58 protein-coding genes and 1 riboswitch are annotated in these 55,477 nt (G+C 73.2%); of the genes, 38 read left to right on the top strand and 20 right to left on the bottom strand.

Annotated features, from left to right (window positions below):
- The first annotated feature begins 161 nt into the window (after positions 1-161).
- From SM793_RS36465 to SM793_RS19100, 4 genes are all read left to right on the top strand, one after another.
- Positions 162-242 carry an Ms5788A family Cys-rich leader peptide gene (locus SM793_RS36465; protein ID WP_350517234.1) on the top strand — a complete coding sequence of 27 codons (81 nt, stop codon included), beginning with the start codon at positions 162-164 and terminating at the stop codon, positions 240-242.
- A gap of 257 nt (positions 243-499) precedes the next feature.
- Entirely contained in the window at positions 500-1,333 is an 834-nt protein-coding gene (locus SM793_RS19110; protein ID WP_266311811.1) for a sulfurtransferase, read from the top strand.
- A 40-nt stretch (positions 1,334-1,373) separates the two neighbouring features.
- Positions 1,374-1,664, top strand: coding sequence for a DUF1416 domain-containing protein (locus tag SM793_RS19105; protein WP_030397542.1), 291 nt, complete (start codon positions 1,374-1,376; stop codon positions 1,662-1,664).
- 70 nt (positions 1,665-1,734) lie between these two features.
- A complete protein-coding gene (locus SM793_RS19100; RefSeq protein WP_320439416.1) occupies positions 1,735-2,040 on the top strand; it encodes a DUF3099 domain-containing protein in 306 nt (101 codons plus the stop codon).
- On the opposite strand, the gene SM793_RS19095 is transcribed toward SM793_RS19100, so the two are convergent.
- Positions 2,037-2,405 carry a DsrE family protein gene (locus SM793_RS19095; RefSeq protein ID WP_093861462.1) on the bottom strand — a complete coding sequence of 123 codons (369 nt, stop codon included), beginning with the start codon at positions 2,403-2,405 and terminating at the stop codon, positions 2,037-2,039. The two genes, SM793_RS19100 and SM793_RS19095, sit on opposite strands and share 4 nt — an antisense overlap.
- Positions 2,406-2,679: 274 nt before the next feature.
- Between SM793_RS19095 and SM793_RS19090 the strand changes: the two genes are divergently transcribed.
- The 3 genes from SM793_RS19090 (at position 2,680) to SM793_RS19080 (ending at position 4,832) form a co-directional block, all read left to right on the top strand.
- The gene (locus SM793_RS19090; protein ID WP_266270259.1) at positions 2,680-3,282 is read left to right on the top strand and encodes an FABP family protein; all 603 of its coding nucleotides are present in this window, start codon (positions 2,680-2,682) and stop codon (positions 3,280-3,282) included.
- A 103-nt stretch (positions 3,283-3,385) separates the two neighbouring features.
- Complete coding sequence (locus tag SM793_RS19085; protein ID WP_320439415.1) at positions 3,386-3,850, top strand: Fur family transcriptional regulator; 465 nt, start codon at positions 3,386-3,388, stop codon at positions 3,848-3,850.
- A gap of 19 nt (positions 3,851-3,869) precedes the next feature.
- Positions 3,870-4,832 (top strand): glycine cleavage T C-terminal barrel domain-containing protein, encoded by a 963-nt coding sequence (locus SM793_RS19080; RefSeq protein ID WP_320439445.1) that lies wholly within the window; start codon positions 3,870-3,872, stop codon positions 4,830-4,832.
- 29 nt (positions 4,833-4,861) lie between these two features.
- Here the strand turns inward: SM793_RS19080 and dtd are convergent, their stop codons facing one another.
- Positions 4,862-5,302: a D-aminoacyl-tRNA deacylase gene (gene dtd, locus SM793_RS19075; protein WP_320439414.1), complete on the bottom strand. Its 441-nt coding sequence runs from the start codon at positions 5,300-5,302 to the stop codon at positions 4,862-4,864.
- Between the two features lie 523 nt (positions 5,303-5,825).
- Between dtd and SM793_RS19070 the strand changes: the two genes are divergently transcribed.
- The 3 genes from SM793_RS19070 (at position 5,826) to SM793_RS19060 (ending at position 7,912) form a co-directional block, all read left to right on the top strand.
- Positions 5,826-6,407: an ABC transporter substrate-binding protein gene (locus SM793_RS19070; RefSeq protein ID WP_320439444.1), complete on the top strand. Its 582-nt coding sequence runs from the start codon at positions 5,826-5,828 to the stop codon at positions 6,405-6,407.
- Positions 6,408-6,481: 74 nt separating this feature from the next.
- The gene (locus tag SM793_RS19065; protein ID WP_320439413.1) at positions 6,482-7,441 is read left to right on the top strand and encodes an asparaginase; all 960 of its coding nucleotides are present in this window, start codon (positions 6,482-6,484) and stop codon (positions 7,439-7,441) included.
- A gap of 255 nt (positions 7,442-7,696) precedes the next feature.
- A complete protein-coding gene (locus SM793_RS19060; RefSeq protein WP_320439412.1) occupies positions 7,697-7,912 on the top strand; it encodes a dodecin in 216 nt (71 codons plus the stop codon).
- Positions 7,913-7,936: 24 nt separating this feature from the next.
- Here SM793_RS19060 and SM793_RS19055 read toward each other — a convergent pair whose 3' ends face one another.
- Genes SM793_RS19055 through SM793_RS19045 form a run of 3 tightly spaced genes read right to left on the bottom strand, consistent with a single transcriptional unit; the run spans position 7,937 to position 10,856 of the window.
- Entirely contained in the window at positions 7,937-8,761 is an 825-nt protein-coding gene (locus SM793_RS19055) for a heme ABC transporter ATP-binding protein (RefSeq protein ID WP_320439411.1), read from the bottom strand.
- Positions 8,758-9,831, bottom strand: coding sequence for an iron ABC transporter permease (locus SM793_RS19050; RefSeq protein ID WP_320439410.1), 1,074 nt, complete (start codon positions 9,829-9,831; stop codon positions 8,758-8,760). Before SM793_RS19050 ends, SM793_RS19055 begins: the two co-directional genes overlap by 4 nt.
- Positions 9,828-10,856 (bottom strand): heme/hemin ABC transporter substrate-binding protein, encoded by a 1,029-nt coding sequence (locus SM793_RS19045; protein WP_413815992.1) that lies wholly within the window; start codon positions 10,854-10,856, stop codon positions 9,828-9,830. The genes SM793_RS19050 and SM793_RS19045 overlap by 4 nt, the downstream gene beginning before the upstream one ends.
- Positions 10,857-11,030: 174 nt before the next feature.
- Between SM793_RS19045 and SM793_RS19040 the strand changes: the two genes are divergently transcribed.
- From SM793_RS19040 to SM793_RS19030, 3 genes are all read left to right on the top strand, one after another.
- Entirely contained in the window at positions 11,031-12,632 is a 1,602-nt protein-coding gene (locus SM793_RS19040) for an HtaA domain-containing protein (RefSeq protein ID WP_320439409.1), read from the top strand.
- Between the two features lie 40 nt (positions 12,633-12,672).
- Positions 12,673-14,379 carry an HtaA domain-containing protein gene (locus SM793_RS19035; RefSeq protein ID WP_320439408.1) on the top strand — a complete coding sequence of 569 codons (1,707 nt, stop codon included), beginning with the start codon at positions 12,673-12,675 and terminating at the stop codon, positions 14,377-14,379.
- A gap of 106 nt (positions 14,380-14,485) precedes the next feature.
- Positions 14,486-16,417, top strand: a complete 1,932-nt coding sequence (locus SM793_RS19030) for a hypothetical protein (protein WP_320439407.1) — start codon at positions 14,486-14,488, stop codon at positions 16,415-16,417.
- Between the two features lie 141 nt (positions 16,418-16,558).
- On the opposite strand, the gene SM793_RS19025 is transcribed toward SM793_RS19030, so the two are convergent.
- Both SM793_RS19025 and SM793_RS19020 read right to left on the bottom strand, forming a co-directional pair.
- The gene (locus SM793_RS19025) at positions 16,559-16,750 is read right to left on the bottom strand and encodes a DUF397 domain-containing protein (RefSeq protein WP_320439406.1); all 192 of its coding nucleotides are present in this window, start codon (positions 16,748-16,750) and stop codon (positions 16,559-16,561) included.
- 11 nt (positions 16,751-16,761) lie between these two features.
- Positions 16,762-17,622 carry a helix-turn-helix transcriptional regulator gene (locus SM793_RS19020; protein WP_320439405.1) on the bottom strand — a complete coding sequence of 287 codons (861 nt, stop codon included), beginning with the start codon at positions 17,620-17,622 and terminating at the stop codon, positions 16,762-16,764.
- A gap of 258 nt (positions 17,623-17,880) precedes the next feature.
- Between SM793_RS19020 and SM793_RS19015 the strand changes: the two genes are divergently transcribed.
- The 4 genes from SM793_RS19015 (at position 17,881) to SM793_RS19000 (ending at position 19,829) form a co-directional block, all read left to right on the top strand.
- Positions 17,881-18,246: an ATP-binding protein gene (locus SM793_RS19015; RefSeq protein ID WP_320439404.1), complete on the top strand. Its 366-nt coding sequence runs from the start codon at positions 17,881-17,883 to the stop codon at positions 18,244-18,246.
- Positions 18,243-18,476 carry a hypothetical protein gene (locus tag SM793_RS19010; RefSeq protein ID WP_320439403.1) on the top strand — a complete coding sequence of 78 codons (234 nt, stop codon included), beginning with the start codon at positions 18,243-18,245 and terminating at the stop codon, positions 18,474-18,476. The genes SM793_RS19015 and SM793_RS19010 overlap by 4 nt, the downstream gene beginning before the upstream one ends.
- Positions 18,473-18,649 carry a hypothetical protein gene (locus SM793_RS19005; RefSeq protein ID WP_320439402.1) on the top strand — a complete coding sequence of 59 codons (177 nt, stop codon included), beginning with the start codon at positions 18,473-18,475 and terminating at the stop codon, positions 18,647-18,649. The genes SM793_RS19010 and SM793_RS19005 overlap by 4 nt, the downstream gene beginning before the upstream one ends.
- 241 nt (positions 18,650-18,890) lie before the next feature.
- Positions 18,891-19,829 carry an LpqB family beta-propeller domain-containing protein gene (locus SM793_RS19000; protein WP_320439401.1) on the top strand — a complete coding sequence of 313 codons (939 nt, stop codon included), beginning with the start codon at positions 18,891-18,893 and terminating at the stop codon, positions 19,827-19,829.
- Positions 19,830-19,868: 39 nt separating this feature from the next.
- Here the strand turns inward: SM793_RS19000 and SM793_RS18995 are convergent, their stop codons facing one another.
- The 3 genes from SM793_RS18995 to SM793_RS18985 form a co-directional block, all read right to left on the bottom strand.
- Positions 19,869-20,456, bottom strand: coding sequence for a hypothetical protein (locus SM793_RS18995; RefSeq protein ID WP_320439400.1), 588 nt, complete (start codon positions 20,454-20,456; stop codon positions 19,869-19,871).
- A 146-nt stretch (positions 20,457-20,602) separates the two neighbouring features.
- Entirely contained in the window at positions 20,603-21,277 is a 675-nt protein-coding gene (locus tag SM793_RS18990; RefSeq protein ID WP_320439399.1) for a biliverdin-producing heme oxygenase, read from the bottom strand.
- Between the two features lie 223 nt (positions 21,278-21,500).
- The gene (locus tag SM793_RS18985) at positions 21,501-21,992 is read right to left on the bottom strand and encodes an inorganic diphosphatase (RefSeq protein ID WP_320439442.1); all 492 of its coding nucleotides are present in this window, start codon (positions 21,990-21,992) and stop codon (positions 21,501-21,503) included.
- A 92-nt stretch (positions 21,993-22,084) separates the two neighbouring features.
- Here SM793_RS18985 and dacB point away from each other — a divergent pair, with 92 nt between their 5' ends.
- The 6 genes from dacB (at position 22,085) to folE (ending at position 30,069) form a co-directional block, all read left to right on the top strand.
- Positions 22,085-23,734 carry a D-alanyl-D-alanine carboxypeptidase/D-alanyl-D-alanine-endopeptidase gene (dacB, locus tag SM793_RS18980; protein WP_320439398.1) on the top strand — a complete coding sequence of 550 codons (1,650 nt, stop codon included), beginning with the start codon at positions 22,085-22,087 and terminating at the stop codon, positions 23,732-23,734.
- 82 nt (positions 23,735-23,816) lie between these two features.
- Positions 23,817-24,995, top strand: coding sequence for a zinc-dependent metalloprotease (locus tag SM793_RS18975; RefSeq protein WP_320439397.1), 1,179 nt, complete (start codon positions 23,817-23,819; stop codon positions 24,993-24,995).
- A 308-nt stretch (positions 24,996-25,303) separates the two neighbouring features.
- Positions 25,304-26,443, top strand: coding sequence for a tRNA lysidine(34) synthetase TilS (gene tilS, locus SM793_RS18970; protein ID WP_320439396.1), 1,140 nt, complete (start codon positions 25,304-25,306; stop codon positions 26,441-26,443).
- Between the two features lie 70 nt (positions 26,444-26,513).
- On the top strand, positions 26,514-27,068 hold the full coding sequence (gene hpt, locus SM793_RS18965) for a hypoxanthine phosphoribosyltransferase (RefSeq protein ID WP_030059589.1): 555 nt from the start codon (positions 26,514-26,516) through the stop codon (positions 27,066-27,068).
- A 230-nt stretch (positions 27,069-27,298) separates the two neighbouring features.
- Positions 27,299-29,350 (top strand): ATP-dependent zinc metalloprotease FtsH, encoded by a 2,052-nt coding sequence (gene ftsH, locus SM793_RS18960; protein WP_320439395.1) that lies wholly within the window; start codon positions 27,299-27,301, stop codon positions 29,348-29,350.
- Between the two features lie 113 nt (positions 29,351-29,463).
- Complete coding sequence (gene folE, locus SM793_RS18955) at positions 29,464-30,069, top strand: GTP cyclohydrolase I FolE (RefSeq protein WP_320439394.1); 606 nt, start codon at positions 29,464-29,466, stop codon at positions 30,067-30,069.
- 49 nt (positions 30,070-30,118) lie between these two features.
- On the opposite strand, the gene SM793_RS18950 is transcribed toward folE, so the two are convergent.
- The gene (locus tag SM793_RS18950) at positions 30,119-30,907 is read right to left on the bottom strand and encodes a ferritin-like domain-containing protein (protein ID WP_320439393.1); all 789 of its coding nucleotides are present in this window, start codon (positions 30,905-30,907) and stop codon (positions 30,119-30,121) included.
- 143 nt (positions 30,908-31,050) lie between these two features.
- Positions 31,051-32,205 carry an alpha/beta hydrolase gene (locus tag SM793_RS18945; RefSeq protein WP_320439392.1) on the bottom strand — a complete coding sequence of 385 codons (1,155 nt, stop codon included), beginning with the start codon at positions 32,203-32,205 and terminating at the stop codon, positions 31,051-31,053.
- Between the two features lie 377 nt (positions 32,206-32,582).
- Here SM793_RS18945 and SM793_RS18940 point away from each other — a divergent pair, with 377 nt between their 5' ends.
- From SM793_RS18940 to SM793_RS18910, 7 genes are all read left to right on the top strand, one after another.
- Positions 32,583-34,418: a phosphatidylglycerol lysyltransferase domain-containing protein gene (locus SM793_RS18940; protein WP_320439391.1), complete on the top strand. Its 1,836-nt coding sequence runs from the start codon at positions 32,583-32,585 to the stop codon at positions 34,416-34,418.
- Between the two features lie 188 nt (positions 34,419-34,606).
- Positions 34,607-35,479, top strand: coding sequence for a dihydropteroate synthase (gene folP / locus SM793_RS18935; protein ID WP_320439390.1), 873 nt, complete (start codon positions 34,607-34,609; stop codon positions 35,477-35,479).
- Between the two features lie 42 nt (positions 35,480-35,521).
- Positions 35,522-36,004, top strand: a complete 483-nt coding sequence (locus SM793_RS18930; RefSeq protein ID WP_320439389.1) for a nuclear transport factor 2 family protein — start codon at positions 35,522-35,524, stop codon at positions 36,002-36,004.
- A 257-nt stretch (positions 36,005-36,261) separates the two neighbouring features.
- A complete protein-coding gene (gene folB / locus SM793_RS18925) occupies positions 36,262-36,621 on the top strand; it encodes a dihydroneopterin aldolase (RefSeq protein ID WP_045939025.1) in 360 nt (119 codons plus the stop codon).
- 61 nt (positions 36,622-36,682) lie between these two features.
- Entirely contained in the window at positions 36,683-37,282 is a 600-nt protein-coding gene (folK, locus tag SM793_RS18920; RefSeq protein ID WP_320439388.1) for a 2-amino-4-hydroxy-6-hydroxymethyldihydropteridine diphosphokinase, read from the top strand.
- A 224-nt stretch (positions 37,283-37,506) separates the two neighbouring features.
- On the top strand, positions 37,507-38,001 hold the full coding sequence (locus SM793_RS18915; RefSeq protein WP_320439387.1) for a DUF3180 domain-containing protein: 495 nt from the start codon (positions 37,507-37,509) through the stop codon (positions 37,999-38,001).
- 123 nt (positions 38,002-38,124) lie between these two features.
- Positions 38,125-39,393, top strand: coding sequence for a hypothetical protein (locus SM793_RS18910; RefSeq protein WP_320439386.1), 1,269 nt, complete (start codon positions 38,125-38,127; stop codon positions 39,391-39,393).
- 209 nt (positions 39,394-39,602) lie between these two features.
- Here the strand turns inward: SM793_RS18910 and SM793_RS18905 are convergent, their stop codons facing one another.
- Complete coding sequence (locus SM793_RS18905) at positions 39,603-40,178, bottom strand: TerD family protein (protein ID WP_320439385.1); 576 nt, start codon at positions 40,176-40,178, stop codon at positions 39,603-39,605.
- A 112-nt stretch (positions 40,179-40,290) separates the two neighbouring features.
- Entirely contained in the window at positions 40,291-40,779 is a 489-nt protein-coding gene (locus SM793_RS18900) for a hypothetical protein (protein WP_320439384.1), read from the bottom strand.
- Between the two features lie 78 nt (positions 40,780-40,857).
- Here SM793_RS18900 and arfB point away from each other — a divergent pair, with 78 nt between their 5' ends.
- Entirely contained in the window at positions 40,858-41,292 is a 435-nt protein-coding gene (gene arfB / locus SM793_RS18895; RefSeq protein WP_320439383.1) for an alternative ribosome rescue aminoacyl-tRNA hydrolase ArfB, read from the top strand.
- 65 nt (positions 41,293-41,357) lie between these two features.
- On the opposite strand, the gene SM793_RS18890 is transcribed toward arfB, so the two are convergent.
- A complete protein-coding gene (locus SM793_RS18890; RefSeq protein ID WP_320439382.1) occupies positions 41,358-41,885 on the bottom strand; it encodes a flavin reductase family protein in 528 nt (175 codons plus the stop codon).
- A gap of 395 nt (positions 41,886-42,280) precedes the next feature.
- Here SM793_RS18890 and SM793_RS18885 point away from each other — a divergent pair, with 395 nt between their 5' ends.
- Together SM793_RS18885 and SM793_RS18880 are read left to right on the top strand one after the other, a co-directional pair.
- Positions 42,281-44,170 (top strand): sensor domain-containing diguanylate cyclase, encoded by a 1,890-nt coding sequence (locus SM793_RS18885; protein ID WP_320439381.1) that lies wholly within the window; start codon positions 42,281-42,283, stop codon positions 44,168-44,170.
- A 160-nt stretch (positions 44,171-44,330) separates the two neighbouring features.
- Entirely contained in the window at positions 44,331-45,338 is a 1,008-nt protein-coding gene (locus SM793_RS18880; RefSeq protein WP_320439380.1) for a hypothetical protein, read from the top strand.
- A gap of 124 nt (positions 45,339-45,462) precedes the next feature.
- Here the strand turns inward: SM793_RS18880 and nagA are convergent, their stop codons facing one another.
- Together nagA and SM793_RS18870 are read right to left on the bottom strand one after the other, a co-directional pair.
- Entirely contained in the window at positions 45,463-46,635 is a 1,173-nt protein-coding gene (nagA, locus tag SM793_RS18875; RefSeq protein ID WP_320439379.1) for an N-acetylglucosamine-6-phosphate deacetylase, read from the bottom strand.
- Positions 46,632-47,576, bottom strand: a complete 945-nt coding sequence (locus SM793_RS18870; RefSeq protein ID WP_320439378.1) for an ROK family protein — start codon at positions 47,574-47,576, stop codon at positions 46,632-46,634. The genes nagA and SM793_RS18870 overlap by 4 nt, the downstream gene beginning before the upstream one ends.
- Positions 47,577-47,956: 380 nt before the next feature.
- Between SM793_RS18870 and SM793_RS18865 the strand changes: the two genes are divergently transcribed.
- Positions 47,957-49,240: an extracellular solute-binding protein gene (locus SM793_RS18865; protein WP_320439377.1), complete on the top strand. Its 1,284-nt coding sequence runs from the start codon at positions 47,957-47,959 to the stop codon at positions 49,238-49,240.
- 49 nt (positions 49,241-49,289) lie between these two features.
- Here SM793_RS18865 and SM793_RS18860 read toward each other — a convergent pair whose 3' ends face one another.
- On the bottom strand, positions 49,290-49,640 hold the full coding sequence (locus SM793_RS18860; RefSeq protein WP_320439376.1) for a cupin domain-containing protein: 351 nt from the start codon (positions 49,638-49,640) through the stop codon (positions 49,290-49,292).
- A gap of 103 nt (positions 49,641-49,743) precedes the next feature.
- On the opposite strand from SM793_RS18860, the gene SM793_RS18855 reads away from it, so the two are divergent.
- Together SM793_RS18855 and otsB are read left to right on the top strand one after the other, a co-directional pair.
- On the top strand, positions 49,744-50,070 hold the full coding sequence (locus tag SM793_RS18855) for a DUF3263 domain-containing protein (RefSeq protein ID WP_320439375.1): 327 nt from the start codon (positions 49,744-49,746) through the stop codon (positions 50,068-50,070).
- A gap of 68 nt (positions 50,071-50,138) precedes the next feature.
- Positions 50,139-50,990: a trehalose-phosphatase gene (otsB, locus tag SM793_RS18850; protein WP_320439374.1), complete on the top strand. Its 852-nt coding sequence runs from the start codon at positions 50,139-50,141 to the stop codon at positions 50,988-50,990.
- On the opposite strand, the gene SM793_RS18845 is transcribed toward otsB, so the two are convergent.
- Both SM793_RS18845 and SM793_RS18840 read right to left on the bottom strand, forming a co-directional pair.
- Positions 50,965-52,443: a trehalose-6-phosphate synthase gene (locus SM793_RS18845; RefSeq protein ID WP_320439373.1), complete on the bottom strand. Its 1,479-nt coding sequence runs from the start codon at positions 52,441-52,443 to the stop codon at positions 50,965-50,967. The two genes, otsB and SM793_RS18845, sit on opposite strands and share 26 nt — an antisense overlap.
- 50 nt (positions 52,444-52,493) lie before the next feature.
- A complete protein-coding gene (locus tag SM793_RS18840; protein WP_320439372.1) occupies positions 52,494-53,501 on the bottom strand; it encodes a glucosyl-3-phosphoglycerate synthase in 1,008 nt (335 codons plus the stop codon).
- Positions 53,502-53,676: 175 nt separating this feature from the next.
- A riboswitch (SAM riboswitch) is annotated at positions 53,677-53,808 on the top strand.
- An 18-nt stretch (positions 53,809-53,826) separates the two neighbouring features.
- On the opposite strand from SM793_RS18840, the gene thrC reads away from it, so the two are divergent.
- Both thrC and SM793_RS18830 read left to right on the top strand, forming a co-directional pair.
- Positions 53,827-55,101, top strand: coding sequence for a threonine synthase (thrC, locus tag SM793_RS18835; protein WP_320439371.1), 1,275 nt, complete (start codon positions 53,827-53,829; stop codon positions 55,099-55,101).
- Between the two features lie 51 nt (positions 55,102-55,152).
- Complete coding sequence (locus SM793_RS18830; RefSeq protein WP_320439370.1) at positions 55,153-55,428, top strand: MoaD/ThiS family protein; 276 nt, start codon at positions 55,153-55,155, stop codon at positions 55,426-55,428.
- Positions 55,429-55,477: the final 49 nt, after the last annotated feature.

Below are 55,477 nucleotides of genomic sequence, written 5' to 3'. Positions count from 1 at the left end.
TGCTGTTCCCGCCCCCGGAGCGGCCCCCGGGGCCCCGCCGTCCGGACCGTGGCCGGTTCCCGATGCCCATGGGCAGGTCAAATCCCAGCATCCGAGCTATCCGGTCTCGGTATTCGATACGCTGATGACAGCGGGCGCCGGGTGTCCCTAGCATCGTCTGCATGAAGCGACAGACGGACCTCACGAAGCGGCGGGCGGTAGACCTGTGCCGCGTGGCCGCCTGTCTGTGTCGAATGCGCTGACTCGGCGTCCTGGCAGGGCAGTTGCCGCCCGCCGCCGATTTCTCCGGTGACCTGTGCCGGCCCCTCGGGCCGGGCGCGGCCGCCCTGCTCCGCACCTCTCGCGCGCTCCCACCGCACGCCGCCGTACGTCCCACTATTCGGACGGGAATTCGGACGGGCGTCCGACGGGCGACCGCACCCCCGCTGCGTCGCAGCACCCGAAGCAGCCACCAGCAGCACCACCTTCCGCAAACCGCCCCCGGATGGAGAACATCACCATGAGCCGCAGCGACGTCCTGGTCGACGCCGACTGGGTCCAGGCCCGCCTGGACGACCCGAAGGTCGTCATCGTCGAGGTCGACGAGGACACCTCCGCCTACGACAAGAACCACATCCGCAACGCCGTCCGGATCGACTGGAAGTCCGACCTCCAGGACCCGGTCCGCCGCGACTTCATCGACCAGGCCGGCTTCGAGGCGCTGCTCAGTGCCAAGGGCATCGCCAACGACGACACCGTCGTCCTCTACGGCGGCAACAACAACTGGTTCGCCTCGTACGCCTACTGGTACTTCAAGCTGTACGGCCACGGTGACGTCCGCCTGCTCGACGGCGGCCGCAAGAAGTGGGAGCTCGACTCCCGCGACCTGGTCGCCGAGGTGCCGCAGCGCGCCGCGACCGAGTACACGGCGCAGGCCGTCGACTCCTCGATCCGCGCCTTCCGCGACGACGTGCTCGCCGCCATCGGCACGCTCAACCTGGTCGACGTCCGCTCGCCCGACGAGTTCTCCGGCAAGCTGCTCGCCCCGGCCCACCTCCCGCAGGAGCAGTCGCAGCGCCCCGGCCACGTGCCCTCCGCGCGCAACATCCCGTGGGCGAAGAACGCCAACGACGACGGCACCTTCAAGAGCGACGACGAGCTCAAGGCCCTGTACGAGGCCGAGGGCATCGACCTGGCGAAGGACACCATCGCCTACTGCCGCATCGGCGAGCGCTCGGCGCTCACCTGGTTCGTCCTGCACGAGCTGCTCGGCCAGGAGAACGTGAAGAACTACGACGGCTCCTGGACCGAGTACGGCAGCCTCGTCGGCGTGCCGATCGAGCTCGGCAACTGAGCCACCGGCTCCACCCGTAAGACCGAAGGGAAACAGGACAATGTGCGGTGCGAAGGCCGGCGGCCCGGACCTGGCAGGAGTTGACGTGGCGAACGAGACCATCATCCAGGGTTCGGTGACCCGAGACGGCGAGCCGGTCAACGGCTACGTCCGGCTGCTCGACGAGGGCGGCGAGTTCACGGCCGAGGTGCCCACCTCGGCGACCGGCCAGTTCCGGTTCTTCGCGCGCCCGGGCAAGTGGACCCTGCGCGCGCTCATCCCGGGCCAGACCGTGGACCGCCAGGTGGTCGCCTCCCAGGGCAACCTGACCGAGGTCGCGATCGCGGTCTGACCGGTCCACGACGGATCGGCGTCACCGAGGGCCCCTGCCGTGCGGGGGCCCTCGGGCATACCGTGGACGTGTGCAGGCACGTCGGCGACACCGCTACTACTTCGCCATGATGGGCGTCTGCCTCGGGCTGTTCGTGCTGGCCTGGGGTGTCGTGCGGTTCTGGTCCGTCCCGGCCGCGATCGGTATGTGCGTGGTCGCGATGGTGATCCCGCCCGCCGCCGCGGTCTTCGCCAACAAGCGGGACCCCGAGGACGACTGGTGGAACGACCCGCGCTGGGAGGACCCGAAGTGGGACGAGCCCGGCCACGACCGGGACCGCCCCGACCGGGACCGCGCTGACCGGGAGGGGCCCGACCGGGAGGGGCCTCCTGGCTAGTACACGAGGGCCTGCACGCCGTCGGCCATGATCTCGCTGACGAAGACCTGGGCGCCCGCGATCCGGACACCCTCGACGGTGTCCTTCTGCTCGATCCCGCGCCGCACCGCGCACTGGGTGCAGAGGGTGACCGTGCCGGCCGCCAGGACCGACTCCAGCAGGTCCGGCAGCGGCGCCGCGTGCGGCAGCTCGAACCCGGCCGCGCGCCCGGGCAGGGCGAACCAGGACGACTCCCCGGTCAGCCAGAGCGAGACCTCGACCCCGCTGGCGACGGCGACCGCCGCCACCGTGAAGGCCTGCGAGCACCGCTCGGGAGCGTCGGCCCCGGCGGTCACCTTGATGACGAGCTTCTTCTGAGACGACATGCCCGACACACTAGATCGCCGACGTGGTGGGGCTCACCGAGACCCGTCGGTGCCGTCCGGATAGAGTGAGCGCCAGCTGAATCCATCACACTGTCGCCGCCCTGGGAGCCCCCCGTGTCCGGTCTGGAAATCTTCTTCGACGGTCTGCTGGCCCTCATGGCCGTGCTGATCACCTGGTTCGCCGTCTTCTCGGTGATGAAGCTGTACCAGGGCCAGCGCTGAGCGACTGCCGTACGGTTGAAGTGATCCCGCACCGACGACAGCGACCAGGAACATGATCGAGATCCCCTCTGACCTCCACAAGGACGTCGTCCCGCTGGCCTTCCTCCTCGGCACCTGGGAGGGCGCGGGCGTCTACGCCCCCCTGCCGGGCGCGGAGGGCCAGGACACCGAGAAGTGCAACTTCGGCCAGGAGATCGTCATCCGCCACGACGGACGGCCCTTCCTGGAGTTCCGCTCCCGCAGCTGGGTGCTGGACAACGAGGGCGAGAAGGTCCGTCCGCTGGAGAACGAGCACGCCTTCTGGCGCGTCACCAGCAACCAGCACGGCGCCAGCGGTGCCCGCGGGATCGAGATCTCCTCCGTCCGCGACGACGGCACGGTGGAGATCTGGTACGGCGAGCTGGCCGACGGCAAGCCGCAGATCGACGTCTCCACCGACGCGGTGGCCCGGATCGAGGGCTCCCCGGAGTACTCGGGCGGCAAGCGGCTCTACGGCTTCGTCAACGAGGAACTGCTCTGGGTCGGCGAGAAGGCCGCCCCGAACGTCCCGCTGCGCCCGTACATGTCCGCCCAGCTGAAGAAGGTGCTCTCGCCGGCCCAGCTGATCAAGGACATCAACGACCTGCCGGACGACGGCATCGCGTTCTTCAAGTAGGAAGCGCGCGGCGTCCGCCGAGGCGCACAGGTACAGGGACCGGCCCGTCGGCCGGTCCCTACACTTGTCCCAGGACCCCCGACGTTTGGCAGGGAACAGGACCGTGGCGGACACCGGCACCACCGACTGGCAGCTCTCCGGAGACTGGAAGGCCGATCTGCGCGAACGCGGCTACCGGCTCACCCCGCAGCGCCAGCTCGTCCTGGAGGCGGTCGACGCGCTCGACCACGCCACCCCGGACGACATCCTCTGCCACGTCCGGCAGACCGCCAGCGGCGTCAACATCTCCACCGTCTACCGGACCCTGGAGCTGCTGGAGGAGCTCGGCCTGGTTTCGCACGCCCACCTCGGCCACGGCGCCCCGACCTACCACCTGGCCGGCCGCCACCACCATCTGCACCTGGTCTGCCGGGACTGCGAGAAGGTCACCGAGACCGGCACCGAGATCGCCCAGCCGCTGATCGACAGCCTGCGCGCCCAGCACGGCTTCGACACCGACCTCAAGCATTTCGCCATCTTCGGCCGCTGCGCCGACTGCTCCGCGAAGCGCGCCGCCGAGCGGCCGTAAGCTAGCCGGTATGACCGGTCTGAAGAGCCCGCTGCTTTCGCTGTCCGGAGCCGTCCCCGCCGAGGGCGCCGACGAGGGCGTGGCCGCCCACTACGGTGACCTCTTCCGCGAGCAACGCAGCCTCGCCCGGGGGTCCGGCTTCGTCGACCTCTCGCACCGCGGCGTGCTCACCGTCACCGGCGACGACCGGCTGAGCTGGCTGCACCTGCTGCTCACCCAGCACGTCAGCGCGCTGCCGTCGGGGCAGGCCACCGAGGCGCTGGTGCTCTCCCCGAACGGGCACGTCGAGCACGCCCTCTACCTGGTCGACGACGGCACCACCACCTGGGCGCACGTCGAGCCGGGCACCCAGCAGGCGCTGATCGGCTACCTGGAGAGCATGAAGTTCTTCTACCGGGTCGAGGTGGCCGACGCGACCGCCGACTTCGCGGTGGTGCACCTGCCGGCCGGCTCGACCGTCTCCGCCGCGGGCGCGGCAGCCGTCCGGGAGCTGACGTACGGGCGGGACCTCTTCCTGCCGCGCGCCGAACTCGCCGCACTGACCTCGGGGTACGGCCCGGCGGCCGGCATCCTGGCGTACGAGGCGCTGCGGATCGAGGGCCACCGGCCGCGGCTCGGCTTCGAGACCGACCACCGGACCATCCCGCACGAGGTGGACTGGCTGGCCACCGCCGTCCACCTGCAGAAGGGCTGCTACCGGGGGCAGGAGACGGTGGCCCGGGTGCACAACCTCGGCCGGCCGCCGCGCCGGCTGGTCTTCCTGCACCTGGACGGCACCGAGGAGGTGCTGCCCCCGCACGGCACCGAGGTCCGGCTCGCCTCGGATCCGCAGGGGCGGGCGCTCGGCGTCGTGACCTCCTCGGCGCGCCACCACGAGCTCGGGCCGGTCGCGCTGGCCGTCGTGAAGCGGAACGTGCCGGTGGACGCGGTACTGCTGGCCGGCACGGTGCCGGGGACGCAGGACGTGATCGTCCCGCAGTAGCCACGCAGTAGCCCCGCCGATCGCGGCGGTCAGACCTCGACCAGCACCGTGAACGGGCCGTCGTTCACCAGCGCCACCTTCATGTCGGCGCCGAACCGGCCGGTCTCGACCTCGGCGCCGAGCGCGCGCAGTCGGGCGACCACCTCGTCCACCAGCGGCTCGGCGACCGGGCCGGGCGCGGCGGCGTTCCAGGTGGGGCGGCGGCCCTTGCGGGCGTCGCCGTAGAGCGTGAACTGGCTGATGACCAGCAGCGGCGCCGCGATGTCCGAGCACGACCGCTCGACGCCGTCCCCGTCGGCGGGCAGCAGCCGCAGGGTCCAGAGCTTGCGGGCGAGCTGGGCCGCCTTGGCGGGGGTGTCGTCATGGGTGACGCCGACCAGGGCGCAGAGCCCGGGCCCCTCGATCGCGCCGACGGTCTCCCCGGCCACCGTCACCCGGGCCTCGCTCACTCGCTGCACCACTGCTCGCATGCGGTCATTCTGCCGGAGCCGGTGGGGGCGCGAGCAGGCCCCCCAAGAGCGCCTGTTGGCCTGGCGCGCGCCGGGTAGCGTGCGCCTGCGCGCTCCTTGGCGCTGCTCTTGCTGCGAAAAGCTTCGGTCGTATCAGCCACCCCTCTTCGCCAGGGGGCCGTTCGGGTGCACGGGCGGTGCGGCGGCGGCGGGCGGGGTGGCACGCTGGGGGACCGTACAAGGGCGGATCCGGCCGTCCGCCGCGTCATGCGGGGAAGGCCGGACACGTCCGTGGTCCGGGGCGCCGAAGGTCCGCCGCGCCGGACCCGGTTCGGCCGGGCGGTCGAGCCGGTAGGTCAGGCGTTCTGGTCGTGTCGCCCCGGTGGGTGGCCACGGCCGGGGGAGGGAACCATCGCGGGCGTCCGGGCGTGCCTCCGGACGGGAACGCGCCGACGGCGCGCGCGGCGGTGACGGGCCGGACCGGCGGCAGGCGACGGGGTGCCGCGAGCGGGCGGGATCGGGACGACGGCAGGTGGGTTGGTTGATGGATGCGATCGGCACGGCACAGGACCGGTACGAGCGGTCACCGGAGGACCCCGGGTCCGAACCGGACCTCGAAGGACTGGGCCTGGACCAGCTGCGGACCCTGCGCCGGGAGACCCTGGAGCAGGAGGAGGACCTCTCCTACCTGCGGCGGCTGCTGCACGGCCGGATGGACATCCTGCTGGCCGAGCTGGACCGCCGGCCCGACGGCGGCGCGGCCCGTCCGACGGACCAGGCGGAGCCGGCCGGCGCCCTGCTGGAGCGGCTGTCGGCCATCCTGACGGACGCGGCGCCGACCGTCCGCCGCTCGGCCCGGCACGTCACCCTGGGGCCGCCGCGGGGGGAGCGGTCCCAGCTGGAGGCGGACACGTTGATGGGAGACGTGCAGCTGGCCGACCTGGCCGCGCACCCGGCGGCGGAGCTGCTGGCGGCGCTGGAACGGCTGCGCGCGCACGAGCGCGAGGTGTCCGGGCGGCGGCAGCGACTGCTGCGGACGGCGGACGGCTGCAACGCCGAAATCACCCGCAGGTACCGTGATGGGGAAGCACGGGTCGACGACCTGCTCGCAGGCGGCCCGCTCTGACCGGACGAGGCCCCCGGGTGGGGACGGGCCCGGCTCGCCCCCGGCCCACCCTCACCTCCGGAAGGCTCTTCACCATGTCCTACCCCGCCCTGCCCGTGCTCGCCGAGGTCGTCCGCTCGGGCTTCGTCGAGGGCCGGCACCACGGCTCCCTGGTCCTGCTCGCCGCCGACGGCTCGGTCGAGTTCGCCCTCGGCACGCCGGACGCTCCGGTGTTCCCCCGCTCCTGCGCCAAGCCCTTCCAGGCGGTGGCCACCCTGCGGGCCGGGCTGCCGCTGGAGGGCGAGCTGCTGGCGCTGGCGGCGTCCAGCCACTCCGCAGAATCGTTCCACCTCGCCGGTGTGCGGCGAATACTGGCCGACGCCGGCCTCGACGAGACCGCCCTGCGGACCCCTGCGGACCTCCCGCTGGACGGGATGGAGGCCGAACTCCACCTGCGCTGGGGCGGCGACCACGAGCCCGTCCTGATGGACTGCTCCGGCAAGCACGCCGGCTGGCTGGCCGCCTGCGTGGCCAACGACTGGCCCACCGACAGCTACCTCGACCCGGCGCACCCGATCCAGCGGCTGGCCCAGGAGGCCCTGGAGGAGGCCGTCGGCGAGACCTCCGCGCACGCCGGGGTGGACGGCTGCGGCGCGCCGCTGCTGGCCGTCAGCCTGACCGGCCTGGCCCGCGGCTACCGCTCCCTGCTGCTGGCCGGGCCCGGCACCCCGCAGCGCCGGGTCGCCGACGCGATGCGGGCGCACCCCGAGTACGTGGCCGGCACCCGCCGCTCCGACACCCGGCTGATGCGGGCGGTGCCGGGCGCGCTCGCCAAGATGGGCGCCGAGGCCGTCCAGGCGGTCGCGCTGCCGGACGGCCGGGCGCTCGCCTTCAAGATCGACGACGGTGCGGAGCGGGCCCGCGGCCCGGTCCTCGCCGCCGCCCTGCGCCGGCTCGGGGTCACCACGGAGGACGGCACGATCGACCGGATCGCCGCCGCGCCGCTGCTGGGCGGCGGCATCCCGGTGGGCGAGGTCCGGGCCGCCGGCTGGTAGTCGCCCGCTTGCGGGAGGAGTCTCGGGGCGGGTGTCGCCCGCTCGTGGGTGGGCAGTCTCGGGGCGGGTGTCGCCCGCTCGTGGGTGGGCAGTCTCGGGGCGGGTGCCGCCCGCTCGTGGGTGGCGAGTCCCGGGGCGGGTCCGCCCGTCCCGGGAGCCAGGGGCCCCGCTCCGTCCGGCGGTTGCCGACGTGCGGACGGGCGGGGCCCGGTGCACGGTGGATCGGGGGCCGTCGCACAGCTGAGGGAGTCCGCCATGAGCGAGCACGTGTACCGGGTGACCGAGATCGTCGGGTCCTCGACCGAGAGCATCGACGCCGCGATCCGCAACGGCGTGGAACGGGCCTCCCGGACCCTGCGCAACCTCGACTGGTTCGAGGTGACGCAGGTCCGGGGCCATCTCGAGGACGGGCGGATCCAGCACTTCCAGGTCGGCCTGAAGATCGGCTTCCGGCTGGACGACGAGAGCTGACGGCGGGGCGGGGGAGGCGCCGGGCTATCGGCGCTCCGGCAGCACCAGCGGGACACCCGTCCGCGGGTGCGGCAGCACCTCGACCGGGTGCCCGTACACCTTGCTGAGCAGCGGCGCCCGCAGCACCTCCGCCACCGGCCCGTCGGCGACGGTGGCGCCGTCGGCCAGCAGTACCACGCGGTCCGCGTAGGCCGCCGCCAGCGACAGGTCGTGCAGGACGACGACCACGCCGTCCCCGGCGGCGGCCCGGGTCCGGGCGAGGCGCAGCACGAGTTCCTGGTGCCGCAGGTCGAGCGCGGCGGTGGGTTCGTCCAGCAGCAGCAGTGCCGTGCGCTGGGCCAGCACCCGGGCCAGGGCGACCCGGGCCCGTTCGCCGCCGGAGAGGGCGGTGAACGGCCGTCCGGTGAACGCGGCGGACTCGGTGGCGGCCATCGCCTCGGCGACCACCCGTTCGTCCTCCTCGGCGGCGGCGGTGCCGGCCCAGGGGGCGCGGCCCATCCGGACCACCTCGTCGGCCGGGAACGGGAAGGACAGCGCGGCCGCCTGCGGGAGCAGCGCGCGCCGTCGGGCCAGGTCGACGGGCCGGTAGCCGGTCAGCGGACGGCCGTCCAGCCGGACTTCGCCCGCGCTCGGGACGAGGTCGCCGGCCAGGACGGAGAGCAGGGTGGACTTGCCGGCGCCGTTCGGTCCCAGCAGGGCGACGACTTCGCCGGCCGTGACCCGGACGTCCGCGCCGGCCAGCAGCTCGTGTCCGCCGAGGCTCAGCCGGACGGCCTGGGCGGTGATCAGTTCGGTGCCCGGGGCGGGGCGTTCGGGCACCTCGGGGCGGTTGCGCGGTCCGAGCCTCATGCCCAGCCTCCCTGCCTGGTCCTGGTGCGGCGCAGCAGCCAGAAGAAGAACGGGCTGCCGATCAGCGCGGTGAGTACGCCGAGCGGGAGTTCGGCCGGTTCGGCGAGGGTGCGCGCGGCGAGGTCGGCGGCGACCAGGACGAGCGCGCCGGCGAGCGCGGAGGCGGGCAGCAGGAAGCGGTGGCCCGGTCCGGCGAGCATCCGCAGCAGGTGCGGGACGACCAGGCCGACGAAGCCGATGATGCCGCTGACCGCGACCGCGGCGGCGGTGAGCAGGGCGACGACGGTGATCAGCACCAGTCGCATCCGCTCGACGTCCACGCCGAGGTGCCGGGCGGGCCGTTCGCCGAGCGCCAGGAGGTCCAGCGAGCGGGCGTAGCGGGGCGCGACGGCGAGCCCGACGAGCGCGAACGGGAGCACGCCGAGGACCTTGCCCCAGGTGGCCTGGGAGAGCGAGCCGAGCTGCCAGAAGGTGACCTGGCTGATCGCGGCGGTGTCGGCGGTGAACAGGAACAGGCCGATCAGCGCGCCGCAGAAGGCGTTCACGGCGACGCCGGTGAGGATCAGGGTGACCACCTCGGAGCGGCCGCCGGAGCGGGACATCGCGTACACCGCGAAGACCGTCAGCAGGCCGGTGGCGAAGGCGGAGGCGGTCACCGTCCAGGTGCCGAGCGCGTCCAGGCCGAGCACGATGCAGCCGACGGCGCCGACCGCGCCGCCGGAGGAGACGCCGATGACGGCCGGTTCGGCGAGCGGGTTGCCGAACACGCCCTGCATCAGGGCGCCCGCGCAGCCGAGCGAGCCGCCGACCAGCAGGGCCAGTACCACCCGGGGCAGCCGGACGTTCCAGAGCACCGACTCGGGGACGCGGTCGAGTTGGTGGCCGCCGAGGCCGAGCCGGTGGCCGAAGGAGGCGAGGATGTCGCCGAGCGGGATCCGGTAGGCGCCGGTCCCGGCCGCGAGCACGGCGCAGAGCACCAGGGCGGCGGCCAGGCCGACGGTGAGCAGGGTGGTCCGACCGGGCCGTCGCGCGGTCGTGGCGGCGCTGCCGCCCGTCGCGGCGGCGGTCACCCGGCGGCCCCGGGGTAGAGCTGTTCGGCGATCTCCTGGATCACCCGGGGCGTGCGCGGGCCGTAGCTGAGCAGCTGGCCGTCCTCGATCGAGACGATCCGGCGGTCGAGGCCGGCCGGGGTCTGGGCGACGCCGGGCAGCTTGAGCAGGCCGTCGACGCCGCCGACGGAGTCGAGTCCCTTGCTCATCACCAGGATCGCGTCGGGGGCGGCCTTGACCAGGGCCTCGCTGGTGAGCGGGGTGAAGTCGCCGGTGAGGCCGGCGGCGGTGCCGGCGTCCTCGCCGCCGACCGCTGTGATCAGCGAGCCGGCGCCGGAGGCCGGGCCGCCGAGCAGGTAGACCGAGGCGCTGCCGCGCAGGTAGAGGAAGGCGACCTTGGGGTGGCGCCCGACGGCCGGCAGGGCGGCCCTGGCGGCGGTGGTCCGCTGTTCGGTGCGTTCCTTCAACTGCCATCCAGCGTCGGGGACCCCGAGTGCGGCGGCGACGGCGTCGATGCGCGGGCCGACGTCCTCCAGCCGCTTGGCGTCGTCCAGGACGAGGAGGGGGACGCCCGCCGCCCGGATCTGGGCGATCGCCTCGGCCGGGCCGGTGGAACGGTCGGCGAGGACGACGGTCGGGTGCAGCGAGAGCACGCCCTCGGCGGAGACCTCGTGGGCCTGGGTGATCACGGGCAGGGCGGCGGCCTGCTGGAAGGTGGTGGAGACGTCCCGGGCGACGGCCCTGGGGCCGAGGCCGAGGCTGAAGACGATCTCGGCCAGGCTGCCGTTGAGCGGGATGATCCGCTCGGCGCTGGCGACGGTGACGGCCCGGCCGTCGGCGGAGGCGGCGGTGGCCGGGAGGGCGGGGACCGGTGTGTCGGGCAGCGGTTCGACCGCGTCCGGGGCCCGTGAGGTGCCCGCCCCGGCGGCCGCGCCGACGCCGCCGGAGGCCGTGCCGCAGGCGGTCAGGGCGAGCAGCGGGCCGAGGAGCAGCAGCAGGATCGCGGGCCGGCGGGCGGCCCTGGTTCGGTGGGTACTGCTGCTCAACGTCGTTCCCTTCGATGGGAGTTGTCGCCGCCGGGGGCGGGGGTGCGGGGGGCGTCCGGCGGGGCTCTTGACTCATATATTAGGTTAGCCTTACCTAAAGACCGCAAGGGGGTCCGTGCTGCGCCGGCCCCGGTTTCGCCCTGCCCTTCCCCGTCGCGCCGAGGAGTGATCCGCGTGCCTCTGCCCCATCGGCTCCGCCGTACGGCCGCCGCCCTGGTGGCCGCCCTGGCGGCCCTGCTGACCGTTGTGGTCCTCCCCGGCCGGGCGGTGGCGGCCGAGGGCGGGGTGTCCGGCGGGCGGCTGGACTGGGGGATCAAGCAGTCCTTCCTGGCCTATGTCACCGGGCCCGTCGCCAAGGGCACTTGGGCGCTCACCGGGGGAGCGGCCACGGTGTCGGGCAGCGGCTTCCGGTTCCACTCGGCCGCCGGTTCGTACGACCCGGCGAGCGGCGCGCTGACGGCCGCGTTCTCGGGCGGGGTACGGTTCACCGGGCACCAGGAGAACGGCGCGAACGCGCTCGACCTGAGCATCGGCCGGCTCACCTTCCGGGCCGCCGCGGGCGGCGCGGCCGGACTGTACGCGGACGTCAGCAGCAAGTCCCGGGAGACCGGGCAGGTCGCCAACGCCGGCCAGGCCAAGCTGGCCGAACTCTCGCTGGCCGGTGTCGACCTGCGCGGCGCGGCCGGGACCCTGACGCTCGGCAACGTCCCGGCGACCCTGACCGAGGCGGGGGCCAAGGCCTTCGGCGGCTTCTACACCGCCGGGACGGCCCTCGACCCGGTCAGCCTCTCGGTCAACCTCCCGGCGGCGCAGCCCACTTCGACGCCGTCGGCTCCGGTCTCCCCGTCGGCGGCAACGCCGTCCGCCTCGGCTCCGGCGGCGACCGCTCCGGCTGCTCGGACCAGCCCGGCAACGCCGACCGGTCCGGCAACGCCGACCAGCCCGACCGCGCCGACCGGCCCGGCAACGCCGACCGGCCCGGCCGCCACCCCGCAGGCCGCCCCCGCCACCGGGTTCGCCAACGGCGCGCTCGACTGGGGCGTGCGCCGGACCTTCCGCGACTACGTCACCGGCTCGATCGCCCAGGGCCGCTGGGAGACCTCGGGCGGCGCGGCCGACGGCGGCGCGTTCTTCCGCTGGACGCCCGCCGAGGGCAGCTACGACCCGGCCACCGGAGCGCTCACCGCGGCCTTCACCGGCAGCGTCCGCTTCACCGGGCTGAAGAGCGGCGACAGCCACGGCCTGGACCTCACCCTGGCCAACACCGCTGTCACCGTGGCCGACGGCAGGGGCGTGCTGCGCGCCGACGTCTCCGGCCGTACCCCGGACGGCGCCGCCCAGCAGCTCACCGGAGTCGAGCTGGGCACCTTCGACCCGGCCGGGCTCACCACCGAGGGCGGCCTGCTCAAGGCCGTCGAACTTCCGCTCACGCTCACCGAGCCGGGCGGGAAGGCCTTCGGCGGCCTCTACCCGGCGGGCACCGCGATGGACCCGCTGAGCTTCGCCGTCGCGCTCGACCCGGCGGCCGCCCTCCCGCCGCTGCCGGACCTCGGCAGCGCCCCGGCGGTCGCGCCGGCCCCGTCGGCCACGACCGCTCCGCCGACCCCGCCCGCCGCGCCGGTCGCGGCGCCGGTCGCCGCGGCCGCCGGTGACTCGGGCGGCGTCCCGACGGCGGCCGTGGTCGGCGGCGGACTGCTCGCCGCCGCGTCGGCCGTGACCGCAGGTCTGCTCGTCCTGCGCCGCCGTCGTCGCGCCACCCCCGCCGACGCGGCCTGAACCCCTTCCACTTCCCCCCGCTCACTGATCGGAGACCCCCATGTCCCGCAACCGCACCCGGATGGCCGCCCTGGCCGCCGTCACCGCCGGCCTCGGCCTGACCGCCTTCGGCGCCCCGGTCCTGGCCTTCGGCGCCGGCGCGCCGAGCAGTGTCACCTACGACACCGGCTCGCTGGACTGGGGGGTCAAGGCCGGCTTCCGGAGCTATGTCACCGGGCCGATCGGCCAGGGCGCGGTGGAGCTGAGCGGCGGCGCGACCACCAACGCCGACGGCGGCTTCCGCTTCGGGCTGGCGAGCGCGAGCTACGACCCGGGCACCCACGCGCTGACCTCCGCCTTCACCGGCGGGGTGCGGTTCACCGCCCACCACGGCGCGCTGGACGTGGGTCTGAGCGATCTCAAGGTCACCACCGCCGGGATGACCGGCACGCTCACCGCCGACACCGCGTCCAAGGAGTCGGTGGGCGCCTCCGAGGTCACCCGGCGCGACGACGTCCCGCTGGTGACCTTCACGGTCGGCCGGGACACCACCACCGGCGTGCCGACGGCGGCGAAGCTGACCGAGCAGGGCGCCAAGGCCTTCGCCGGCTTCTACGCGGCCGGGTCGGACATGGACCCGCTCTCGCTGCTGCTCAAGCAGAACCCGGCCACGCCGTCCCCGACCGCCACGCCGACGCCGACCCCCACGGTCACCGCCACCGCTACCGGCACCCCCACGGCCACCGCCTCGCCGACCGGGACGGCGTCGCCGACGGCCACCGCCCCGCCGACCAGGACGGCGTCCCCGACGGCCACCGCTTCGCCGACGGCCACGGCCTCGCCGACGGCCACCGCCGGCCCGACGGCCACCTCCTCGCCCACCGCCACCGGTTCGCCGAGCGCGACCGAGTCGCTCACCGCGACCGGCGGCCCGTCCACCGCGCCGAGCACCGGCACCGGTGAACTCACCGTCGTCAACGGCACCCTGGACTGGCAGGTCAAGGAGAGCTTCCGCAGGTACCTGCAGAGCCCGGTGGCCAACGGCAAGGTGGAGTTCGCGGGCGGCGCGGCCGACTACCGCTTCGCCGGTGCCAAGGGCGCGTACAACACCAGGAGCCACACGCTCTCGGCGGGCTTCGCGGGCTCGGTGCGCTTCCTCGGGCACCCGGGCGAGGGCGGCGGGTACCAGCTGGACACCACCTTCTCCAAGCTGGGCCTGAGCATCGGCAAGGACGGCGCCTTCCTGACCGCCGACGTCAACGCCAAGTCCCTGGACGGGAGGACGACCACGCTGTCCGGCGCCCGGATCGCCGAGCTGGACCTGTCCAAGGCGAGCCTGGCCCCGGTCGACGGCGTGGTGACGCTGAACGCCGTCCCGGCCAAGCTGACCGCCGAGGGCGTGCCGGCCTTCGCCAACTACAAGGCGGGCGAGGCGCTCGACCCGGTCACCGTCTCGCTGGCCTTCGACAAGAACGCCCACCGGCCCACCGGCCCGGCGGCCGGTGGCACCGGCGGTGCGGGCGGTGCGAGCGGCGCCGGCGCTGCCGGTGGTACCGGCACCGGCACCGGTTCGGGTACCGGCGGCACGGTCGGCGGCGCCTCCCTCACCACCACCGGCAGCGGCGCTTCGGTCGGGGGCTCCGGCGTCCTGGCCTCGACCGGCTCGTCCACCCCGGTGGTACCGCTGCTGGCCACCGCCGGCGGCCTGCTGCTGCTCGGCGGCGGTGCCACCGCCCTGGCCCGCCACCGCGCGTCCCTCGGCGCCTGATCTTCGGTCGGCAGATGCTGTGGCCCTCGCTCGGTCCGAGCGAGGGCCACAGCGCTTTGGCGCTTGGAGCCGGACGGACCGTCGCCGTTGCGCACTCAGAGTGTCCGTGCTGACACTTGCCGTGAGCGCACGGTTCGTATTCGTCGCGTTCCCACCTGAGACGACCTGCATGGGAGGCCGAGAGAACGTGCTGGGACGACGGATTCCGGGGGAAGGCGAAGGCGAGGGGCGAGGGCGTCGTCTGCTGAGCGCGCTCGCGTCGGTGGGCGCCCTTGCGCTGAGTGGGGGTGCGCTTCTGCCACCGCCCGTGGCAGTCGCCGCAGTGGCGGCCGACGCGGTCGCGGTTGCGGACGCGTGTTCGGTGGCGAACGGTACGACGGTCTGCGGGACTCCCGGCTCCTTCACCTACACCGTGCCGGAGAACGCGCTGCAGGTCCGGTTCACCGTCGTCGGCGGGGGCGGCGGCGGGGGCGGCGGGCTCTTCGGCGCCGGGGGCGGAGCCGGTGCCGCGATCGCCTGCACTGTCACCGGCCTGGCCCCGGGCACGGCGCTGGCGGTGACGGTGCCCGGGGGCGGAACCGCCGGTGCACCGGTGCAGGGTTCGCAGGCCCTGAGTCCTGCCGGAGGCGGCCAGGCCGCTTCCGTCACCGCTTCCGGTTTGGCCATCTCCGCCGCCGGTGGCGGAGGAGGCGCCGGTAACGTCGTCAGGGTCGGTGGTCTCGCTGGCCTCGGTGGTCTCGCTGACCCTGCTGACCTCGGCGATTTCGGCGATTTCGGCGACCTTGGCGACCTCGCTGACCCTGCTGACCTCGCTGACCTTGGCAATCTCGGCGGCGTCGACGGTGGCGCCGGTAGCGGTAGCGGCAGCGGTGGGGGCGCGGGCGGCACGGCGAACGGCTCTCCGGAGAAGAGCGCCGGCCAGCCGGGCACCTCACCGACCTGCACCGCGTCCGGCAACGGGCTGACGGCTGTCACGGGCCCGGCCGCCACCAGCACCGCCGGGCAGTCCGGATCGGCCGGCGGCAAGGGCGGGACGATCTCTCCTGCCGGGTTCGCAGCCCAGTGCCCCGAGGCCGGCTTCGGCGGGCAGGGCGGCCTGGGCGGCCTGGGCGGACTAGGTGACTTCCTTGACTTTGGCGGCCTGTTCGGCCTGGGTGACCCCAGGTCCGACGATGGTCGGCCGGGGTGCGTCCTGATCACTCCCGTCCTGTCCTGTCCTCCCGACGGGTCCGCTTCTGTTTCCGTCTGCGCCCCCGGCCTCGCGCGGTACACGGTCCCCGCGCAGACCAGCACGCTGACCGTCACGGCTGTGGGTGCTGCGGGCAGCGGCGGTGGCGGTGGCGGCGGTCAGGGCGTCAGCATCACCTACGGCGACGGCGGTGGTGGCCAGGGCGCCACGGGCGGAGGTGCGGCGGCAGCCCTCACCTGCACGTTCACCGGACTCCAGGCCGGGACCGTCCTGGACATCACGGTGCCCTTCACCACGCCCGGCGGAGCGGGCGGACGCGGCGGCGCCGGCTACAGCACCACCACTGCCGGTCACCCCGGCGGCGGTGGCACGGGCGGCCGGGCCGCGTCCGTCACCGGCCCCGGTGGAGTCGCGGTACTCGCGCCCGGCGGGGGCGGCGGGGCGGGCGGCCACGGCTCTGCCAACCAGCCCGCGGGTGGTGACGGAACCGCCGGTAGTCCGGCCGGGCAGGGCGGCGGGGCCGGTGGATCAGGCGGCTTCGCCCGGGCCACCGGCGGCCAGGCGGGCGCCGACCCGATCTGCGCGGCCACCGCCGACGGCGTGAACGCCACGCCTGTCGTCTACACCGGCACGGCCGGTGGCACGGTGATTGACGGCCGGCCCGGCAGCACCGGCGGGACTGTCTCCCTGCCTCCTGTCGTCGCCGGCAGTTGTCCCGCCGGGACCGGCAACGGCGGAAGCGGGGGCAACGGCGGAAAGGGCGGTGAGGGAGGACAGGCCGATGGGCAGGTCGGCGCAAACGGGGCCGATGGCCCGAGCGGCTGCGTTCTCATCGTCGCCACCCCGTGAACCGGGGCCCTGCCGGCGAACTGCTGCTCCTGGGCCGTGGAGCCACCACCTTGGTCCGCCAGCGTAGTTAGTTGCCTGTGGCCCTCGCTCGATCCGAGCGAGGGCCACAGCATTTGGTGCGGGAAGCAGATGGAACCGGGGTCATGCGTGGTGGTCGAGTTTCCCGGCCTTGATGGCGCTGAGGAGGTCGGCGAAGGCGGCCGGGTCGGTGTGGAGGATGACATCGCCGTCGTCGGACTCCCGGAGTTCGACCAGGCCAGCCCCTGTGCGGACCTCAACACAGTTGGCGTCGTCGCCACTGAAGCTGGACTTCTGCCAATCGAGCTCTGACATGTGCGCCTTCCTTAAAGGGTGTAGCGAAGATGTTGGATCAGACCCCAGGAGTCGTGTTCGACACGAGATCGCAGCGGGCGAGACGCGTCCAGCGCCGGGAGAGCAAGGGACTTGAGCCGCTCAAACTTCGAGTTGTAGGTAGTGATTTCTTCCTGGTCGCTCAAGTACGAGGTGCCACCGGGGTGCTCCCACAGCACTGTGTCCAGGTCACGGTGCTGACCATGCACGATCATAAATGGCGTGCCTGTGGAGACGAAGTCGGTGCAGCGGAAGGGCAGGATCTGGATGGTGATGTGAGGGAGTTCGCTGACCTCGACCAGGTGATCCAACTGGTCCCTCATCGCGCCCGAGCCGCCGAATCGAGTATGGAGCGCGGCTTCATGGATCACCGCATGGAACGGGATGGCCGTGTCCTCGCCTACGACCCGTTGGCGGCTTTGTCGAAACTCCATCTTCTTCTTGTCGCCGCTGAGCATGACCTCGCTGTAGCTGGGGATCTGCAGCAGTCCGGGGATCAGCAGAGTTTCGTAGCTGGACAGCGAAGCGGCAGTCGACTCGGATTCCGCCAGATCGAGGGCAGTGGTAGTGACGAACCCCTTGAAGGAGCTCCACCAGCCCTTCCCATTGCTGAGCCCCATCTGCTGTAGCGCCGCCACATAGGTCTCATCCATGTGACCATATGACCCCAGCAGAACGGTCAGGCGATCAGGATCCAGCCCCGTACGTCCCGCCTCGATGTGGCTCAGCTGTGGGCCGCCCATGCCGACGAGTGCTCCGGCGTCTTTGACCGCCAGCCCCGCGCTCTCGCGGAGGCGCCTCAGCTCGGCGCCGAATCGCCGCTGCCTCTCACTGATTTGGGTCCTGAGTGCCAAGGGGTGTCCTTCCGTGTCGGAGCAGTCTCCCGCTGCACGGGTCCGGGATGCCACTCGCGCGAGTGAGACCTCTCGTTCCCGAAGGCTCATCTTCCCGGATCGTGTTGCACGCGTGGAACCTTATGACCTACCGTCAGTGTTGCGTCGGTCACATGGCAGATGGTCAGCAATGCCGTGTGCCAGGGCAGTAGGTGCATGCTGCCTCGTTGGGCCCGCCGACGTCCCCCTGTTCCCCTGCCTCTCCCACGGAGGTCTGTCATGCGTGCCCTCAACCCGCCCGACTGCTCCATCGCCCGTGCCGAGCTCCGGGCCGCCCTCTCCTCCTCGGGCTGGCCGCCCGACGTGATCGACGACGCCGAACTCGCCTTCCACGAGCTGTACATCAACGCCTGGCAGCACGCGGGCTGCCAGGCGCCGTCCGTCCTCGTCTGCCTCCGGCCCGCCGTGCTCCGGGTCTCGGTGTGCGACGACTGCCCGGACCTGCCCTCCTCCCCCCACCCCGCCGACCTCTACTCGCTCTCCGGGCGCGGGCTCCACCTCGTTCGCGCCCTCACCCACCGCTTCGGCGTCGACCCCGTCAAGGCCGGCAAGGTCACCTGGTTCGAACTGGACGCCGCCGCGTGAACACCCCGCACGAACCGCACGACGCGTACCTGCGCACCTACACCGAACCCGAAGTGACCTCCCTCCTCCGTGAACTCCACGAGCGGGGCAAGCCCTTCGGCATCCAGTGGGGCTCCGCCGCCGTCTCGGACCTCACCATCGACGGCCGCCTCCTCGTCGACTTCGGCGACACCTCCGTCGCCACTCTCCTCAACCTGCTCACACTCCTCCGCGAAGCGGGCTGGGGATGAGCACCTTCCTCGTCGGCGCGGCCTTCGCCCTTCTCCTGGCCCTCGCCATCGCCACCGTGATCACGGGCGTCGTCACCGCCCTCAAGATCGGCCCGCCCCCGCCGCCGATCACCTGCCGCGGCTGCCGGGGGATCCACACCCCCACGGACCGCACCCTCGATCAGGCTCGATGAAACGCCTCGGGGTAGGAAGTCGGCCGGACCGACTTCCTGCTCCGTCGCATTGTGTAGATCCAGTGACGCTGTTTCACATCCGTGACGGTTGGCGCACAGATCAGCGAAGCACGGCTGACAGGCTTCTCTCATCGCACAGAGCAGCGAGTGATCAAACAGGCGGACGACAGTCCGCCGGGGACGATGGGCGCGGCTCTGCTACGGCACCGGACCATCACGTCGTTCCTGGGGGAATCCAGTCATGAGCAAGGCCCTTTCGTTCCGCAAGTCCTCGTTCCGCGCCGCGAAGTTCGCCGCCGTCGCCGCCCTGACGCTCGGCCTCGTGGCCACCGTCAGCCCGGCCGCCCAGGCCGCCTCGCTCGGTGCCTCGGGCACGAAGGGGTTGAAGCACAACGTGCTGACCGTCAGCAACGGCACCCGGTACGTGCAGATCGACGGCAAGACGGTCGACTTCCGCACCGTCGTGCGGGACCTCGCCTGGTCCCCGGACGGCAACAAGGCCGTCTTCATCGACGGTGCGGGCAACCTCGTCCTCTCCGACGCGGACGGCAGCAACCGGGTCACCGTGGCCAAGAACCCCGGTGGACAGAACTGGAACCACCCCACCTGGCAGGCGATCCCGGGCTACGCGGAGGCGGAGCTTCCGGCCCGGAACAACATCGTCTTCGTCGCGAGGAAGAACGGCGTCTCCCGTCTGGAGACCATTCCCGCCACCGCTGTCCAGGGCCAGCCGACCGAGCTGTCCGTCTCGGGCGGCGTCGACGCTCCCGCCCTGCCGGAGACGGGCAACATCTGGCCGAACGCGAGCAGCAAGGCGGGCACCGCCGTCTACGCCAACGCCGACAACGGCACCGTCTACATCCACGACGACTACCTGCGTTCGCAGAGCGACGTGCTGACCAAGGGCTCCCAGCCCGCGCTCTCGCCCGACGGCGAGGATGTCGTCTTCGTCCGCTCGGTGCAGGGACACGACCACCTCTTTGTGCAGGGCCTGGGTGACAAGACCGCCAAGGACCTCACCCCCAAGGCCACCACCGACTACACCCAGCCGACCTTCTCGCCGGACGGCCGGACCATCGCCGCCCGGACGCCCAAGGGCATCGTCACCCTCCCGGTCAGCGGTGCCGCCAAGCCCGTCGTGGTCACCAGCCGCGTCGGCCTGCCGGCCTACCGCGGCTGACACCGACGAGCACGGGGACCGTTGGACCGCCCGGCCGGGTCAGCTACCGGCCCGGCGGTCCAACTCCGTTTTAAGGTCGGCGAGATGCTCGTCCGCATTGTCATGGGGCAGGAGCTCCACCACGTCGAGGAAACGGAACAGCACCCGGCTCTCGGTGATCCCGTACTCGTAGTCGGCGAAGCCCACCACGGCGCCGGTCGTGCCCCGTACCGTGCCCCGTACGACGTGTCCGGTCAACTCGTCGGGCTGCTCGGCCGACTGCCTGCGCCGCGCGTTGGGCCGGGCCAGGTACGGGCAGACCATCGAGGCGTAGAGCATGCAGGCGCGGTGGCCGGGGCCCTCCAGGGTCGGGGAGAGATTGCGGTAGGGCCGCCCGGCCGCCAGTGCCTCGGCGATCGCGGCGCTCTCCGTCTCGCCGACCACCCGCCACACCGGCCCCTTGGGCATCAGCAGGTTGCAGACCGAACAGAGCCGGCCGCGCGCGCAGTCGGCGCTGCGGCCGTAGTCCGTCAGCGCGAACTGGGGTTGGTCGCCCTCCCACGGCGTGATCGCCGGAACGGGGTAGCCGCGCCCATCGCGGGGCCTGGCATCGATGGACGGCGGTATCGGGACGTTGTCAAAGCGCACGCCCCATCAGTACCAGGTACCGCCTTCGCCGCACAGCGCCGGAGCCCGGGAGAACCCGCCGAAGCGCCTCGGAGCAGGAGGTCGGCCGATCCGACTTCCTGCTCCGCGGCGTTCGCGGCGTTCGCGGCGTTCGATCTTTCGGGCACTCAGGCGCTCAGCGGGTACCGGGTGTCCAGGTCCTGGAAGAGCGCGCCGTTCAGCTGGAAGGCGCGCTTGCACTCCTCGACCACCCGGCGGCGCTCGACCTCGTCCATCACCAGGCCCGCCGCGTCCAGCTTGGCCCGGTAGTCGCGCTTGAACGCGGCCGGGTTCTCCACCTGCTCGAAGACGTAGAACCGCACGCCGTCACCCTTGCGCTCGAAGCCCCAGGTCTTCTCGGCGATGCCCCGGATGATCTGGCCGCCCGAGAGGTCCCCCAGGTAGCGGGTGTAGTGGTGCGCGATCCAGCCCGCCGGCCACTCGCGGACCAGCTCCTCCAGCCGGGCGACGTACGCGGCGGTGGCCGGCAGCGGGGCGAGGCCCTCGCGCCAGTCCGGCCCGCGCAGGTGGGCGAGGTCGCGTTCGATGGCGGCGGTGCGCAGGATCGTGCTGTCCACGAACGGCCCGGCCGCCGGATGCTCCGCCAGCTCCCCGGCCCGCTCCTCCAGGGCGCGGTAGACGAACCAGAGCTGCCCGGTGAGGTCCGCGTAGGCCTCGATCCCGAGGTGCCCGCCGAGCAGGCGGCTCATGAACGAGGACTGTTCGGCGGCCTGGTGCTCGGCGCTGCTCGCGGTGCGCAGCACGGTGGAGAACGGGACGGCGGGCTGCTCGGGCGTGGACATGCGGGTCTCCAGTGGTCGAGTACGTCCCCGATTACTTTGGTTAGCCTAACCTAATCTCCTGTCATGCCGACAAGGTGTCGGGAACCCATCCTCGCCCGGACCGGGGAACGGCGAAGGCCGGGGCCCGCGGAGGAACTCCGCGAACCCCGGCCTTCGACTGCCTCGCCTACCTCGGAGCGCCCGGACGGACGGACCGCCGGACGAACGAGACGGGCAGGACGGCTCAGTGGCCGCCCTGGTCCGCCAGGCGCTTGATCGACGCGGTGACCTCGGCCTCGGCCTCGGCGCGGCCGACCCAGTTGGCACCCTCGACGGACTTGCCGGGCTCCAGGTCCTTGTAGACCTCGAAGAAGTGCTGGATCTCCAGACGGTCGAACTCCGACACGTGGTGGATGTCCTGCAGGTGCTCCCAGCGCGGGTCCGTCGCCGGGACGCAGAGCAGCTTGTCGTCGCCGCCGGCCTCGTCCGTCATCTTGAACATGCCGATGACGCGGCACTTGATCAGGCAACCGGGGAAGGTCGGCTCGTCCAGGATCACCAGGGCGTCCAGCGGGTCACCGTCGTCCGCCAGGGTGCCCTCGACGTAGCCGTAGTCGGCCGGGTAGCGGGTCGAGGTGAAGAGCATCCGGTCGAGCCGAAGGCGACCGGTCTCGTGGTCGACCTCGTACTTGTTACGAGAGCCCTTAGGGATTTCGATAAGGACGTCGAACTCCAACGGTTCCTCCAAGGTAGGGACTGACAGAATCCAAGTGTCTCCTACGGGAGTGAGTGCTCAGGAAAGGGGCCGGGTCGGTGCGAGCAGGGGCTGTGTCGAGGCGCCGGCGCGGGGGGACGGTCGCCGGACTGTTCGGGGCGTCGTTGCTGGTCACCGCGACGGCGCTGGGGGCGGGAGGTGCGTCCGCGGTGCCGCCCGCGCCGCCGTCCGGATCGGCCTCGCCGGGCGGACCGGGGACCGGCGGCACCCGGGGCGACCAGGACGAGGGCAACGGCAGGAGGGACGACAAGGAGAACAAGGGCGGCAAGGGCGACCGGAGCGAGGACCCGGGCCGACCCGGGAGCCCGGGCAGCCCCTCCGCCCGCCCCACCACCGGCCCGCCCGCCTCGGCCTCCGCCTCCACCGCGGCGTCCACCCCACCCGCCTCCGCCTCCGCCAAGCCCTCCACCGTCGCCCGCCCGGCCCCGGCCGGTGCCGTGCTGGCCGCCGCCGAGGCCGGTCCGGGCGCCGGACTGCCCACCGCGCAGGGCCTCCAGCAGGCGCTCGCCACCGTGCTCACCGACCAGAACCTCGGCACCGTCGGCCTCGCCGTCGCGGACGCCGCCGACGGCCGGCTCCTCTACGGCAAGGGGGAGAACACCGCCGCCACCCCCGCCTCCACCACCAAGCTGGCCACCTCGGTCGCGGCCCTCTCACTGATCCCGGGGGACACCCGGCTGGTCACCCGGGTCGTCAAGAACGCGGCGACGGGCGGGATCACCCTCGTGGGTGGTGGTGACCCGACGCTGACCGCGCTCCCCGCCGACCAGGTGCAGGTGGCCGGCGTCCCCGCAGACCCGGACACCGCCCCCGCCTCGCTGGACGCGCTGGCCCGGCAGACCGCCGCCGCGCTGAAAGCCGCCGGCACCACCGCCGTCGTGCTCGACTACGACGTCTCGCTCTACACCGGTCCCCTGCTGCACAAGAAGCACGACGGCGAGAATATCGCCGCGGTGACACCGCTGATGGTGGACGAGGGCAAGGTGGACCCGAAGAGCCTCGCCGACGCGCCCGCCCGGGTCGCCGACCCGGCCGGCGCGGCCGCCGAGTCCTTCGCCAACCTGCTCAAGGCCCAGGGCGTCACCGTCCAGGGCAAGGCGAAGGCCGCCGACGCCCCGGCCGCCGCCGACGCCCCGGTGCTCGGCCGGGTGGACTCGCCCACCATGGCCCGGCTGGTCGAGCGGATGCTGACCAGCTCCGACAACACCCTCGCCGAGGCGATCGCCCGCCAGGCCGCGATCGCGGCCCACCAGCCGGCCGCCTTCGAGGGCGCCGCCACCGCCGTCACCCAGGAACTCACCCGGCTCGGCGTGCCGATGACCGGCGTGGTGCTCAACGACGGCAGCGGTCTGCACCCGGGCAACGCGATCCCCCCGGCGGTGCTGGTCAAGCTGCTCGCCCTGGCCGCCTCGGCGCAGCACCCGACGCTGCGTCCGGTGCTGTCGGGCCTGCCGATCGCGGGCTTCACCGGCACCCTCGGCAAGCGCTTCGGCGCCGGCTCCGGGGCGGCCGACGCGGCGGGCCTGGTCCGGGCCAAGACCGGCAGCCTCAGCGGCGTCAACACCCTGGCGGGCACCGTGGTGGACGCCGACGGGCGGCTGCTCGCCTTCGCCCTGATGACCCGGACCGGAGCCCCCGTCGACACCGCCCGCGCCGCGATGGACCGGGTGGTGGCCAGGCTGTCGGCCTGCGGCTGCCGCTGAGCGGCCCGGGTCGGCCACCGGGCCGCCATTGACCGGCCGTTCCGGCTCCCCCAGGCGCGCGGGAGCACGTACGGTGAGGGTTATGACGAGCGCGAGCGGCGGGGCCGACATGGTCGACTGGAATCTCGCGGTCGCGACCGCGACCAGGCTGGTGCGGCCGGGGCCGGAGGTGAGCCGGGCCGAGGCGGCGGCGGTGGTCGCCGAACTGCGTCGGCACGCCCTGGCGGCCGAGGAGCACGTCCGGGAGTTCACCGGCATGCGCTCCAGCAGTCTGGCCGAGGCCGCCGCGACCCCGGTGCTGATCGTGGACCGCCCCGGCTGGGTGCGGGCCAACGTGGCGGGCTTCCGCACCATCGTCCAGCCGCTGGTGGAGAAGCTCCAGGCGCGCCGGACGGGCGGTTCGGCCTCCGCCGTGCTCGGCGCGGTGGGGGAGAAGGCCACCGGGATCGAGGTCGGCGCGCTGCTGGCCTTCCTCTCCACCAAGGTGCTCGGCCAGTACGAGACCTTCGCCCCGGCCGAGCCCTCGCTGGAGGCGCCGGACAGCCCGGCCGCGCTGTTCGACAAGCCCCGGCTCGGCCCCGAGGGCCCCGGCCCGGGCCGGCTGCTGCTGGTGGCGCCCAACATCGTCCACGTCGAACGCGAACTGGACGTCGACCCGGCCGACTTCCGGCTCTGGGTCTGCCTGCACGAGGAGACCCACCGCACCCAGTTCACCGCGGTGCCCTGGCTGCGCGACCACATCCAGTCCGAGGTGCAGTCCTTCCTGGCCGAGACGGACGTCGACCCCGGCGCGCTGGTGGAGCGGCTGCGGGACGCGGCCGGCTCGCTCGGCGCCGGTCTGCCCGGCCTCGGCGGGCGCGGCGGCGACTCCCCGTCGGCCGGACTGCTGGAGATCGTCCAGTCACCGGCCCAGCGGGAGATCCTCGGCCGGCTGACCGCCGTGATGTCCCTGCTGGAGGGTCACGCGGACGTGGTGATGGACGGCGTGGGCCCGGCCGTGGTGCCGAGCGTCGCCGAGATCCGGGAGAAGTTCCAGCAGCGCCGGGACCGCGGCGCCAACCGGCTGGACCTGGTGCTGCGCCGGCTGCTCGGGATGGACGCCAAGCTCCGCCAGTACCAGGACGGCGCGGTCTTCGTCCGGGGTGTGGTCGAGCGGGTCGGCATGGAGGGCTTCAACCGGGTCTGGACCTCGCCGAACACCCTGCCGACCAAGGACGAGATCCACGACCCCGCGGCCTGGGTCGCCCGGGTGGCCCGCTGACGGCCCCGTCCGGGCGGGACCGTCAGGACGGGATCGTCAGGCAGGACGGGATCGGGCGGGATCGGGCGGGACCGGGGACGGTCGGATCCGTTCGCACGAGTGGTCCAGTCGTGCACATGGCGGGTGAAGATACGTTTCTTCATTCACCCGAACGTGGGACGGTGGTCGTACCGGTGGCGCGGGTGGCGTAGCGGGTGCCTCCTTTCTGCCACCATCTGTGAGCGCCCGGTAACAGGGCGCTCATGGATGCGCGGTCCCCGCCGCGCCCACCGCAGTCCTGTCCCCCCTCCGTCGAGGAGTCGTCCGCCGTGGGCCCACACCCCGCTGTAGCCGCGATACGCCTGGCCGTACGCCGCACCCTCGCCGACCTCGCAGCCGAGGCCGGCTCCACCTTCACCGCGCCCGCCCGCGAGCCGCGCGAGCGCGTCCCCGGCGTGCCGGTGGCCGCCGCCGCCCTGCCGGCCGCCGTCGGCACCACGCTGATCGGCAACGCCCACCGCCACCCCTCCGGGCTGCCCCGCACCCCCGCCGCGCCCGGCTCGCCGCTGGTCCTGGTCGCCGTCAGCGGCGGCGCGGACTCCATGGCGCTCGCCATCGCCACCGCCTTCGAGGCGCCCAAGATCGGTCTGCGGGTCGGCGCCGTCACCGTCGACCACGGTCTCCAGTCGGGCTCCGCCGAGCGGGCCGACCAGGTCGCCGACCGGCTGCGCGAGCTCGGCCTCGACCCGGTCGAGACGATCGCCGTCCGGGTCGGCCGCGAGGGGGGCCCCGAGGCCGCCGCCAGGGACGCCCGGTACGCGGCCCTGGACGCGGCCGCCGAGCGGCACCGCGCGGTCGCCGTCCTGCTCGGCCACACCCGCGACGACCAGGCCGAGACCGTCCTGCTGGGCCTGGCCCGGGGGTCCGGCGCCCGCTCGCTGGCCGGCATGCCCGCCCAGAAGGGCCGCTACCGCCGACCGCTGCTGGAGCTCGACCGGACCGCCACCCGGCAGGCCTGCTCCGCCCAGGCGATCCAGGTCTGGGACGACCCGCACAACTGCGACCCGGCCTACACCCGCGCCCGGGTCCGCCACGAGGTGCTGCCGATGATGGAGAAGCACCTGGGCGGCGGCGTGGTCGAGGCCCTCGCCCGCACCGCCCGGCTGTTCCGCGACGACGCCGACGCGCTCGACCAGTGGGCCGCGCTGGCCGAGCGCGACATCCGGACGGGCGAAGGCACCCTGGACGCCGGGAAGCTGTCCGAGCTGCCCCCCGCCGTGCGCCGCCGGGTGCTGCGCCGGGCCGCGCTGCGGGCGGGCTGTCCGGCCGGGGACCTCTTCGCCCGGCACCTGGAGACGATCGACCTGCTGGTCACCGGATGGCGGGGTCAGGGACCCCTGCACCTACCCGGGGGCGTCGAAGCCACCCGCCGGTGTGGCACGCTGGTCTTTCGGCGACAGGGCGACTGACGGGCGGGCATGCCCGGGGGAGCCGGCCGCCGGCCATCCAGACCCCGACACGTTTGAGGACGTATCCCCGGTGGACCAGAACGACATGGGCGCTGACCTCGCGAAGGTGCTCATCAGCAAGGACGAGATCGACGCGAAGCTCCTGGAGCTGGCCGAGCGCATCGACCGGGACTACGCAGGCAAGGACCTGCTGATCGTCGGCGTCCTCAAGGGGGCCGTGATGGTCATGGCGGACCTCGCCCGGGCCCTGCACTCGCAGGTGACCATGGACTGGATGGCGGTCTCCTCCTACGGGATGGGCACCAAGTCCTCCGGTGTGGTGCGGATCCTCAAGGACCTGGACACCGACATCGCCGGCCGTGACGTGCTGATCGTCGAGGACATCATCGACTCCGGTCTGACGCTGTCCTGGCTGCTCGGCAACCTGGGCTCGCGCGGCCCGGCCTCGCTCGAGGTCTGCACCCTGCTGCGCAAGCCCGACGCGGCCAAGGTCGAGATCGACGTCAAGTACGTCGGCTTCGACATCCCGAACGAGTTCGTGGTCGGCTACGGTCTCGACTACGCGGAGAAGCTCCGCAACCTCCCCTTCATCGGCACCCTCGCCCCGCACGTCTACGGCGGCTGAGAACCCGTTCGGACGACGGGCGGGAACAGGAACCCGTTCCCGCCCGTTGGATCGGGGGACCATAGATGAACGTCGTATCGCCGTGCTCCCGCCACGTGGGGGGCGTACTGCGGTACGGTCCAATAAAACCGCTCTTCACATGAGCACTGACTGACCGAATGCGCCGGTGGCACTCAGCCCCGCGGCGCCGTTGAGTGGCAGGAGGGACGGGGCGGCAACGCCCCGCATGGATGGACGTTAAGCGATACTTCCGTGCGCCGATCATGTGGATCGTGCTGGCCGTCCTCGCCGTCATCGTGCTGATGCAGGTCGTTTCGGATTCGAACGGCTACAAGACGGTGGACACCGGGCAGGTCGTCGCAGCGATCGACGCGAAGCAGGTCAAGTCGGCGCAGATCACCACGGGTGACTCGAACACGATCAAGATTCAGCTGAAGGACGGCGCGAAGCTGCCTGCCGTGAGTACCGGCAAGCCGCAGTCCGGCAGCAAGTTCCAGGCCTCCTACATCGGGGACCAGGGCGTCGGCATCGCCGACAAGCTGCAGGCCCAGATCAACGACAACGACCAGAGCACGCTGGCCGAGGGCTACACCGTCAGCCCCGAGAAGCAGAGCACCCTCGTCAGCCTCCTGCTGTCGATGCTGCCGATCGTGATCATCGTGCTGGTCTTCCTCTTCCTGATGAACCAGATGCAGGGCGGCGGCTCGCGCGTCATGCAGTTCGGCAAGTCGAAGGCGAAGCTGCTCACCAAGGACACCCCGAAGACCACCTTCTCCGACGTCGCGGGCGCGGACGAGGCGGTCGAGGAGCTCCACGAGATCAAGGAGTTCCTCCAGGAGCCGGCCAAGTTCCAGGCCGTCGGCGCCAAGATCCCCAAGGGTGTGCTGCTCTACGGCCCGCCCGGTACCGGCAAGACCCTGCTGGCGCGTGCCGTCGCGGGCGAGGCCGGGGTGCCCTTCTACTCGATCTCCGGTTCCGACTTCGTCGAGATGTTCGTCGGTGTCGGCGCCAGCCGTGTCCGCGACCTCTTCGAGCAGGCCAAGGCGAACGCCCCGGCGATCGTCTTCGTCGACGAGATCGACGCCGTCGGCCGGCACCGCGGTGCGGGCCTCGGCGGCGGCCACGACGAGCGCGAGCAGACCCTCAACCAGCTGCTGGTCGAGATGGACGGCTTCGACGTCAAGGGCGGCGTCATCCTGATCGCCGCCACCAACCGCCCGGACATCCTGGACCCGGCGCTGCTGCGTCCGGGCCGCTTCGACCGTCAGATCGCGGTCGAGCGTCCCGACCTCCAGGGCCGTCTGGACATCCTCAAGGTGCACCAGAAGGGCAAGCCGATCGCGCCCGACGTCGACCTCAAGGCCGTCGCCAAGCGCACCCCCGGCTTCACCGGCGCCGATCTGTCGAACGTCCTGAACGAGGCGGCGCTGCTGACCGCCCGCTCGGACAAGAAGCTGATCGACAACTACCTCCTGGACGAGGCGATCGACCGCGTCGTGGCGGGTCCGCAGAAGCGCACGCGGATCATGTCCGACCGGGAGAAGAAGATCACCGCGTACCACGAGGGCGGTCACGCCCTCGTCGCGGCGGCCTGCCAGTACAGCGACCCGGTGCACAAGATCACGATCCTGTCCCGCGGCCGGGCCCTCGGCTACACCATGGTGCTGCCGGAGGAGGACAAGTACTCCACCACCCGCAACGAGATGCTCGACCAGCTGGCCTACATGCTGGGCGGGCGCGCGGCGGAGGAGCTGGTCTTCCACGACCCGACCACCGGTGCCTCCAACGACATCGAGAAGGCCACCGCCACCGCGAGGGCCATGGTCACCCAGTACGGCATGACCGAGCGCCTCGGTGCCATCAAGTTCGGCAACGACGCCTCGGAGCCGTTCCTGGGCCGTGAGATGGGCCACCAGCGCGACTACTCGGAAGAGGTCGCCGGGCTGGTCGACGAAGAGGTCAAGAAGCTCATCGAGAGCGCGCACAACGAGGCCTGGGAGATCCTGGTCGAGAACCGCGACGTGCTCGACAACCTGGTCCTGGAGCTCCTCGAGAAGGAGACCCTCAACAAGGAGCAGATCGCCGAGATCTTCGCGCCGATCGTCAAGCGACCGACCCGTCCGGCCTGGACCGGCTCCGCCCGGCGGACGCCGTCCACCCGGCCGCCGGTCCAGTCGCCCAAGGAGCTGGCGCTCACCAACGGCGCCACCGCCACCGAGGCCGCTCCGGCCGACGTGGTCAAGCTCCCGCAGCTGCCGGTCGAGCCGCCCGCCGAGGGCTGACGAACCGCTCCGGCACCCGCCGGAATGGATGCCGCGTCACCGGGGTTTGTACCCTGGAGGCGCGGCATCCGTGCTGTTCAACCCCTGTTCGCCAACGAGTTAGCGAGGCCCGCATGATCGACCCGGTGACGCTCGACGGTCCCCCCGCCGTCGGCACGTTCGACCAGAAGCGGGCCGAGAACGCGATCCGTGAACTCCTGCTCGCGGTCGGTGAGGACCCGGACCGGGAGGGCCTCCTGGAGACCCCCGCCCGGGTGGCGCGGGCCTACAAGGAGATATTCGCGGGCCTCTGGCAGGAGCCCGAGGACGTCCTGACCACCACCTTCGACCTCGGCCACGACGAGATGGTGCTGGTCAAGGACATCGAGCTGACCTCCGTCTGCGAGCACCACCTGGTGCCGTTCCGGGGCGTCGCGCACGTCGGGTACATCCCGTCCCCCAGCGGCAAGATCACCGGCCTCTCCAAGCTGGCCCGGCTGGTCGACGTCTACGCCCGCCGGCCGCAGGTGCAGGAGCGGCTCACCAGCCAGGTCGCCGACGCGCTGATGCGGATCCTGGAGCCGCGCGGCGCGATCGTGGTCGTGGAGTGCGAGCACATGTGCATGTCGATGCGGGGCATCCGCAAGCCCGGCGCCAAGACCATCACCTCCTGCGTGCGCGGACAGCTGCGCGACCCGGCCTCCCGGGCCGAGGCGATGAGCCTCATCATCGGGCGCTGACCGGGTCGCGAACGCCCCGCACGGGCGGCCGGGCGGTCGAGGCGGCCGCTCAGAGCGGCTCCGGCCCGGTGTGCGGCGGGGCCGGGGTGCCCAGCGCGTCGCGGCGCGCGGGCATCCGCAGCCGCACCATCCGCCGCCAGCCGTACAGCAGGTCGTACAGGTAGAGCGCGTGCAGGCCGGCCGTGACCACGGCCAGCTGCCAGCGCGGCCAGGCGAGGATCCGCGCCATCCGCGATGTCACCGCCAGCCCCACGTCCCGGTGGGTGCGGATCTCGCCCCGGGCACAGGTCTCCAGGACGTGCCGGATGTAGGGCCCGTGGCCCTCCGCGGACAGCCGCAGCAGCTCCTCGTGGCAGTAGGCGAGGTGGTTGTCCTCGTCCGCCGAGATCATCCGCATCGCCCGGCCGAGGTCGGGGTTGTCCCCGTACGCCTTGACCAGCTGGCGCATCTGCTCGGCCGCGCGCTGCTCGGTCACCCGGCTGTGCGCCAGATAGGTGATGATCTCGCGGTCGGTCAGCGGGATGTCCGTGGTGAGGCGCTCGTGGGCGAGGCCGACGCCCTGCCGCTCCAGCAGCATGCAGTAGTCGGCCTCGGCGGGCACGTCGACCTTGGGCAGCCCGCGCTTGTGCAGCAGCTGGGTGAAGATCCGCCCGTGCTTGCGCTCGTCGGCGCCGTGCCGGGCGATCTTCGGGGCGAGCACCGGGTCACGGGTGAGTTCGGTGATCCGCTCGTTCTCCCAGCCGCCCTGGTCCTCACCGCCGGCGGCGATGCTGCAGAACAACTGGTAGGCCTCGTCGTTCCGGTAGATGTCCTCGAAGAGCGATCGGGTGCTGAGCATGGGGCCTCCTGCCCGGATCCGGGACCGCACCGGCCGTCGGTGGGCCGGGGCGGTCGCGATACGTCCCCCGCGGCGGCGCCCGGCTGCGCCCGACCCGCCGGTAATCACCCAGGTGTCCTAGTGGCAGGTCCTGGCGGCGGGCCCTAGCCGAGGTGGTTGCCCACCCACTCCAGCGTGGCCGGCAGCTCGCGCACCCAGCTGTCGAAGTTGTGGCCCCCGTCGTCCAGGTACATCGACTCCACCTGGAACCGCGGGTTGGCCGCGGACACCTGCTGGGCCAGCTCGACGAACTGGACCGTCTGCGGGTAGTCGGCCTCCTTGCGGGTGGAGACCACCAGCATCGACAGCGGCGGGGCGGGCAGGTTCTGCAGCCGCCAGGTGAGGTCGCTCTGCTCGGCCAGGGTCCGGTCCCCGCCGAACAGGCTGCCGCCGGTGAACTGGTCCTCGACGACCTTCACGTCGCCGTGCAGGGCGGCCGTGACGCCGAACACGTCGGGGAAGCGCATCGCCAGCCGCAGCGCGCAGCTGCCGCCGGTCGAGTAGCCGAAGACGGCCCAGTCGGCGGGGGAGCGGCCGATCCGGTACGCGGAGTGCAGCGCCTCGGGGACGTCCTTGGTGAACCAGGTCTCGGTGCGGGGCCCGCCGGCTACGTCCACGCACTCGGTGTTCCGCGGCGGGTTGAGGGTCGGGCGGGACAGCACCACGACGGTCGGCTGCATCTTCCCGGACCGCTGGAGTTCCACCGCCTGCTGGACGACCGGCAGCTCCTTCATCAGGTTGACCGTGATGCCCGGGTAGCCGGCGATCGCCAGCATCACCGGGAACCGGGTCAGGGCGAGCTTGGGGTCGAAGTACTCCGGCGGCAGGTAGACGAACATCTGGTCGGACAGTCCGGTCTCCTTGCCGGTGACCCGGACCGACTCGACCCTGCCGACCTCCTCGGGCGGCCCCTTGGGCAGGTCCCCGACCGTCTCCATGCCGCCCTCGTTGGTCGGCTGGACCAGCGCGTCGCCGACCGGCGCGCCGCCCTTGTGGTTCTCGTTGCTGGTGAGGGCGAGCTTGGTGCCGCCGGAGCCGAGCAGGTCGTCCCAGGAGGTGTAGAACCCGAAAGAGTTGTTGACGCTGAGCGCCAGCACCGACACCAGCACAACCTGAGTCACCGTCAACAGGCCGACCCGGCCGAGCACCGGGAGTGGGCGCTGCCTGGCCAGCCGCGGCCACAGCCACAGGGTGATCACGAGCGCGGCCGAACCCAGGGCAAGCAGCGAGTTCATCAGCGCGTCGCTGGTCAGTTCCATGCAGTCGGCCTTCCGGTGGGACACTGACAGTGCAGGTTCATCGTCTGGCGGTGCGTCAGCCGGGGCCACCGCGGCTAGGCTGTCCGGACGCCGGGACGGGTCCGGGATCCCGGTGGCGCTCGCGCGCAACCGACGCCCTAAAATGCGGCGTCCACCGTACGTAGCACGTACGCGGGGGCTCGGCGCGCCACGCGGCGACGGGCCCCCGGCACCCACCCCTCGGCTCAATGCGCAGCGCCCCCGGGGCGCCGGTTTACCCTTCGTTGCCGGTTCCTTGGTGTGCGTCTTGCCAGATGAAGGAAAACGCATGAAGGTCCATCACGGCTCCCGCCCGGGAGTGACCGGACACCCCGCGACAGCCTCTACGCTGAATCCCCATGAGCGTTCCCGTGTCCGTTGAGCCGAGCCCCGAGCAGCCGCAGCGCCGTCGCGGCCTGCAGACGCTTCGTACCCAAGCGGCCGCCGTTCCGAGGGCCTGGCTCCCCGGTGCGGTCGGCTACGCCTGTCTGCTGATCGGACTGGTCGACATCGCCAGCGCGGTGTTCCCCAAGCTCCGGCACACCAAGGTGCACACCTTCGCCGGTCAGCTGCCGGGCGGCACCACGACGCTGGCCGCGGCCGGCACCCTGATGATCGGCCTGCTCCTGGTGCTGCTCGCGCACGCGCTGCGCCGGCGCAAGCGGCGCGCCTGGCGGGTGGTGTGCGTGCTGCTGCCGGTGGGTGCGGCGCTGCACCTGCTGCGCTGGCACCAGCTCGGCCCGGCGGTCGTCTCGATGGTGCTGTTCGTGGTCATGCTGGTCCACCGGCGCGAGTTCTACGCCAAGGCCGACCCGCGCACCCGCTGGCGCGCGGTGGTCAACCTGGTCGCCATGGGCGCCGTCAGCGTGCTGATCGGCCTGCTGATCGTCAGCACCCGGACCAAGTACGAGCTGGGGCACCCGGGCCTGGACCAGCGGCTGGAGCACGTCCTCTACGGGCTGTTCGGCTTCGAGGGGCCGGTGCACTACAACTCGGACCGGATGGCGGACCTGGTCGGGTACCTGCTCGGGGCGATGGGCCTGATCACCGCCCTCACCACCACCTACCTCGCGCTGCGGCCGGAGAAGCCGAAGCCGGAGCTGACCGCCGAGGACGAGGTGAAGGTCCGGGCCCTGCTGGAGCGGCACGGCCGCCGGGACTCGCTCGGCTACTTCGCGCTGCGCCGGGACAAGAGCGTGCTGTTCTCGCCCACCGGCAAGGCGGCGATCTCCTACCGGGTGGTGTCCGGCGTGATGCTGGCCTCCGGGGACCCGGTCGGCGACGTCGAGGCCTGGCCGGGCGCGATCAAGGTGTTCATGGCCGAGGCCCGCGAGCACGCCTGGGTGCCGGCCGTGATGGGCTGCAGCGAGGTCGGCGGCGAGGTCTGGACCCGGGAGGCGGGGCTGGACGCGCTGGAGCTGGGTGACGAGGCGATCGTCGACACCGCGTCCTTCTCGCTCGCCGGGCGGGCCATGCGCAACGTCCGCCAGATGGTGAAGCGGATCGAGCGCAACGGCTACTCCTGCCAGGTCCGCCGGGTCTCCGAGCTCGACTGGGAGGAGCGGCAGCGGATCGCCGACGCGGCGGCCCGCTGGCGCGGCACCGACACCGAGCGCGGCTTCTCGATGGCGCTCGGCCGGTTCGGCGAGCCGGGCGACGACGCCTGCGTGGTGGTCACCGCCCACAAGGCGCCGGAGGAGGGCGAGAGCGGCGACGACCTCAAGGCGGTGCTGCACTTCGTGCCCTGGGGCGAGGACGGCATCTCGCTGGAGCTGATGCGCCGTGACCGGGCGGCCGACCCGGGACTGAACGAGCTGCTCATCGTCGCCGCGCTCCAGGCCGTCCCGGCGATGGGGGTGCGCCGGGTGTCGCTCAACTTCGCGATGTTCCGCTCGGCGCTCGCGCGTGGCGAGCGGATCGGCGCGGGACCGGTGCTGCGTGCCTGGCGCGGACTGCTGGTCTTCCTGTCGCGCTGGTTCCAGATCGAGTCGCTGTACAAGTTCAACGCGAAGTTCCAGCCGGAGTGGGAGCCGCGCTTCCTGGTCTTCCCGAACACCAGGGACCTGCCCAGGATCGGCTTCGCGGCGATGCAGGCGGAAGCCTTCATCACCCTCGGCCTGCCGCGCTTCGGCCGCAAGCCCCGCCGGACGCTGCTGCCGGCCGGAGCCAGGCCGGAGGTCACCGAGGCCGCCTGAGCCGGGCGCACGGCCGCCGGCCCCCGTCGAGGACGCTCCTCGGCGGGGGCCGGCCCGCTGTCCGGGACAGGGGCGGCCCAGGCCCTGGACGGGGGCGGTCCGAGCCCTGGACGGGGGCGGGACGGGCCCGGGGCGGGGGCGGGACGGGCGCCGGGTGGCCCCGGTCCGGGCCACCGGATAATGGGGGCATGAGCAATTCGGTGCCCTACTCGCTGCCCTCCGGACTGCCGCGGCTGGACCGCTGCGCGGTCATGGGCGTGGTCAACGTGACCCCCGACTCCTTCTCGGACGGCGGCCTGTGGCACGACCCCGCCAAGGCGATCGCCCACGGCCTCGCGCTGCGTGCCCGGGGCGCCGACCTGGTCGACGTCGGCGGCGAGTCCACCCGGCCGGGATCGCAGCGGGTGCCGGAGGAGGAGGAGCTGCGCCGGGTCGTCCCGGTGGTGCGGGAACTGGCCGACGCCGGGGTCGCGGTCTCCGTCGACACCATGCGGGCCTCGGTGGCCGAGCGGGCGGTGGAGGCCGGCGCGCTGCTCGTCAACGACGTCTCCGGGGGGCTGGCCGACCCCGCGATGGCCCGGGTGGTGGCCGCGACCGGCGTGCCCTTCGTGGTGATGCACTGGCGCGGGCAGTCCGCCGACATGGACCGGCTGGCCGTCTACGGCGACGTGGTCGCCGACGTGGTCGCCGAGCTCACCGCCCGGGTGGACGCGCTGGTCGCCGACGGGGTCGACGAGCGGCAGCTGATCCTCGATCCGGGGCTCGGCTTCGCGAAGACCGCCGAGCACAACTGGGCGCTGCTCGGCCGGCTCGACGCCCTCACCGCGCTCCGCCGTCCCGTCCTGGTCGCCGCATCGCGAAAGCGGTTCCTGGGTACGCTGCTGGCCGACCCGGAAACCGGGGAACTGCGCCCGGCCCGGGAGCGCGACGACGCCACCGCCGCGGTGTCGGTGCTGTCGGCCCAGGCCGGGGCCTGGGCGGTGCGGGTGCACGACGTGTCCGGGACGGCGGATGCCGTCCGCGTGGTCGCGGCCTGGCAACGCGCGGGCCGGCAGGGCTGAGCGCTTGGCGAAGACGGGAGGGTCATGGCAGGTGACGGCAGGTTGAGCGGGGAGACAGCGGGCCGACGGTCCATCGAGGCGGACCGCGAGGCGGCCCTGGAGGCCAACCGCGCGCTCTACGAGGCGCTGGAGAACGGCGACCAGGAGGCGGTGGAGGACGCCTGGCTGGGCGCGGACGAGGCGGACGACAAGGGGGGCGTCGTCTGCGTCCACCCGGGGTGGCCGGTGCTGCGGGGGCGCGCCCAGGTGACCCGCTCCTACATGCTGATCATGGCGAACACCGAGTACATCCAGTTCATCCTCACCGACGAGGAGGCGGAGGTGCACGGCGATGTGGCCCTTGTCACGTGCACCGAGAACATCCTTTCCGGCGGCGAGGCCGAAGAGGAGGGCGAGCTCGGTCCGCTGGTCGGCGGAAAGGTCGTGTCGACCAATCTCTTCCGGCGCACTCCGGCCGGGTGGAAACTGTGGTCGCACCACGGTTCACCCGTTCTGACCAGCGCCGACGAGGACGACGAGGACTGATTCCGGGATCCGGCCGGAAATCCGGGGAAAACGGCCCCGGCCGGTGGCCGGGGAATTCCCGGCAGGTCACCGAACGTTCACGTCAATCGCCGATGCGGCGTGCGTGGCGACGGTTCGTGCCGGGTAGGACGGTCGGGTGTTGTCGGCGCGCGCGGGTAGATTCAAAAAGGTCAGCGGCGGGCGCGACGCCCGTCTCCGCCCTGCCCGCCGTTCTCGTCCGGGTGGGGCCCGTCCGACTTGGAGCAGTGATTCGTTTGCTGGACCGCGTCACTCTGCGGGGCCTGCGTGCCCGCGGCCACCACGGTGTTTTCGAGCGTGAGCGGGCCGAGGGCCAGACCTTCGTGGTCGACCTGGTGCTGTTCCTGGACACCCGTCCCGCCGCCGCCGGCGACGACCTGACCCGCACGGCGCACTACGGCATCGTGGCCGAGGAGGTCACCGCGATCATCGCCGGCGAGCCGGTCGAGCTGATCGAGACCCTGGCCCAGCGGATCGCGGACCAGTGCCTGAAGCACGAGCCGGTGCAGGAGGTCGAGGTGACCGTGCACAAGCCGGACGCGCCGATCACCGTGCCGTTCGACGACGTGACCGTGACCATCCACCGGGCCCGCGGGTGACCCGTACCGCATGTCCGGTGTCCGCCGCAGCGCGGCCCGTCTCAGCCCTAGGGGAAGTGCGATGACCACCAGTGACCCGACCGCCGCGCCGAGCACCTTCGACCTGGAGCAGCGGGTCGACTCGGCCGACACCACCCTGCACCGCCAGCGCTGCGCCGTGATCGCCCTCGGCTCCAACCTCGGCAACCGCCTGGACACGCTCCAGGGGGCCGTGGACGCCCTCGCGGACACGCCCGGGTTGAAGATCAAGGCCGTCTCCGCCGTGTACGAGACGGACGCCGTGGGCGGCCCCTCCGAGCAGCCCGCGTACTACAACGCGGTGGTCGTGCTCCGCACCACGCTGCCGCCCCGCGACCTGCTGGAGCGTGGCAACGCGATCGAGGACGCCTTCGGCCGGGTCCGCACCGTCCACTGGGGCCCGCGCACCCTGGACGTCGACATCCTGGCCTACGAGGGCGTCGTCAGCGAGGACCCGGAGCTGCTGCTGCCGCATCCGCGTTCGCACGAGCGGGCCTTCGTGCTCGCCCCGTGGCTGGACGCCCAGCCGGAGGCCGAGGTGCCCGGGCACGGGCCGGTCGGCGCGCTGCTGGCGGCCCTCGGCGGCCCGGACGCCCAGGGTGTCCGGCGCCGCGAGGACATCCGGCTGACCCTGCCGGAGTAGGTCCGCGCCGCGGGCGCGGTTCCCCGGCCGGGCCGGCCGGGGAACTCGTGCGGGGTTGTCGGGCGTACCCATGGTGTCGGCACCGGTCCGGGGACCCCTCCGGGCCGGGCCCGGTACGGTGGCCTGACGCCGCCGCACCGGAGCCCCGGGGCGGGCGGTTCCGCCGTAGCCCGTCGCCCGTCGCCGTAGCCCGTAGCCCGTAGCCGGGAAAGGACCCTGTCCGAGTGAAGCTGCTTCGCCTCCGTCTGCTGGTCGGCATCACCGTCGTCACGGCGGCGCTGTCCTGGGCCGGTGCCAAGCTCTGGGCCTCCCTGGACACGCTGCCCGCGGTGCCCGGCGCGGCACCGGTGGTGCTGGCCGCGGTGGCGGCGATCCTGCTGGCGACCGCGCTCTCGCTGCGCTCGCGGCTGAAGGCGGCGCGGGAGCGGCAGCCCGGGGCGAAGCGGGTGGACCCGCTGGGCGCGGCCCGCGCGGTGGTGCTCGGCCAGGCCAGCGCGCTGGTGTCGGCGGTGGTCACCGGGATCTACGCGGGCGCCGGGATCCAGTTGCTGGGCGAGCTGGACGTGCCGGCCCGCAAGGACCAGGCGATCACCGCCGGGCTCGCGGTGCTGGCGGGCGTGGCCGTGATCGCGGCGGCGCTCTGGCTGCAGCACATCTGCCGGCTGCCGGAGAACCACGACGAGCCGGGTGGGCACGGGCCCGCGGCCACCCATCGCTGACCGGTCCCCGTTCCGCTGGTCCCGGGTGATTTTCCGGACGCGTCCGGTCGGTCCGGCGCGGTGTCAAGGGTCGAAGCGGACCCTGGGCTGACACGGCCCCAATTCGCACGCTAGTTTCTTGGCATGTCTCGCGGACGCCACCGTCATTCCTCCGTCCTCGGCCGGGTCTTCCCCCCCACCGCCGCCGGCGTGCTCCTCGTCGCCGCGCTGGGAGCGCTGCTGTTCAGTCAGGACACCGTGCTGGTGCGCTCGGTGGGCGCCGCCGCCGTGCTCGCGACGCTCGGGTTCGCCGTGCTGCTGCGGCAGCGCGACCGGGCCGCCCGTGCGGCGGCCGAGGTCGCGGCGGCGCAGCGGCTGCGGGCCGAGGAGCGGTTCGAGGAGCAGCTCGCCGAGGCGGAGTACGCGGCCGAGGTGGCCGAGGAGCGGGCGACCAGGTTCGGGCGGCGGCTGACCGCCGAGAAGTCCCGGCTGGCGAAGGCCGAGACGGAGATCGCCCGGCTGCTCAAGGAGCGGGCCGTGATGGTCGCCGAGCAGGCGCTCAAGGAGGCCGAGGCGACCCAGCGGGCGCTCGCCGCGAGCCGACCCAGGTACCCGGCCAGCCCGGCCGCCTTCGTCCGTGCCGGGTCCGTGCTGCGGCAGCTGGAGCGGCGGGCGGCGCAGCAGGAGGCGCAGCGGGAGCGGGAGGCCCGGCGGGAGGCGGAGCGTGCCGCCGAGCGGGAGCGCGCGGCGGGTGCCGGGCTCGCGCTGCGGGCCCGTACGGCGCCCGCGACGACGTCCGCGCCGGTGCCCGAGCGGGCGTCCGAGCGGGTGGCGCCGGTGGTGCCGGCTCCGGTCGCTCCCGGGGTCCCCGCGCCCGGGACGGCGCAGGCCGCGCCGTCCGCGTCCGGTGGGGCCACGCCCGTTCCCGCGGCGCCGGTACGGCCGGTGCTGACGGCGACCGTGGGACAGCTCGGCGGGGCGCCCGCCGCGCCCGTCGCGCAGCCGGTGCGGCCGGCCGAGCGGCAGCGGCCGCGGCCGGCGGTGCCCGCGACCGCGCGGCCCCAGGGTTTCAGCTTCTTCGGCCGGGGTACCGGCGCGGGGGTGCGGCCGGTCGCGCCGACGCCGGTGGTGGGCAGTGTCGCGGAGCTGGGCGAGCGGGCCGACCTCGCGGACGTGGTGGGGGACGAGGTGGTCGCCGCCCAGGCGCAGGCCCACGCGCAGGCCCAGGCTCACGCGCAGGCGCAGCACGCGGCGCAGGAGCCGGTGGCGGCGGCCGGGGCCCCGGAGGCCGCCGAGGAGCGGACCCAGGTGCTGCCCCAGGTCGGCCGGACGGCCGCCCCCGAGGTGGTCGACCTGACCCCGCACGACGAGACCGAGCAGATCGAGGTGCCGGAGCTGCGCGCCTCCCGCTGAGGCGGCGCGGGCGGGCGGCGTCGAGCGTAGGCGTCGAGCGGCGTCGAGCGGCGTCGGTGGACGGAGGACCGTCCGCCGGCGCCGCTCCGTCGTTCCGGCCGGTGCGCCGGCCCGGCCCGGCCGGTGGGCGGAGTCGGGCCGGGAACGACGCGGCGCCCGCCCCGCCGGGTGGCGGGACGGGCGCCGGAAGGCACCGCGGGGGCGGAGCGTCAGAGCTGGACGCCGAAGTCCTGGGCGATGCCCGACAGGCCGGAGGCGTAGCCCTGGCCGACCGCGCGGAACTTCCACTCGGCGCCGTTGCGGTAGAGCTCGCCGAAGATCATGGCGGTCTCGGTCGCGGCGTCCTCGGAGAGGTCGTAGCGGGCGATCTCGGCGCCGCCGGCCGCGTTCACCACGCGGATGTAGGCGTTGCGGACCTGGCCGAAGTTCTGCGACCGGGCGACGGCGTCGTAGATCGAGACCGGGAAGGTGATCCGGGCGGCCTCGGCCGGCAGCGTGGCGAGGTTGACGTTGATCGCCTCGTCGTCGCCGGCACCCTCGCCGGTGCGGTTGTCACCGGTGTGGACGACGGTGTTGTCCGGGGTGCTGGTGTTGTTGAAGAAGACGAAGTGGCTGTTGGACAGCACCTTTCCGTCCGCGTTCAGCACGATGGCACTGGCGTCCAGGTCGAACTCGGCACCGGTCGTGGTGCGGACGTCCCAGCCGAGGCCGACGGTGACCGCGGTCAGGCCGGGGGCCTCCTTGGTCAGCGAGACGTTGCCACCCTTGGAGAGGCTCACTGGCATGGTGTGTGCTGTCCCTTCGATTGCTGTTGCCGGGGATAACGCGGGAACCGCGAGGATTGGTTCCGCGCGGCCGGTTCTTTCCCGCCGCCGGCACGATGCCGGGTATTCCCCGTCAGACGCGCCGGAACCGGCCCTGGAGTTCCCAGACAACCGGATTGTCTGCGAGATCCGGGTGCATGTCGAAGAGGTCGGCGAGAGTGTCCTGGAGGAAATCCCTGGCTTCGCGGCGCAGATCGCCGTGGCGGACCACGACCGGCGGCTCGTCGGGCAGCCAGGTGGCGGTGACCTCGACCCAGTTGAAGCGGCGGGCGAACCGCAGCAGATGGGTGTTCTGGGTGAAGTCGAGGTCGGCGGTCTGCACCCGGGCGGCGCGGCCGCCGTCCGGGTCGCGGTCGAGTTCCTCGACGATGTCGCACAGGGCCCAGGCGAAGTCCAGCACCGGGACCCACCCCCAGGCCGTGGAGAGGTCCGATTCCTCGTCCTCGACGTGGACGTCGCCGCAGAACAGGTCGTACCGCAGCTCGCGCGCGCCCGCCGACCGGTAGTCGGTCTGCGGGGGGTCGGGGAAGCGGTTGGAGAGGGAGTAGCCGAGCTCGATCACAGGGACATTGTCGGGGTTGGCGCGGGACGGCCGGATAACCGGGTGACCCGGCGTGGTCCGGCGCGCGATGATGGGGTCATGCCTGAGCCCATCCGCGTACGGGGGTCGGTGGTCGTCCCCGACGCCGAGCTCGTCTGGCGCTTCTCGCGTTCCTCCGGCCCCGGTGGCCAGCACGTCAACACCTCCGACACCCAGGTCGAGCTCCGCTACGACCTGGCCGCCTCCGCGGCGCTGCCCGAGGTGTGGAAGGAGCGCGCCCTGGAGCGGCTGGCCGGCCGGCTGGTGGACGGCCGGGTGCTGGTGGTCCGGGCCTCCGAGCACCGTTCGCAGTGGCGCAACCGGGAGGTCGCCGCGGCCCGGCTGGCCTCGCTGCTCGGCGAGGCGACCGCCCCGCCGCCGAAGGCGCGCCGGGCGACCAGGCCCAGCCGCGGCATGGTCGAGCGGAGGCTCACCAGCAAGCGGCACCGCTCCGAGCTGAAGCAGGGGCGGCGCTCCCCGCGCGGCGGCGAGTAGCGGCGGCGTCCGGCGGGTCCGCGTCCGGCGTCCGGCGGGTCCGGCGGTGCCCGGCCGCGCCGGGGTCAGCCCAGCGAGCGGTAGCCGCCGCGGAAGTACAGCAGCGGGCGGCCGCCGGGGTCGGGCACCCGGGCCTCCAGGACCCGGCCCAGCAGCAGGGTGTGGTCGCCCGCGGGCATCCGCTGCTCGGTGCGGCACTCCACGGTGGCGAGCGCGCCACTGATCAGCGGGGCGCCGCTGTACCGGCCGCGGTGGTGCGGGGCGTCGGCGAACAGCAGCCGGTCGCTGAGCCGGCCCTTCATGGCGAACCGCGAGCCGAGCGCCTTCTGCTCCTCGGACAGCAGCGAGACCGCCCAGGTCCCGGCCCGGGAGAGCACCTCGTCCATCCGGGAGTCCTCACGGACGGAGATCAGGACCAGCGGCGGCTCCAGTGACACGGACAGGAAGGACGTCGCGGTCATGCCGACGTCCTCGCCGTCGTCCGGGTCGTGGACGGTCACCAGGCTGACACCGGAGGCGAGCTGGGAGAGCGCCGCCCGGAACTCGTCGGGGGACGCTTGGGAGGCAGCTTCGGGCTGCGGGGACGGGTACACGTAGGCACGCTAGCCCGCGGCCGGGGGAAACGACATCGGGCCCTGGTCGTAGGACCAGCGACGCAGCGCGGCTCGGTCCGCCCGGGCGCCGGGAAGGTTACGGTTCGCACCCGACCTCACCCCCAGGAGTGAAGAGCAGAGCCTGCTCGGCGGTCAGTCGGCTACAGGGCGGGGCCATGGCGACCGACCACCGGAAATGTGCCGATGAGGCTTTTTGTCCCGTTATGGGGCAGATGAACCGATTAAGGGTGCATTAGCGTCGTGTGATTTAAGTCACAAGTGCTGACCTATTGCTGACCGAGCGTGCCGAACGCTGTGCTCCCTGTGATTCAGTTCTTCTGGCAATCGGACGATAACCAATCAAGACCTATCCGAAGCAGCCGGGGAGCCCCCGCATGGAAGCCGAGTCGGAGCCCTATGTCCGTCTCGCGACCCTCCGCACCTTGCACCGGGTCGTGGCGGACCTCAACGCTGCCCGCAGCCTGGCGGGAACGCTGCAGGCCGTGGTCGAGGGCGCCGTGCACGGGCTCGGATTCGACGCCGCCGCGGTCAGCCTGGTCCGGCCCGACGGCGACCTGGTGGTGGCGGCCGTCTGGGAGCTGGAGGAGAGCGCCATGGGCGGCCCCTCCGTACTGCTCGGCCAGGTCGGCTCGCGCGAGTCCTGGGACCGGCTGCTCGGCGTCAGCGACCACTGGGGCACCCTGCGCTTCCTCCCCTACGACCGCGGCTGGGCCGTGGCCAGCGACATCCCGCGCTGGATCGGGGACGGCGCGATGCCGGTCTACGCCAACGACTGGCACCCGGCCGACGGCCTGCTCGCCCCGATGTACAGCGCCGGCGGCGACCTGCTCGGCGTCCTCTCGGTGGACCGGCCGCGCAGCGGCAAACGGCCCGGGGCCTGGACCCGCGAGGCGCTGGAGATGTTCTCCCTGCAAGCCTCCATCGCGATCGGCAACGCCAGGCTGCGCGCCGAGATGCAACGCGCGCTGGCCCGGCTCGAAAAGGAGCAGCAGGCGCTGCGGGCCAGCGAGGAGAGCTTCCGCCAGGCCTTCGAGTACGCCCCCAGCGGGATGGCCATCACCGAACTCCACGGCGCCGGGCGGGGCCAGCTGACCAGGGTGAACGACGCGCTCTGTCGCCTGCTCGGGCGCCCCAGGGCGGTGCTGCGCCAGCAGAGCTTCGCCGATCTCGTGCACCCCGACGACCGGACGCTGCTGGAGCGCACCAGCGCCGAGAGCGGCCGGGCGGAACTGCGGCTCTCCCGCCGTGACGGCGGGTACCAGTGGGTCTGTCTGCGGAACTCGATCGTGGCCGACGCCGCGGAGGGCCCGAGCTTCCTGCTCACCCACGTCGAGGACATCGAGGACCGCAAGCGGCACGAGCTCCAGCTCGCCCACCGGGCCAGCCACGACGCGCTCACCGGGCTGCCGAACGGGGCCGAGCTCAAGGCCAGGCTCGGTCGCCGGCTGTGCGCCCTGCCGCAGGCGGTCGCCGCCGGGCACCAGGCCGCCCCGACCGGGGACTCCGGCCACGGCGGCGCCGGGCACGCGGCCGCGCTCCGCCCCGAGGACGGCTTCGGCGGGTACCCGGAGCACCTGTTCGGCGAACCCCACCGCGCGCCCGGCGGGTACGAGGGCATGGAGCAGGCGCACGGCTACGGCCTCCCGGAGAGCTACCCGGCGGCCGCGTCCGTCGGCTCGCCGGACTGGGCCAACGGGACGAGCGGGGCCAACGGAACGAGCGGGGCGAACGGGGCGAACGGCTACGGCGACCATGTGCACGCCGTGGTGCCGCCCGACCACGGCCCGGGCGCGGAGGTCAGGAGCGGCCCGTTCCGCTCGAGCCCCCCGGCCGCGGTGGAGAAGGGGCTCGCGGTGCTCTTCTGCGACCTCGACGGCTTCAAGTCGATCAACGACCGGTTCGGGCACAACGCCGGGGACGCCGTCCTGGTCGAGGTCGCCCGCCGGCTCAGCGGGGCCGTCCGGGACGGCGACACGGTGGCCCGGTTCGGCGGTGACGAGTTCGTGGTGCTGGCCGACGGCATCGGCCGCGACGAGGCGAAGGACCTCTCCCACCGGCTGCGCAACGCGATCATCCCGCCGATGCGGATCGACGGCCGGGCGATGCGGGTCGGGGTGAGCCTCGGCGTCGGCTGGGCCGGCTGCGGGATGAGCATCGAGGAAGTCCTGCACACCGCCGACGAGCGGATGTACGACGAGAAGCGGGCCCGGGGCGGCGCGGTGCGCGGCGCCCGCGGCGAACGCTCGCACCGGCGGGCCGGCTGAACCGGGGCCCGGGGCGGGCGCAAGCTACCCGTGGGTTGTCAAGGGGTCTTTTCGGGGCTTGGCCGACGACGGGTAGTGTTCCGGGGGTACGCGCGACCACGATCAGCGTCCGACGGCACGGAAGTCCGGCGGCGCGACCGCGATGGGGGAGTTGACCACCGTGACCACCGCCGGCAGCAGCGAGGCGCCCCAGGGCCCGGAGGGCGGCGTCCCTCAGGACGACGATCCGTTCGGCTACCTCTACCGTCCGGCCGACGGCGCCTCCTCCGGGCAGCCGGCCGAGCCGCAGCAGGGCGTGCCCCGCACCCCCTACAGCCGTCCGATGGCGGTCGGCCGCGCCCAGTACGGCCAGCAGCCCCGGCCGCAGCAGCCCTACCCGCCGCAGCAGTCCCGTCCGACGCAGCCGGGCTACCCGCAGGCCCAGCCGCCGCAGCAGCCGTACCCGGCGCAGGGCGACTTCGGTGCCGCCCCCACCCAGCAGACCCGCTACGCCGAGCACTCCCGCCCGCAGCCGGGCGAGGAGCGGCCGAGCGGCGGCCGGGGCAAGGGCGCCGTCATCGGCGGGGTGGCCGTGGTCGCGGCCATCGCGATCGGCGCCGCGGTGGCCCTCACCGGCGGGGACTCGGAGGCCGACAAGGACGCGAAGGCCAAGGCCAAGGCCAGCGCCTCGGCCGGGGTCTCGGCGGGTCCGGGCACCGGCACCGGCAGCGCGAACCCGACCGGCTCCGCCTCGGCCACGCCGGCGGCGACCGCCTCCGGCACCGGCGGCCTGGGCCCGGTGGACGCGAGCCAGCTGCAGGCGCAGAACGCGCCGTCCGGCAACACCGTCAAGGGCGCCAAGTCGGCGGACGGCAGCTACCTGACGCTCAACCCCGGCGGGACGATCACCTGGACCGGTGAGCTGGCGGCGGCCGGTACCTACAAGTTCACCGTGCACTACAGCAACGCCGCCGCCGACGTGCGGGCGGCGGCGACGGTCAACGGCAAGGACTGGCCGGGCGGACTGGGCTTCAAGAACTACTCCCCCGGCAAGGACCCGGCCTCGTCCTGGTTCAACACGTACATAACGCCGCCGATGGTGGCGGGTCCGAACACCTTGGTGATCTCGGTACCGGCGGGCAGCGGCACGATCCTGGTCGACCAGGTGCTGCTGGAAGCCGCTTCCTGAGGCCGTCCCGAGGCATGGACGAACGGCCGCCCGTTCCCCTCGCGGGGGAGCGGGCGGCCGTTCGTCGTGGTGGAGCGGGCGGTCCGGCGGTGCGGGTCCGGCGGTCGTGATCAGGCGGTCGTGATCAGGGGGTGGTGATCGGGGTGAAGCGGTCGCCGCCGGTGATCCACTCGCCGCGGCGCATGACGGCGACCAGGTCGTAGCCGGTGGAGTCGACGACGACGAGGTCGGCGAGCTTGCCGGTCTCCAGGGTGCCGATCCGGTCGGCGAGGCCGAGCAGCCGGGCCGGGACGGTGGAGAGCGACTCCACGGCCTGGTTCAGGCTGAGGCCGTTGACCGTCACCGAGCGCTTGAAGGCGACGTCCAGGGTGAGGGTCGACCCGGCGATCGCGCCGCCCTCCACCAGTCGGGCCACGCCGTCCTCGACCTCGACCTGGAGCGGGCCGAGGGGGTAGAGGCCGTCGCCCATGCCGGCCGCGCCCATGGCGTCGGTGATCAGGGCGACCCGGGAGGCGCCGGCGGTGCCGTAGGCGAGGTCGAGCACGGAGGGGTGGAGATGGACGCCGTCGTTGATCAGTTCGACGGTGACCCGCTCGTCCTCCAGCAGGGCCACGATCGGGCCGGGCGCGCGGTGGGCGATGCCGGGCATGGCGTTGAACAGGTGGGTGGCGACGGTGGCGCCGGCGCCGATCGCCTCCAGGGTCCTGGCGTAGTCGGAGTCGGTGTGGCCGACGGCGGCGATGACGCCCAGGTCGGCGAGCATCCGGACCGAGTCGAGGCCGCCGGGCAGTTCGGGGGCGAGGGTGACCATCCTGGCGTGGCCGCGGGCGGCGTCGACGAGCTTGCGGACCAGGGCCGGGTCGGGGTCGCGCAGCAGGTCGGGGCGGTGGGCGCCGCAGCGGTTGCGGGAGATGAACGGGCCCTCGAAGTGGACGCCGGCCACGATGCCGTCCTCGGCCAGTTCGGACAGGACGGCGGCCTGGCGGGCCAGGTCGTCGATCTCGCCGGTGACGGTGGAGGCGACCGTGGTGGTGGTGCCGTGCTCGAGGTGGGTGCGGGCGGCCCGCAGGGCCTCCTCGGCGATACCGGAGGCGTAGGAGGCGCCACCGCCGCCGTGGACGTGCAGATCGACGAAGCCGGGCACCACGGTGTACCCGGTCAGGTCGAGATCGCCCGGCGTGGCGGTACCGCCGAGACCGGCGATCCGCTCGCCCTGGACGGCGAGACGGTCGCCCTCGACCACGCCGCCGGGCAGGACCAGCCGGGCGCCGGACAGTGCGAGTCGGTCCGCGGTCACGCGGTCACCTCCATGGAGAGCAGATCCCAGGCGAGCAGGCCGGCGCCCAGCGACGCGGCGGTGTCTTTGAGCATGGCGGGTACGACCTCGGGGGGCATCTGGAAAGTCAGCCGCTCCGTGACCGCCGCCCGCAGGGGCGTGAAGAGGGTGTCCCCGGCCTCGGCCAGCCCGCCGCCGACGATCACCCGGGACGGGTCGAGCAGGCTCTGGGCGAGCACGATGCCGTCGGCGAGGGCGTCCACCGCACACTGCCAGACCGCGACCGCGCGCGGGTCCCCGGCGTCCACCGCGACGGCGCAGGATGCCGCGTCGGCGTCGGGGTCGCCCACGGCCTCGGCCCAGGCGCGGGAGACGGCGGAGGCGGAGGCGAGGGTCTCCAGGCAGCCCCGGGCGCCGCAGCCGCAGGCGGGGCCGCCGGGGCGGACCACCACGTGGCCGATCTCGCCGCCGTAGCCGTGGGCACCGGACTCGATCCGGCCGTCGATGCCGATGGCGCCGGCGATACCGGTGCCGAGGGCGATGAAGAGGAAGCGGTCGACGCCCCGCCCGGCCCCGAGCCGGCCCTCGGCGAGACCGCCGGAGCGCACGTCGTGGCCGAGGGCGACCGGCATCGCGCCGCCCGGGCCGGCCAGGCGCCCGCCCAGCAGGGTGCGCAGGGGCAGGTCGCGCCAGCCGAGGTTGGCGGAGAAGACCGCGATCCCCCGCTGTTCGTCGATCGTGCCCGGGACGGCGACGCCCGCCGCCAGGGGCGCGACGCCGAAGCGGGCGCGGCCTTCGTCCGCCAGATCGGCGGCGAAGTCGAGGATGGCGGTGACCACGGCGTCCGTGCCGTGTTCCCGCCCGGTCGGGCGTCGTGCTTCGAACAGCACGGAGCCGTCCTGGGCGAGCAACGCGGCTTTCATGCCGGTCCCGCCAACATCGAGTGCGATCACGTGCTTCACGGGGGACAGTTTCTCCCGGTCCGGTCGAAGAGGTCTAGTCCAGTTGTTGCATTGGTCTGGTCCAAAGGGGTGAGCTTTGTCGCAGAAGTGTGCGGTGTGCGGCACTTTGCGCGGGCCGCCGGGGGGATCGCCGGGAGAGCGGGGCAGGGCGTGCCAGGGCCTGAAAGGGCACGGTTGGGCGTCCGGGAGGTCGGATTCGCGGATTTTGTTGCGCGGTGTGCAACAAATCCCGCACTTCGATAACTACCCGGCGTTCGAGGGCCGGAGGTCTGGACCACCGCATGCCCGGTTTGGCACCCTTGCGGCCTCCCCCCGGCCGGATCTCCCCCCGATCCGGTCCGTTCCCCCTCAGCAGGATCCCCCCGAAGGCGGTACCCGCGTTGGACAGGCGCGCCCAGGTCCCCACCCGGTTGTTCGGCGTCGCGTTGGCCGGCGCCCTGGCCGGAGCCCTCGTGCTCACCGGCTGCGGCGGCCAGGACAACGGTCCGGTCACCCTCCGGCTGGTGGCAGCCGACTACGGCGAGAGCGCGGACACCAGCTCCAAGCTGTACTGGGACGACGTCGCCCGCCGCTTCGAGGCCGCCAACCCGGGCCTCAAGGTGGACGTCGAGGTGGCGAGCTGGACCGACATCGGCAAGCGGGTCGACGAACTGGTCAGGAGCGGCAAGTCCCCCGACCTGCTGCAGACCGGCGGCTTCGCCGACCAGGCCGCCGCGGACCGGCTGTACAACGCCTCGGACGTGCTGTCGCTGGAGACCCAGGCCAACATCATGGAGTCGTTCTCGCACGCCGGGCAGGTGCTCGGCACGCAGTACGGCATCCCGTTCGTCTCCTCCTCCCGGGTGCTCTTCTACAACAAGGCGATCTTCCAGAAGGCGGGCGTCGCCCAGCCGCCGACCACCTGGAACGAGCTCAGGGCGGCCGCCGAGAAGATCAAGGCCAAGGTCCCGGGCGTCACCCCGTACGGACTGCCGCTGGGGCCCGAGGAGGCGCCGGCCGAGTCGATGCTCTGGACGCTGAGCGGCGGCGGCAGCCTCTCCGACGACGTGGGCAACTACACCATCGACAGTGACAAGAACCAGGCCACCTTCAGCTGGCTGCGGACCAACCTGGTCGCCACCGGCCTCACCTACCCCGAGCCCGGGAAGATGAACCGCACCCCGGTGTACAGCGACTTCGCGGCCGGCAAGGTGGCGATGCTCAACGGCCACCCGACGCTGCTGCGGATGGCCACCAACGGCAAGATCGACTTCGGCACGGCCCCGATCCCGAAGAAGGACGGCCTGGCGAAGACCGGCAGCCTCGGGGTGGCCGACTGGATGATGGCGTTCAAGGCCAACGGCCACAAGAACGAGATCCGCCGCTTCCTCTCCTTCGTCTACAACAAGGAGAACCAGCTCAAGTTCGACGAGACCTACAACCTGCTGCCGGTCACCCAGGACGCGTTCGACGCGATGACCGCGGATCCGAAGCACGCGGACCTCAAGCAGTTCGCGGCCGGGCTCGGCAACGCGAGCTTCTACCCCTTCGGGGACCCGGCCTGGGCCGAGGTCTCCAACCGGATCAAGACCGGCATCGGGGCGGCGGCGACCGCCGAGCCCAAGCCGGTGCTGGAGGACCTCCAGCAGGCGGCGGTGAAGGAGGCGGCCCGGATCCGCAAGTGACCCGGGCCCGGCCGGCGGGCGCCGGCGTCGGCAGGTGATCAGTAGGGGGTCAGTAGGTGATCGCGTAGACCTTGCGGAGCGTCTCCAGGACGGTCCAGGTGGTGCGGTCGCCCTCCTGGAACACCCCGGCGACACCCGGGCCGAGTTCCAGCACCGGGCCACCGTCGACCACGACGGTGGCCCGGCCGCTCAGCACCACGAAGACCTCCGCCGCCTCGGTGTCGGTGACCACGCCAGGGGTGATCTGCCAGATGCCCGACTCGCCGGCCGCGGACTCGGAGAGCACCAGGCCGGACACCTCGGGGGTGCCGGAGACGATCTGCGCCGGGTCGAGCGGGTCGGCTTCGAGCTCGGCGGTCGGGACGTGCAGGGCGAAGGCGGCGGTCGGGATGCTGGTCATGGGGGCGACGCTAGTCGGCGGACCGGGGCGGCGCAGCGGGCAGGGTGTGTCGGGTCCGCGGGGCAGAATGACACTCCGTAGCGATGGGCGGAGGTGGGCCCCGATGGGCGCGGACGAGGAAGAGGAAGCGGCGCGGCCGGAACCGGCGTCGGCGGAGCCGGTCGAGCCGGCCTCGTCGGTCGAGCCGGCCGCGCCGGCCGGGCCGGCCGGGCTGGATGCCAGGGACCGGGCCGTGCTGGCGCTGGAGGCCAGGAGCTGGCGGACGGCCGGTGCGAAGGAGCGGGCCGTCCGGGAGGAGCTGGGGCTCTCCAGCACCCGGTACTACCAGCTGTTGAACGGGCTGCTGGACCGGCCGGAGGCGCTGGCGCACGCCCCGGTGCTGGTCAACCGGCTGCGCCGGGTCCGCGACGCCCGGCGGGCGGCCCGCTGACGGCGGTCCGCCCGGTGCCGGCACGGCCCGACGGGTGGCCCCCGCCCGGGCTGGGTACGGTGCCGGGCATGGGCCTTTCCGAGATGACTCGACCGCTCACGGACGCCGGGCGCGCGGGGCTGGCGGCACTGCTCGCCGCACCCCGTGACGCCGTGATCGCCCTCGACTTCGACGGGACGCTCGCCCCGATCGTCCCCGACCCGGACCGGGCCAGGGCGGACCCCGGCGTGGCACCGGCGCTGCGCGCGCTGGCGCCGCGGGTCGGCGCGGTCGCGGTGGTGACCGGCCGGCCGGCCGCCCTGGCGGTGGAGTACGGCGGGCTGGCCGGGATCGACGGGGTGGTGGTGCTCGGCCACTACGGCGCGGAGCGCTGGGAGGACGGCCGGCTGACCGCGCCGCCGCCGCACCCGGGCGTGGCCGCGGTGCGGGCGGAGCTGGCGGAGCGGCTGGCGGCGCTCGGCGCGCCCGAGGGCACCTGGGTGGAGGACAAGGGCCGCTCGGTGGCCGTGCACACCCGGCGGACGGCCGAACCGACGGCCGCGTTCGAGCTGCTGCGGCTGCCGATGGAGCGGCTGGCGGCCGAGCACGGGCTGGTGGTCGAGCCGGGCCGGCTGGTGCTGGAACTGCGGCCGCCCGGGGTGGACAAGGGGGCGGCGCTGACCGGGCTGCTGCGCGAGCGCGGGGCCCGGTCGGTGCTCTACGCGGGCGACGACCTGGGCGACGTCCCCGCCTTCGCCGCGGTGGAGGGGCTGCGCCCGGAGGGCCTGGCCGGGCTGCTGGTGTGCAGCGGCGCGGTGGGGGACGCGCCGGTGCGCGAACTCGCCGACCGGGCGGACCTGGTGGTCCCGGGCCCGGCCGGCGTGGTGGAACTGCTGGTCGCGCTGGGGGAGGAGCTCAGCCGCCCGGCCGCAGGGCGTTGAGCTGGTCCAGGAACCACTGCTGCGGCGGCAGTGCCGTCGCGGCGGCGGCCAGCCGCTTGCTGCGGTCGGCCCGCTCGTCGGCCGGCATGGTGAGCCCGGCGTGCAGGGCCTCGGCGGTGGCCACGATGTCGTAGGGGTTGACGCTCAGCGCGTCCTGGCCGAGTTCGGCGTGCGCGCCGGCCTCCCGGGAGAGCACCAGCGCGCACCCCTGGTCGGAGACCACCGGGACCTCCTTGGCGACGAGGTTCATGCCGTCCCGGATCGGGTTGACCAGGGCCACGTCGGCCAGCCGGTAGGCGGCCAGCGAGCGCGGGAAGTCGTCGTCGACGTGGAGGACCAGCGGCCGCCAGTCCGGGGTCCCGAACTCCGCCTCGATCTCGGCGGCGAGCGCCCGCACCTGGTCGGTGTAGGCCCGGTACTCGGCGAGGTCGGTGCGGGACGGGTAGGCGAAGGCGATGTGCACCACCCGGTCGTGCCACTCCGGGCGGGTGCGCAGCAGGTGCCGGTAGGCCAGGAAGCCGCGGACGATGTTCTTGCTCAGCTCGGTGCGGTCGACCCGGACGATGGTGCGGCGGTCGCCCACGGTCGCGCGCAGGGTGGCGAGCCGCTCGTCGACGTCCGGCCGGTGGGCGCGCTCGCGCAGGAAGTCGGCGTCGGCGCCGAGGCCGTGGACGCCGAGGGCGGTGGTGCGGCCCGCGTGCGTCACGGTGAGCGCCGCGCGGTCGACGTCCGCGCCGAGGAACCGCTCGCAGCAGTCGGCGAACGCGAGCGCCCAGCGGCGGGTCAGGAAGCCCGCCCGGTCGCCGCCGAGGATGCCGGTGAGGACGGCCTCGGCGATGTCGTCGGGCAGCAGCCGCAGGTACTCGGGCGGCGCCCAGGGGGTGTGCGAGAAGTGGCCGATCCGCAGGTCGGGGCGGGCGGCGCGGAGCAGCGCCGGGACGAGCGAGAGGTGGTAGTCCTGCACCAGGACGGCGGCCCCGGGCGCGGCCTCGGCGGCGAGGGCGTCGGCGAAGGCCGTGTTGTACGCGGTGTACGCCTCCCACCCGGTGCGGAAGCCGGCGTCGAAGACGGGGGCGGTCGGGGTGTTCCAGAGCAGGTGGTGGACGAACCAGAGGGTCGAGTTGGCGATGCCGTTGTAGGCGCGGGCGAAGGTCTCCGGATCGAGGCCGAGCATCCGGACGGCCTGGCCGCCGACGTCGTGGCCGGCCCGGTCGAGCCGGCCGTCCGGGGCCTCGCGGGCGGCCCGGCGGTCGGCGTCGGAGAGGGCGGCGCAGACCCAGACGGCGTCCGGGTCGTCGATCGCGGACAGTCCGGACACCAGTCCGCCGCCGCCTCTGCGGAGGGTCAGCGTGCCGTCGTCCGCGGTACCGAACGACACCGGCCCCCGGTTGGACGCCACCAGCACCGGGGCGGTGCCGGTCGGATTCGAACGCTCGGTCGTGAGATCACCCATGGTTGGTTGGTTGCCGGGGGGCCGGGGCGGCAAACCCGCGGGACGGGTCCTCAGTGTCGGGTGGCGTACTCGGGGACGGTGTGCATGGGCGGCCGCTCGGTCGCGGTGACCGGGTGGGTGTGGGCGGTGAAGGCGCGGGTCAGCGGGTCGCGGGTGAACTGGGTGAGCAGGGGGCGGACCAGGTCGGCGGAGGCCTTGAGCCGGTGGGTGCGGTCCAGTCGCTCCAGCGCGGTGCGGTAGATGGTGGCCGCCATTCGGCCGAGCGCCTGGGCGTCCTGGTGCCGGTGATGGCGGATGCCGACGTCCACCTGGGCGAGCGCGTCCAGTCCGGCCGTCTCCAGGGCGTCGACGAGCAGGCCGAGCTCGACTCCGTAGCCGGTGGGGAAGGGCAGCCGTTCGAGCAGTGAGCGGCGGGCCGCGTACTCGCCGCCGAGCGGCTGGACGAAACCGGCGAGTTCCGGCCAGTGCAGATTGAGCAGCGGACGGGCGACCAGTTCGGTGACCCGGCCGCCGCCGGCCGGCACCACCGCGCCGTCGGTCTCCAGCGGCCGGTCGTACATCGCCTTGACCAGTTGGATGCCCGGGTCGGTGAGCAGCGGGCCGATGATGCCGGAGACCAGGGCGGGATCGAACTCGCGCAGGTCGGCGTCGACGAAGCAGACGATCTCGCCGCGGGTGGCCAGCAGCGAACGCCACAGCACCTCGCCCTTGCCGGGGGCGGCGGGCAGCCTGGGCAGGATGGCGTCCCGGTGGACGACGGTGGCCCCGGCCTCGGCGGCGACCTCGGCGGTGGCGTCGGCGGAGCCGGAGTCGACCACCACCAGCTCGTCCACCAGCGGCAGCCGCTCCATCAGCTCCCGCCGGATGACCCGGACGATCTCGCCGACGGTGGCCTCCTCGTCCAGGGCGGGCAGCACGACGCTGACGGTGCCCGCCGGACCGAGGGCGCGCTTGGCGGCCGGGAGCGTGTGAACCGGTCGGTCTGCCGCGGTCCACGAGCGCCGGCGCAGCCAGGACGCGGTCTCGGGGAGGAGCGCGGAGGTCGGTTCGGCGGGCACGGTGCTCTCCTCGACGATGGGGGTCCCCCCGGCCGCAGGCCGGGGGAGGTTGGGACGGGTCATCTCGCGTGGCGGACGGTCGCGTTCGGGACCGATGCCTTCGGATACAGTCTTCGTACAGCGATCGGACCTTCGCACGCCGGGGTCACCGCTGAGCAGAACCACAACTTCACAGAGCTCATCCAGAGGGACTGAGGGAACGGCCCGTTGACGTCCCGGCAACCTTCTCGCACGGTCGGCTTCACGCCCCGGCGGGACAGGTGCCAATTCCGTCCCGGGCGCGACCGCGTCACGGGGAAGATGAGGAGAGAGGCCTCCGCCCATCATGGCTATCGACACCGCCGTATCCGTCGACCTCGGCCCCGCCGCCGCGCTGTCCTGTCGCGAGTGCGGCACCCGGTTCCCGCTCGGTCCCAGCTTCGCCTGTCCGGAGTGCTTCGGTCCGCTGGAGATCTTCTACGACTTCGGCAGCGAGAGCGCCGAGGAGCTGCGCAAGCGGATCGAGGCCGGTCCGGCGTCGATCTGGCGCTACGCGCCGCTGCTGCCCGTCCCGGCCGACGTGGCGACCAAGCCGAACCTCAACCCGGGGTGGACCCCGCTGGTGAAGGCGGACAACCTGGGCCGCGAGCTCGGCTTCACCGCCCAGCTGCACATCAAGGACGACTCCGGGAACCCGACCCACTCCTTCAAGGACCGTGTGGTGGCCTGCGCCATCGAGGCGGCCCGCGCGTTCGGCTACACCACGCTGTCCTGCTCGTCGACCGGCAACCTGGCCGGCGCGGTCGGCGCGGCGGCGGCCCGGGCGGGCTTCCGGTCCTGCGTGTTCATCCCGCACGACCTGGAGCAGGGCAAGGTCGTGATGGCCGGGGTGTACGGCGGCGAGCTGGTCGGCATCGAGGGCAACTACGACGATGTGAACCGGTTCTGCTCGGAGCTGATCGGCGACCCGGCCGGCGAGGGCTGGGGCTTCGTCAACGTCAATCTGCGGCCGTACTACGGCGAGGGCTCCAAGACGCTCGCCTTCGAGATCTGCGAGCAGCTCGGCTGGCGGCTGCCGGAGCAGATCGTGATCCCGATCGCTTCGGGCTCCCAGCTCACCAAGATCGACAAGGGGCTGCAGGAGCTGATCAGGCTGGGCCTGGTCGAGGACCGGCCGTACCGGATCTTCGGCGCCCAGGCGGAGGGCTGCTCGCCGGTCTCGGCCGCCTTCAAGGCCGGCCACGACGTGATCCGGCCGGTCAAGCCGAACACCATCGCCAAGTCGCTGGCGATCGGCAACCCGGCCGACGGCCCGTACGTGCTGGACATCGCCCGGCGCACCGGCGGCGCGGTGGAGGACGTCACGGACGAGGAGGTCGTGGCGGCGATCCGCCTGCTGGCCCGGACCGAGGGCGTCTTCGCGGAGACCGCGGGCGGCGTGACCGTCGGCGTGCTCAAGAAGCTGGTCGAGACCGGGCAGCTGGACCCGTCGAAGGAGACCGTCGCCATCAACACCGGTGACGGGCTGAAGACCCTCGACGCCGTCGCCGAGGCCGGCATGACCGCCGTCATCCGGCCGACCCTGGACGCCTTCCGGGGCGCCGGCCTGGCCTCCGCCTGATCCCGCCGCTGCCTGACCGACCCGCCCAGCGCCCGTAACGAGGAGACCCCCATGAGCGCCAACGTCCGCATCCCCACCATTCTGCGCACCTACACCGACGGCGTGAGCGAGGTGCCCGCCGAGGGCGCCACGCTGGGCGAGGTGATCGCCGACCTGGACCGCAACCATGCCGGGATCGCCGCGCGGATCCTCGACGACACCGGCCGGCTGCGCCGTTTCGTCAATGTCTATGTGAACGACGACGACGTGCGGTTCGCCGAGGGCCTGGAGACGGAGATCAAGGACGGCGCGAACATTTCGATCATCCCGGCGGTCGCCGGCGGGTGATCCGCCGACGGTCCGTTCCCCCGGGGCGGGCGCGTCGTCCACGGCCGTG

It is taken from the genome of Kitasatospora purpeofusca (genome assembly GCF_034043715.1).
Taxonomy (GTDB): domain Bacteria; phylum Actinomycetota; class Actinomycetes; order Streptomycetales; family Streptomycetaceae; genus Kitasatospora; species Kitasatospora purpeofusca_A.
Note: the sequence above shows the minus strand (reverse complement) of the source record. Positions and strands in the feature narration are given on the sequence as shown.

Excerpts from the sequence above, each read along its gene's own strand:
- SM793_RS36465 (WP_350517234.1), top strand. The coding sequence starts at position 162 with ATGAAGCGACAGACGGACCTCACGAAGCGGCGGGCGGTAGACCTGTGC.
- SM793_RS19110 (WP_266311811.1), top strand. The coding sequence starts at position 500 with ATGAGCCGCAGCGACGTCCTGGTCGACGCCGACTGGGTCCAGGCCCGC.
- SM793_RS19105 (WP_030397542.1), top strand. The coding sequence starts at position 1,374 with ATGTGCGGTGCGAAGGCCGGCGGCCCGGACCTGGCAGGAGTTGACGTG.
- SM793_RS19095 (WP_093861462.1), bottom strand. The coding sequence starts at position 2,405 with ATGTCGTCTCAGAAGAAGCTCGTCATCAAGGTGACCGCCGGGGCCGAC.
- SM793_RS19090 (WP_266270259.1), top strand. The coding sequence starts at position 2,680 with ATGATCGAGATCCCCTCTGACCTCCACAAGGACGTCGTCCCGCTGGCC.
- dtd (WP_320439414.1), bottom strand. The coding sequence starts at position 5,302 with ATGCGAGCAGTGGTGCAGCGAGTGAGCGAGGCCCGGGTGACGGTGGCC.
- SM793_RS19070 (WP_320439444.1), top strand. The coding sequence starts at position 5,826 with ATGGATGCGATCGGCACGGCACAGGACCGGTACGAGCGGTCACCGGAG.
- SM793_RS19065 (WP_320439413.1), top strand. The coding sequence starts at position 6,482 with ATGTCCTACCCCGCCCTGCCCGTGCTCGCCGAGGTCGTCCGCTCGGGC.
- SM793_RS19060 (WP_320439412.1), top strand. The coding sequence starts at position 7,697 with ATGAGCGAGCACGTGTACCGGGTGACCGAGATCGTCGGGTCCTCGACC.
- SM793_RS19055 (WP_320439411.1), bottom strand. The coding sequence starts at position 8,761 with ATGAGGCTCGGACCGCGCAACCGCCCCGAGGTGCCCGAACGCCCCGCC.
- SM793_RS19035 (WP_320439408.1), top strand. The coding sequence starts at position 12,673 with ATGTCCCGCAACCGCACCCGGATGGCCGCCCTGGCCGCCGTCACCGCC.
- SM793_RS19025 (WP_320439406.1), bottom strand. The coding sequence starts at position 16,750 with ATGTCAGAGCTCGATTGGCAGAAGTCCAGCTTCAGTGGCGACGACGCC.
- SM793_RS19015 (WP_320439404.1), top strand. The coding sequence starts at position 17,881 with ATGCGTGCCCTCAACCCGCCCGACTGCTCCATCGCCCGTGCCGAGCTC.
- SM793_RS19005 (WP_320439402.1), top strand. The coding sequence starts at position 18,473 with ATGAGCACCTTCCTCGTCGGCGCGGCCTTCGCCCTTCTCCTGGCCCTC.
- SM793_RS19000 (WP_320439401.1), top strand. The coding sequence starts at position 18,891 with ATGAGCAAGGCCCTTTCGTTCCGCAAGTCCTCGTTCCGCGCCGCGAAG.
- SM793_RS18990 (WP_320439399.1), bottom strand. The coding sequence starts at position 21,277 with ATGTCCACGCCCGAGCAGCCCGCCGTCCCGTTCTCCACCGTGCTGCGC.
- SM793_RS18975 (WP_320439397.1), top strand. The coding sequence starts at position 23,817 with ATGACGAGCGCGAGCGGCGGGGCCGACATGGTCGACTGGAATCTCGCG.
- ftsH (WP_320439395.1), top strand. The coding sequence starts at position 27,299 with ATGGACGTTAAGCGATACTTCCGTGCGCCGATCATGTGGATCGTGCTG.
- folE (WP_320439394.1), top strand. The coding sequence starts at position 29,464 with ATGATCGACCCGGTGACGCTCGACGGTCCCCCCGCCGTCGGCACGTTC.
- SM793_RS18950 (WP_320439393.1), bottom strand. The coding sequence starts at position 30,907 with ATGCTCAGCACCCGATCGCTCTTCGAGGACATCTACCGGAACGACGAG.
- SM793_RS18945 (WP_320439392.1), bottom strand. The coding sequence starts at position 32,205 with ATGGAACTGACCAGCGACGCGCTGATGAACTCGCTGCTTGCCCTGGGT.
- SM793_RS18940 (WP_320439391.1), top strand. The coding sequence starts at position 32,583 with ATGAGCGTTCCCGTGTCCGTTGAGCCGAGCCCCGAGCAGCCGCAGCGC.
- folP (WP_320439390.1), top strand. The coding sequence starts at position 34,607 with ATGAGCAATTCGGTGCCCTACTCGCTGCCCTCCGGACTGCCGCGGCTG.
- folK (WP_320439388.1), top strand. The coding sequence starts at position 36,683 with ATGACCACCAGTGACCCGACCGCCGCGCCGAGCACCTTCGACCTGGAG.
- SM793_RS18910 (WP_320439386.1), top strand. The coding sequence starts at position 38,125 with ATGTCTCGCGGACGCCACCGTCATTCCTCCGTCCTCGGCCGGGTCTTC.
- SM793_RS18905 (WP_320439385.1), bottom strand. The coding sequence starts at position 40,178 with ATGCCAGTGAGCCTCTCCAAGGGTGGCAACGTCTCGCTGACCAAGGAG.
- arfB (WP_320439383.1), top strand. The coding sequence starts at position 40,858 with ATGCCTGAGCCCATCCGCGTACGGGGGTCGGTGGTCGTCCCCGACGCC.
- SM793_RS18885 (WP_320439381.1), top strand. The coding sequence starts at position 42,281 with ATGGAAGCCGAGTCGGAGCCCTATGTCCGTCTCGCGACCCTCCGCACC.
- SM793_RS18860 (WP_320439376.1), bottom strand. The coding sequence starts at position 49,640 with ATGACCAGCATCCCGACCGCCGCCTTCGCCCTGCACGTCCCGACCGCC.
- SM793_RS18855 (WP_320439375.1), top strand. The coding sequence starts at position 49,744 with ATGGGCGCGGACGAGGAAGAGGAAGCGGCGCGGCCGGAACCGGCGTCG.
- otsB (WP_320439374.1), top strand. The coding sequence starts at position 50,139 with ATGGGCCTTTCCGAGATGACTCGACCGCTCACGGACGCCGGGCGCGCG.
- SM793_RS18845 (WP_320439373.1), bottom strand. The coding sequence starts at position 52,443 with ATGGGTGATCTCACGACCGAGCGTTCGAATCCGACCGGCACCGCCCCG.
- thrC (WP_320439371.1), top strand. The coding sequence starts at position 53,827 with ATGGCTATCGACACCGCCGTATCCGTCGACCTCGGCCCCGCCGCCGCG.
- SM793_RS18830 (WP_320439370.1), top strand. The coding sequence starts at position 55,153 with ATGAGCGCCAACGTCCGCATCCCCACCATTCTGCGCACCTACACCGAC.